Genomic DNA, 42,249 nt, shown 5'->3' with positions numbered 1-42,249 from the left:
GCTGGTGCAGTTCCTACAAAGTTTGGTTCTGGAACGAATGTTACTGTTCCATCTGCTGCAACTGTAAATTTACCAACACCTTCAACAGTCTTAGTTGTTGAACCATCGTCAAATGTTGCTGGAACATCTTCGTTGATTGGAACAGTCTTTTCAACACCGTTAACTTCAACTGTACCACCCTTGAATTCAGGCTTACCTGTTTGAGTTGCACCTTGGATGTCTTTTGTTTCTGCTGGTGTTGCGGTTGGTGTTACTCCTACTACAGTTGGTGTGTACTTAGCTGTAGCAGTCTTAATGTACTCTTTTTGAATCTGACCGTCTTTATTTCGTCCAACTGGCGCTGACAATGTAACTTCCACACCTTTGGCTGTACCAGTAAAGCTTGGTTCTGGAGTGAAGGTTACTTCACCAGTTGTAGGATTAATAGTGTAAGTCCCTTCTCCTGCTACTGTTACAGATGTCGCATCAGTAGTAAGACCTGTTGCTGGATCTACCAACTTAGCAGGATAGTCCGTGCTTGGAGCAATAACAATCTTATCACCAGCTGAGTTAGAAGCTGTTGTATTAAAGGTAGGTGTTTCTTTTTGAGTTGCACCTTGAATATCTTTAGATGTTTTGTCAACCCCTTCGATTTCAATCGGAGTAACTGTTGGGATGTAAAGACCATCCATGGTATTCAACTGACCATTAACGTTTGCTTCTTGGTCTGGGAATTTTGTTGACCAACCAGTATCATAACCATTATTATCTGAACGACGGATAGAGATACCATCAGCTGTTCCTAGGAAGTTGTCCTCAGGAATAAACTCAACATCTACATCTTTACCTTTAGCAGTAATCTTGTACTTACCTTGTCCTTGAACGACATAGTAACCGTCTGCGTCAAGGGTTGCTCGGTTGCCATCTTTGTCAACAATGTATGGTTCTACAGTTTCATCAATAATAGCAGTAGAATCACGTTCAAACTTATGTTCTCCACGTGCTGTAAAGGTTACAGTTGCTGATTGTTTCGTACCTTGAGGGCCACTTGTTTCCTTAAATTCTCCTTTTGGTGGGTGGGTGATTTGAGTCTTGAAGTCTTCTACTTCACCTGAGAAGGCCATGCCAGTTGGGCTTTCGATCTCGTTCGCTTTCTTAGCGATACGAACACGAGCACCTAACTCTTTAACGCTTGGGTCGACGTAAGTCTTGCTGTTTGCAAAGGTCAACTCAACAGTGCCATCTTGTGTGATTGTAGCGAGATTTGAGCGTTCATCCTCATCGAATTTACCATTTTGGTTAAAGTCTACCCAACCATAGATATGTGCTTCTGAAGCTCCATCCGTATGAGCTTGAATTGACATCTTATAGTTGCCTGGTTTGGTACGATCCATCTTAATCATCTCATTGGTTGTACCTTTGAGTTCATCTGGAAGCAATTGGTTAATTCCTTCATCGGCCGTAGTTGCCTTATCATCACCGAACCAGTCTTGAGTAGTGTTTTCATCCATATCTGGGCTCACATTACCAAGATACGGTTGATTTACTTTAGCTCCAGTAACACCGTCAACAGTTGCAATGGTATGAACTGCCTTACCGTATGACTCAGGAGCATCCCCTTCATCAAGTGGGAAGAACCCTAGCATAGCAGACTGTTTACCACCCGAAGCGATGTAAAGTCCCACTTCAGATGCTCCACGCGTCATAACAAGGGGAACAGAGGAATCGCCTGCAGAAATATTTGGCCCAAAGACACCAGTCCCAAGACCACCAGTTACTTGGTCAGGGTTCCCAAAATACTTCCAAGCGACTGGTTTCTTATCTGGGCCAACTTGATTAGACCCGCGAAGTTGGTTAAGGTTAATTCCGTAGAATGATTTACCATTAATAGTAGTCGTAGGGTTAGGGCCAAAAAGATTATCCGTATCTTGTATCATGTACGGTACACTATATCTTCTATAATCTTTTTTCCATTCTCCAAGATGTTGCCAACCTTGTCCGTTGGTAGTGAACATAACAAATTCACCAGGGTTGGCAGACTCACCATCAGCCATTACAATAGCCGGTTTAACAACTTTACCACGGAAGGTGGCAGAAATTTCAAATTGCACACCAATATTTCCACCATTTATCGCTGAAGCAATGGTTGTCTTCTTGGCTTTGGTATCAATTCCTTCATGTTTAACTTCGGTATAACCATTTTGAGGCTCTGCGGTAATCATGGCCTCATCACCGTTATTGAAATGTAACTTAGAAGTAGGTGAACTTGAATTATTGACAAAACCGTTTCGAGCATTTGGATCATAGGTTGCTTTTTCTGCGTCAGTAGCTCCTTGGCTTTCTAGTCGCTTCTTATAGATTTCAGTTGCTTGGAAGGGTTTCAAAGACTTAACTTTGATGGTCACCACATATCCAGGCATGATTTCCTTAGTATAGGTAGCTCCAACTTGAAGAGCCATTTTCTCTTGTAAGTTTTCAGTTGGTTTAGTTTCGGCGGCAGGTACTAATGTCGTAGTGGTTCCTGTCCAGTTGGCTACATCTCCAAAGTCCAACCATGTAATCTGGCTAGTCAAAGATTTTGCGTCAAGGTCTGTTGTATATCCTGGTTTTTCAACCTTTGGAGTTGAAGTTGCATCGACAACGTCTGCTCCTACACCAGTAGCTGTCGCTGTATCTGCACGGAAGGCTGTGTTTTTGTCAATCTCTTTACCATTACGAGGGTCGTTTTTCCCTGTATTTGCGATTGCGTTAGTACCTTCAGCTGGCTTAGTGTTTTCTGCAGGCTTACCTGTAGTGGCTTCTGTCTTTTCAGTAGCTGCTACTTTTTCTTCGGCTACAGCTTTTTCTTTGTTTTTAAGCTTAGAATTGACAATAGTTACAAGTGATTGGTAAGCTGCGTCAAGTTCAGCTTGGCTTGTAGCAGAAGTAAGTGCATTTTTAGCATTAGCAAGACCTACCTTAAGAATTTCAACGCTCTCGTCTGTCTTGTTGCTGTATTTACCATTCGCCACGTTTGCTTCAATTTCAGCAACGTAAGCTGCCAATTTGTCGCTATTTAGCTCCGGTTTTACTTCAGTAGAAACTGCAGGTGCTGCTTCTGCTTTATAAGTTACTTCTTTAGCAGGTGCTGCTTCTGTAGTTACAGGAGCTTCAGTTTTCTCTACTTCTGTTGTAGCTGCAACTCCGTCAGCTTGTTTTTCTTCAGTTACTTCATCAGCTCCGACACCTGTAGCAGTTCCGAGCATTACCAACGTTCCGAGTAAGACCGAGCAAACTCCTACATGAAGCTTACGGATCGAGAATCGACTAATTCGGTCGTTAAACAGATCATTTTTCATGATTTACCTCCATTACCCTTTCGGGAGTGTATATATTGTTATAATTTATGCATTGTTTTTTACAAAATCCCAAACATGCAACGCTCCTATTTTAGCACTATTGTACTTAAAAACCAAGCATTATGCTCATTGTTTTGAAAGTTGAAATCAATATACATTTATTCCATTTTTTTACTATTATTTCAAGAAAATATACATTACGATTTCATTTCCTATACACACCAAAAGAGGGAATTGCCCCTCTTTTGGATAAATAGGTTTATTCACTTGTTTCAACAGTCTCGACTTGGGCATCTACTTGCTCTTCTTGTGAATCTGCAAGGAGGGATTCTTCGTTGACTGCTTGTGGTTCAAGGTTACGGTAGCGAGCCATACCAGTACCAGCTGGGATGATCTTACCGATGATAACATTTTCCTTGAGACCAAGGAGATGGTCTTTCTTACCACGGATAGCTGCGTCTGTAAGGACACGAGTTGTTTCCTGGAAGGAAGCTGCTGACAAGAAACTATTTGTTTCAAGTGAGGCTTTGGTAATTCCCATAAGGACTGGGCGACCAGTTGCTGGAACACCACCTGCGATAAGAACATCTTTGTTGGCATCTGTAAAGTCGTTGATATCCATGAGAGTACCCATAAGAAGGTCTGTATCCCCTGGATCCATGACACGAACTTTGCGGATCATTTGACGAACCATTACCTCGATGTGTTTGTCACCGATTTCTACCCCTTGGCTACGGTAAACTTTTTGTACTTCACCGAGGAGGTAAGTTTCAACTGACAAGACATCACGTACAGCAAGGAGACGTTTTGGTTGGATAGAACCTTCTGTCAATGCTGCACCACGAGAGATTTGATCGCCAACCTCTACACGCATACGTGCTGTGAATGGTACCACGTATTCGCCTTCGCCAGTTTCACCTTTAACGAAGACTTTCTTAGTACGAGTTGAAGCATCTTCTTCGATTGCTGTAACTTCCCCTTTGACTTCTGTGATGACCGCTTCCCCTTTAGGATTGCGGGCTTCAAAGATTTCTTGGACACGAGGAAGACCCTGAGTGATATCGGTATTTGAGGCAACACCACCCGTGTGGAAGGTACGCATTGTAAGCTGTGTACCAGGTTCCCCGATAGATTGGGCAGCGATTGTACCAACTGCTTCACCAACTTCAACCGCATCACCAGTCGCTAAGTTGATACCGTAACAGTGACGGCAAACACCATGACGAGTGTTACATGTAAATACTGAGCGGATAGTCACTTCTTCAACACCAGCATTGACGATTTCACGCGCCTTGTCTTCTGTAATCAATTCATTTGGACCGATAATAACTGCACCAGTTTCTGGATGTTTAACAGTTTTCTTAGTGTAACGACCATTGAGACGTTCTTCTAGAGACTCAATCATCTCTTTACCTTCAGTAATAGAACGGATCAAGAGACCACGGTCAGTTCCACAGTCATCCTCACGAATGATAACGTCTTGGGCAACGTCAACCAAACGACGAGTCAAGTAACCTGAGTCGGCTGTCTTAAGGGCCGTATCGGTCATACCTTTACGGGCACCGTGAGTTGAGAAGAACATCTCAAGTACTGACAAACCTTCGCGGAAGTTTGAAAGGATTGGCAATTCCATGATACGTCCGTTCGGAGCAGCCATCAGACCACGCATACCGGCAAGCTGTGAGAAGTTTGAGATGTTACCACGGGCTCCAGAGTCCATCATCATAACGATAGGGTTCTTAGGATCTTGGTTGGCAACCAAACGTTTCTCGAGTTTTTCACGGGCAGCACGCCATTCAGCTGTAACAGCATTGTAGCGCTCATCGTCTGTGATCATACCACGACGGAATTGTTTTGTGATTTGTTCTACACGTTTGTGTGATTCTTCGATGATTTCAGCCTTGTCTTCAACGACTGGAATATCAGCAATACCCACTGTCAAACCTGCAAGAGTTGAATGGTGGTAACCGAGGTTCTTCATACGGTCAAGTAGGGCAGATGTTTCTGTCGTACGGAAACGTTTGAAGATTTCAGCGATGATATTTCCAAGGTTTTTCTTCTTGAATGGTGGGTTGAGTTCAAGCCCTTCAATAGCTTCCTTGATATTTCCACCTAATGGCAAGAAGTACTTAGCCGGGACACCTTCTGTCAAGTTAGCGTTTGTTGGCTCTTGCAAGTAAGGTAGTCCTTCTGGCATGATATCGTTGAAGAGGATTTTACCTACAGTTGTAAGCAAGATTTTGTGTTTTTGCTCTTCTGTCCATGGTTTGTTAAGACTATCTGTTGCGATACCAACACGTGAGTGGAGGTGAACATAACCATTACGGTAAGCCATGACAGCTTCGTCACGATCCTTGAAGACCATACCTTCGCCTTCACGACCAGCTTCTTCCATAGTCAAGTAGTAGTTACCCAAAACCATGTCCTGAGATGGAGTAACAACTGGTTTACCATCTTTAGGGTTCAAGATATGCTCAGCAGCAAGCATCAAGATACGAGCTTCTGCTTGGGCTTCTTCTGAAAGAGGTACGTGGATGGCCATTTGGTCCCCGTCAAAGTCGGCATTGTAGGCTTCACAGACAAGTGGGTGCAAACGAAGGGCTTTACCGTCAATCAAGACTGGCTCAAAGGCTTGGATACCCAAACGGTGAAGGGTAGGTGCGCGGTTCAAAAGCACTGGGTGTTCTTTGATAACTTCTTCGAGGATATCCCAGATACGTTCATCTCCACGTTCTACCAAGCGTTTAGCCGCTTTAACGTTTTGAACGATATCGCGCGCAACGATTTCACGCATGACAAATGGTTTAAAGAGCTCGATTGCCATTTCACGTGGCACACCACATTGGTACATCTTAAGAGTTGGACCAACGGCAATAACGGAACGTCCTGAGAAGTCAACACGTTTACCGAGCAAGTTTTGACGGAAGCGTCCTTGTTTCCCCTTGAGCATATGGCTCAATGATTTAAGCGGACGGCTACCTGGCCCTGTGATCGGACGACCACGACGGCCATTGTCAATCAAAGCGTCAACCGCTTCTTGAAGCATACGCTTCTCATTTTGAACGATGATACCTGGCGCGTTCAACTCAAGCAAACGAGCCAAACGATTGTTACGGTTAATAACACGACGGTAAAGGTCGTTCAAGTCAGATGAGGCAAAACGGCCACCATCCAACTGCAACATTGGACGAAGATCTGGTGGAATAACTGGAAGGATGTTAAGAACCATCCATTCAGGCTTGTTTCCAGACTTGTGGAAAGCATCCAAAACATCCAAACGACGGATAGCTTTCACACGTTTTTGTCCAGTAGCTGTTTTCAACTCTTCTTTGAGTTCAGCAATTTCTTTTTCAAGATCTACTTGTTTCAAGAGGTCTTGGATCGCTTCGGCACCCATTTTGGCAACGAATGAACCATGACCAAATTCACGCAAGCGTTCACGGTATTCACGCTCTGTCATAATAGATTTGTGCTCAAGTGGTGTATCTTTTGGATCAATCACCACGTAAGCAGCAAAGTAGATAACTTCCTCGAGGGCACGAGGACTCATGTCAAGGGTCAAGCCCATACGGCTTGGAATCCCCTTGAAATACCAGATATGAGATACAGGAGCTTTTAACTCGATGTGCCCCATACGTTCACGACGAACTTTTGTACGCGTTACTTCAACACCACAACGGTCACAAACAATCCCTCTGTAACGAATGCGTTTGTATTTACCACAAGCACATTCCCAGTCTTTTGTAGGACCAAAGATCACTTCGTCAAAGAGTCCTTCACGTTCTGGTTTCAACGTACGGTAATTGATTGTTTCAGGTTTTTTGACTTCTCCATAAGACCATGAACGGACTTTACTTGGAGAAGCTAGTGTGATTTGCATACTTTTAAAACGATTTACATCAACCACTATTTCTTCCCTTTCTATTATAAGTGAACTGCTTATTCTTATTCAGCAGCTTCTTCTGTTGCTTCCGCTTTTGCATTTTCTTCTGCTTCAAAGGCTGCTTTAGCCTCTTGAGCTGCTCTTTCGCGGGCTTTTTCAAGGTCATCTACGTGGATGACATCTTCGTCCATTCCTTCATCAAGGTCACGAAGTTCCACTTCTTGATTGTCTTCGTCAAGGACACGCATGTCAAGACCAAGAGATTGCAATTCTTTTACAAGAACTCGGAACGATTCTGGAACACCTGGTTTTGGAATTGGTTTTCCTTTTGTAATAGCTTCATAAGCTTTCAAACGTCCGTTGATATCGTCAGACTTGTAAGTCAAGATTTCTTGAAGGACATTTGACGCACCATAGGCTTCAAGCGCCCAAACCTCCATCTCACCGAAACGTTGTCCACCAAACTGAGCTTTACCTCCGAGTGGTTGTTGTGTAACGGTTGAGTATGGTCCGACTGAACGAGCGTGCAATTTATCATCAACCATGTGGTGGAGTTTGATCATGTACATGACCCCAACTGACACACGGTTATCAAATGGTTCACCAGTACGACCATCGTATAGGATAGTCTTAGCGTCGCTATCCATACCTGCTTCTTTGACAGTGTCCCAAAGATCTTCAGAACTTGCTCCATCAAAGACTGGTGTTGCGATGTGAATACCAAGAGTACGAGCCGCCATACCAAGGTGAAGCTCCATAACCTGACCGATATTCATACGTGATGGCACCCCAAGTGGGTTCAACATGATATCGACTGGAGTTCCGTCTGGAAGGTAAGGCATGTCTTCTACAGGAACGATACGAGAGACAACCCCTTTGTTTCCGTGACGTCCGGCCATCTTATCTCCGACCTTAATCTTACGTTTTTGTGCGATGTATACGCGAACCAGCATGTTGACACCAGATTGCAATTCATCACCATTTGCACGTGTAAAGATTTTAACATCACGAACGACACCATCGGCACCGTGTGGTACACGAAGGGAAGTATCACGAACTTCGCGAGATTTGTCACCGAAGATAGCGTGCAAGAGACGTTCTTCAGCAGAAAGGTCTTTTTCACCCTTAGGTGTGACTTTACCTACAAGGATATCCCCTTCTTTAACCTCAGCACCGATACGGATGATACCCATTTCGTCGAGGTCTTTAAGGGCATCTTCACCAACGTTTGGAATTTCACGAGTGATTTCTTCAGGCCCAAGCTTTGTATCGCGTGTTTCTGATTCATATTCTTCGAGGTGAACTGATGTGTAAACATCGTCTTTCACCAAGCGTTCGCTCATGATAACGGCATCCTCGAAGTTGTACCCTTCCCATGTCATGTAGGCAACGATTGGGTTTTGTCCAAGCGCCATTTCACCTTTTTCCATAGAAGGTCCATCAGCGATAAAGTCACCTTTTTCGATGACATCGCCAACTCGAACAAGGGTACGTTGGTTATAAGCAGTACCTGAGTTTGAACGACGGAATTTTTGGATGTGGTAAACATCAAGGGAACCATCTTCACGGCGAACTTCTACTTTGTCCGCATCCGCATAGGTAACCTTACCACCATGTTGTGCAATAACTGCAGCTCCTGAGTCATGGGCTGCTTGGTATTCCATACCAGTACCAACGAAAGGCGCTTTAGGATCGATCAACGGAACAGCCTGACGTTGCATGTTGGCACCCATGAGGGCACGGTTGGAGTCATCGTTTTCCAAGAAAGGAATACATGCTGTCGCAACGGCAACTACCTGTTTAGGAGAAACGTCCATGTAGTCAACGCTTGATGCTGGATATTCTTGGTTAACCCCTTGGTGACGTCCCATGACAACTTTTTCAGCAAAAGTTCCATCTGCGTTCAATTTAGAGTTAGCCTGAGCTACTGTGTATTCATCTTCTTCATCGGCAGTCAACCAAACAATTTCGTTGGTAACTTTACCAGTTGCACGGTCAACCTTACGGTATGGTGTTTGAATGAAACCATACTTGTTGAGGTGTCCATATGAAGACAAGTTGTTGATCAAACCGATGTTTGGTCCTTCAGGTGTTTCGATTGGACACATACGACCATAGTGAGTGTAGTGCACGTCACGCACTTCATATCCAGCGCGGTCACGTGTCAAACCACCAGGCCCTAAGGCAGACAAACGACGTTTGTGAGACAGCTCAGAAAGTGGGTTGTGTTGGTCCATGAACTGTGACAATTGTGAAGAACCAAAGAATTCTTTGATCGCCGCAGTCACTGGACGGATGTTAATGATTTGTTGAGGTGTCAATACTTCGTTATCTTGAACAGACATACGTTCACGAACATTACGTTCCATACGTGAAAGTCCAAGACGTACTTGGTTAGCAAGCAATTCACCAACGGCACGAATACGACGGTTTCCGAGGTGGTCGATATCATCGATACGACCGATACCTTCAGCCAAGTTAAGGAAGTAGCTCATCTCAGCAAGGATATCTGCCGGAGTGATAGTGCGAACCTTATCATCTGGATTTGCATTTCCGATGATTGTTACAACACGGTCTGGATCAGTTGGTGCCACAACCTTGAATTTTTGAAGAACAACTGGTTCTGTCAAAACAGCTGAGTCATTTGGAGTGTAGACAATCTTGTTCAAATCGCCATCTAAATGGCTTTCGATGCTCTCGATGACATCGCGAGTCATAACAGTACCCTTTTCAACTAAGATTTCACCAGTTTCAGGGTCCACCAATGGTTCAGCGATTGTTTGGTTGAGCAAACGAGTTTTAATATTTAATTTCTTATTAATCTTGTAGCGTCCAACAGCTGCCAAGTCATAACGACGTGGGTCGAAGAAACGAGCCACAAGCAAGGTACGTGAACTCTCAGCAGTTTTTGGTTCACCTGGACGAAGACGCTCATAAATTTCTTTCAAAGCTTCGTCTGTACGAGAGTCCATTGGGTTTTTATGGATATCTTTTTCAACAGTGTTGCGAACCAACTCGCTGTCCCCAAAGATATCAAAGATTTCGTCATCGCCTGAGAAACCAAGAGCACGAACCAAAGTCGTAAATGGAATTTTACGTGTACGGTCGATACGAGTGTAGGCGATGTCTTTTGAGTCACTTTCCAGTTCCAACCAAGCTCCACGGTTAGGGATTACAGTTGAACCGTAGCCCACTTTACCGTTTTTGTCTACTTTATCATTAAAGTAAACACCTGGAGAACGCACCAACTGTGATACGATAATACGTTCACCACCGTTAATGATGAAAGTACCCATCTCAGTCATGATTGGGAAATCACCAAAGAAGACTTCTTGAGTTTTGATTTCGCCAGTTTCTTTGTTAATCAAGCGGAAAGTTACAAAGATTGGTGCTGAATAGCTAGCATCATGGATGCGAGCTTCTTCAAGCGTATATTTAGGTTCTTTGATTTCGTAGCCAACAAATTCCAACTCCATTGTTTCTGTGAAGTTTGAAATTGGCAATACATCTTCAAACACTTCCTTCAGACCATAGTCTAGGAAATCTTTAAATGAATCAGTTTGAATTTCAATCAAATTTGGTAAGTCAAGAACTTCTTTGATTCTTGAAAAACTACGACGGGTACGATGTTTCCCGTATTGAACGTCATGTCCTGCCAAGATGATTCTCCTTTGTAAATAAAGTTCCAAGCTTAGTCACCTAAGCTAATAATTATCGTTTAATGGTTCTAAAACCCCTATCAACTTATCCCCCTTGACTAATTTTTCAGAATCTTTAAATCTCTGTTACAGATGCAAAAAATACCGAAAAAAAGCACAAAAAGAGCAGTTAAATCCGACTTTTTTGAGGAGATTTAACTGCTGTGAGCCTTGTCCGGACAATATTTCAGACAAAACCTACGACAAATGATTACTCATATTATACCCGATTTTCTCTAATTTTTCAAGTCCTTTGAAGGATTTTTCTTGCTTTAGTATAGTTGTGGATTGTTTTCAGAAAAGGTAATTTTCATAATTTTGTAATTTTTCTTATAGTTTCTTCATCTCATAGTTACATAAATCCCTTAATTGCTAGCTATGAAAAATTAGGATATACGGACAGTAAGTACATAACAAAAGAGCTTTTCATTCTCGAAAAAACTGAATAGAAAAAGAGTGGTTCAAACTAGTAATAATCTAGACCGAACCACTCTATTCTAATTTCCTACTCTAACTCGCGTAACGATACCGTCTTTATCAGTCATGCCGAACTCTGCCGAAGAAATCCACTGAGTTATCGCCTTGCCAGTTTGAGATTGAGCAAATACTTTTAATAATTCCTCTTTGTTCTCAACTTCAACCACATAGTAGGCTAGGCCTGTCAATCCATTCTCACGTCGAACTAAGTTTTTGCCACCCCATTCATTTACAGCCAAATGATGATGATAAGCCCCTGATGCGATCCAACTGGCATGTGGAATCGTGAATTTATCCTCCAGACTTAGAGACTCTTGGTAGAACACACTCGCTTCTCGACTATTTTTTACAGATAGGTGAACATGCCCCATGCGAGTCCCACTTGCAATTGCAAAAGGCTCGATTTCTTTTCCTAGTTGGTAGATATCTTGAGCAGAGAGTTCTTCTGTCACACCAATAATACGGCCATCCTCACGAATATCCCATACTGTTACAGGTTTATCTCTGTAGAGTTCAATGCCATTGCCCTCTATATCTTCCAAATAGATAGCCTCGCTATAACCATGGTCCGCTCCACCCACTAGAGGTATCTTTAAACCGAGCAAGTGTTTAAAAACATTAGCCAAGTCTTCTCGGCTCGGTAAGAGCAAGGCCATATGATAAAGTCCGTAGCTCTGCTTAGGATTGCTAGTATCATCTGTCTTAATTAGCCGAACTAGTGGTTTCCCACCGGCACCTAAAAGAACTTTATTTTCCGATTGATTCAAAATCTCCAACCCAAGCAACTGATGATAAAATGCTGTCTGACTTTCTAAGTCCTTGACATTTAAAGCTACTTCAGCCAAATAAATCTGACTATTATATTCGTAAACCATAGAAAACCTCTCTTTGTTGTAACTGTTTTAATTACATCTATTGTACTCCCTTCTCAGCCAATGTCAATCCAGATGCTCAACGCTGATAACACAAGAAAAACCCTCCCCGTGTAGGAAGGATTGTTTGGATTTAATGAGCCAACATTTCTTGAGCAATCTCTTGACCTGATAAGCCATCTGGATAGTAGGTTGGCCAGTTGTCCATCTCTTCAAAGAGGGCTTCTTGGCTAGTGCCTCCAAAGAAGATATGGAAATGTTCTGCCTTGACCGGAGCAATATTGTGGTCGCTAAACTGAACATACTTGAATTGTCCGGCGTCTGCATCAGTCGCTTCAAAGAGGAAGCGTACTCCACGATTCCCTTTCTTATAAGTCAAGATTTTCTTGCCGACATACTTATAAGTATATTGCTTACTTTGGCCTCCTTGGATAAATTCCATAGTATTATCTGCAATATTAATCTTGTTTACATCTGTTTGGTAACCTTTTTGATAGTAGGCTTTGTATTCATCCTTGGTCATCTTACCAGTCAATTTAGCCTTGTAGTCAAATACTTGATCAAGAGTCCCATCCTCAAGGAAAGGATAGACTGACTGCCAGTTGCCAGCATAATCACTCAGGGTACGGTCCTTAACATCTGCATCCTCAAAGTAGCCATTTTGAACGGTTTTAGTTTCCTCTGCCTTTTCTGGTTCAATCTCTGCTCCTGCCTGATCAGTTGTTTGCTTGAGTGCCTTGAGGTTTTTCTCCATGATAGAGATATAGGTTTCTCCAACCTTCATGTCCTCTTCGGTCAAGCTTTCAAGAGGATTCAGAACATCTAACTTCACTCCTGTTTCTTTTGAGAGGGTATTCGCTAGGGCTTGAGAAGCATTTTCTTCAAAGTAGATATAAGAGATTTTGTTTTTCTTGATGTACTCGGTCAATTCTGCCAAGCGGCTTGCTGAGGGTTCCGCATCTGGCGAAAGCCCAGAGATAGAGACTTGAGTGAGTCCGTAGTCCAAGGCAAGATAACGAAAGGCAGCGTGCTGAGTCACAAAACTCTTTTGTTTTGCACTAGAAAGTCCTTCAGTATAGGCCTTGTCCAGAGCTTGCAATTTCTCGATATAGGCAGCTGCATTTTGCTCAAAGGTTGCTTTTTTATCAGGATAGTCAGCTGATAAACTGTCACGGATGTGCTCTACAAGCTTAATGGCACGCGCAGGAGACAACCATACATGAGGGTCATACTCGTGATGATGACCTTCTTCACCATGGTCATGGTCTTCCTCTTCTTCACTTCCTGGAAGAAGCAACATATCTCCAGTAGCTTTAATGGTTTTTACTTTTTTTGCATCTAGAGATTCTAAAAGTTTAGGAACCCAAGTTTCCATATTTTCATTCTCATAAACAAAGGCATCAGCATCTTGGATTTTAGCGACTGCCTTAGGTGATGGTTCATATTCATGTGGCTCTGTTCCAGCCCCGATTAAAAGTTCGACATTGGCTGTATCCCCTGCTACTTGCTTGGTAAATTCGTAGACAGGGTAGAAAGTTGTCACGATATTTAATTTCCCGTCTGCTTGTTTTTGATTAGAGCAAGCGACTAAGAATAAGGTCACAAGACTTGCCAAAAGTAGGCTTAGTTTTTTCATTTTCTTCTCCTATTTGATAAAACGTTTGAGTAAGCTGACTACTAAAAAGACAACTACAAAGATAATGGTGATACTTGCACTTGGTGGTGTCTCTGCATAATAGGAAATATAAAGCCCCGCAACCATGCCTAGAAAACCAATGACGCTAGCAAGTATCATCACAGAACTAAAGTTTTTACCTAGACGCAAAGCAATACTTGCTGGTAAGACCATGATAGTCGATACCAAAAGCGCTCCCGCTGCTGGGATCATGAGTGCAATAGCCACACCCGTTACCATGTTAAAGAGAATAGACATGGTACGCACTGGAAGACCATCGACAAAAGCTGTATCCTCATCAAAAGTTAGAATATACATAGGTCTTAAAAAGAGGAAGGTCAGGATTAAAACAACCGCTGCAATAACAAAGAGACCAATGACCTGCTCTTGACTAATAGTCACAATAGAACCAAAAAGGTATTGGTCCAGACTCATAGAGCTAGAGCTCTTACCCTTACTCATAACAATAAGTGAAACTGCAAGGCCTGTAGACATGAGAATGGCTGTCCCAATCTCCATAAAGCTTTTATAAACCGTACGTAGGTATTCAAGGAAGACCGCTGCAATCAAGACAATCACAATGGTTGAAATGGTCGGAGAAATTCCTAAAACCAAGCCAAAGGCAACCCCTGAAAGCGAGACGTGACTCAAAGTATCACTCATAAGACTTTGACGACGCAAGATTAGGAAGGTCCCAAGAACTGGTGAAAAGAGACTCATGGCAATAACAGCCAAAAAGGCTCGCTGCATAAAATCATAAGACAATAGATTAAACATGCTCCACCTCCTGGTCACTTTCATGGACATTGAAGCAACGCCATGGGGAATCTTGGTCTCGGACCAGGTGAATATTACGATCTGCGTAGTCCTTAACTTCTTCAGGATCGTGAGTAATCATCAAAACAGCCTTGCCATGATGGTGGGCACTGTGGTGCATGAGTTCATAAAACTCATCCTTGGTTCCCGCATCCATCCCTGTCGTCGGCTCATCCAAGATAAAGATATCAGGATCTGAAGCAAACATACGTGCGATAACAGCCCTTTGCTTTTGCCCGCCAGAAAGGGAGCCAATGCGTTTATCCCGATGTTCCCACATACCAACAGAGTTTAAACTAGCCTTGATATGTTCCTCATCGTGAGCATTTAGACGACGGAACCAACCTTTTCTTGGATAGCGACCTGATTTGACAAATTCATAAACGGTACTTGGAAAGCCTGCATTAAAACTGGCAATCTGTTGAGGAAGGTAGGCGATTCTTAGTTTTGTCCCACGAGTATTGGTCTTTGAAATGGTAACTTTTCCAAATCTTGGTTGTAGAATACCAAGACTAGCCTTGATAAGAGTCGTCTTGGCAGCTCCATTTTCTCCAGTAAGGGTGACAAATTCCCCACTATCAACACTGTAATTGATATGCTCAAGCACAGGTTCCTTGTCATAATAGAAGGACAAATCCTCTACTGTGATGTATCTCATTACTTGATTTCTCCTACTAAAGCAGTTAAAAACCGCTGGATAATTTTTTGCTCCTCATCTGAGAATTGACTGGCAACTTGTTCATAAGTCGAGAGAGTGTGCTCATGATGATGGTGATGTTCCTCAGCAATTGGTCGAGCCAGGTCTGTCAATTGATAGAAAATCACACGAGCATCCTTTGGATCCTTAGAAGTTTCCAGCATCCCCCCTTTAATCAAGGACTTAATGGCCTTGGTGACGGCTGCTTGACTGACATTGAGACGGCGAGCCAACTCCGAATTCGTTAATGATTCCTCTGATAAGAGCATAAGAATATGCTCCTGGGTATTGGTCAAAGCCACATTACTGGTACAATGACCAATCAAAATTTCATGCTGATTTTCAGCTTTTAGGATTACTTCATTTAAAAAATGATCAATTTCTGTTGCTAATTGTCTCATGATTTGCCCCTTTCTTCGAACAATTTTTCTATTATTACAGGACTTTCAGTCTGTTTGTTTACTAGTTAAGTATATCACATCCAAGTATAGAGTCAAGAAAAAAGATGAAAACATTTTTTTATGTTTTCATCTTCTCGATCTCTTTTTACTTACCTTTATTCAAATGAGGAGGCCGCTACCACACTGTCCATTCCCAAAAATCATTCATTACAAAGAGCCCAAACCAAGGTTCAGGCTCTTTTGCTATTTAATGAAAATCTTTGATGTTACCATCGTAATCCGCCCAATCCTGGCTAAAGAATCGGTCATTCATTTGGTAATTAGGAGCCGTTGTTGGATTGCTCAAGAAAGGATTTACAACCTTATCAAACGCCAACCAGCCTAACCAACCAATATGAATCGTATCCTTAACAAAGTAAGGATCTCCTCCATTTTTTGAGAAATCAGCAATATTGGTGAAACCTTGGCTTTCCAACTGGTAACGAATTTTTTCGACAGAATATTGATACATTTCCTCACTCAGTCCAGTATAATCCATCCATTTTTTATTGACAGGTTGAAAAACAAAGAGCACATTGACCTTGGACTTGGCAAATTGATCGAGCACTAGCTGCAAATCATTGTACTCAGAGGACTTGAGAAAGTTGTAATTTTTTTGATACCCTTCCCACTTTTTCAAATCTTTCTTTAACTGAGTATTGTAAAAATGGTTCTCCATTCCTAAATCATTATTGGTTGTATTTTCTTCACCCTCTTTTCGAGCGATTTTTTCCAATTCTTCATAAGAAAATTGGTCTGGGAGACTGCTCAAATATTTTTCAACATGATCTTTATACTTTAATCGACCTCGAATCGAGAATTGGCCAAAAAGAGCAGCTTGTTTTTCATTGAACTCTGCAGAAGCTGCGATGATTGAATGATCAAAGTCCGACAATTGTTCGTTCTTAGCTAACTTCTCAACAATTCCCTTCATCGGTACGCTTGGATTCTGCTTCAAGAGTCTATTAGCCGCATACTGAGTGGCTACATCCCCAGATTGGTTTTCCAAGAAGGCAGTCAACTGGTCATTGTTAAAATAAGTTTGAAAAATAGTCGAGTCATGATCCTCTTTTGTAAACCACTGTGGAGAGATTACAAATACCGCTTGTTTATTTTCAAGTTCAGACGTAATCTGTTGCATCCCAAAATACTGACTGAGTGAAGCGGCCCCTGCCTGCCCCATAAAATAAGGTCGGTAGGAACGATTGTACTTTTCAGCTAATACTCCTGGGTGCATGTTGTCGAAACGAATCCACTCACTCGAACCCAAAAAGGGAATAAAACGTATATTAGGATCCGTGAGAGCTCTCACTTTTTGACTTCTCTCTTTGAAACTTTCTGCACTTACTGAGGCTGCAGAGTATTTTTCCTCCATTAGATTATGACTCTTACTACTAGGATAGAAAAAAATGAGTAGAAGAACCAATAAACCTGCAATAAGAATCGGCCCGAAGATTAACCACAGGCGTTTAAGCATTCTTTAACTCCGCAATCCCTGCTACGATTTTATTAGCCGTATTCCAATCGTCACGACCAAATTCTGTAACCGGGACACGAATATCAAAGCGGTTTTCGATTTCTACAATCAATTCAACCGTTCCCATACTGTCCAAGACACCTGCATCAAAGAGATCCTCATCCATCATGTCAGAAACATCTTCCATAAACAATTCATCAATAATTTCAATAACTTCTGATTTGATATCCATTTTTTAATTCCTTTTATTTTTTAAACCATAAATCATTCAAAAATCCAGAGAAGATTAAGAATGAAACCATTACGACATGGAAGGTTATAACCATGCCAAGCAACTGAACCCAGCGATTCTCAGGCAAGGGAGCTCGCCCTGCTTTCTTTCGTTCCTTATTGAGTGTTTTTTTCTTACGAACCCAGGCATCATTAATGACCAGCCCAATCCCATGAAAAAGTCCATAGGCGATGTAAAACCATGTTATCCCATGCCAAAATCCCATAAGAAGCATGTTCAGGATATAGGCGACACTTGAGGTCACATTTCGATTCTTAAACAATTTCTTTCTCGTCATCACCATAACCAAGCGCATAAAGACAAAGTCACGGAACCAGAAGGATAAACTCATGTGCCAGCGATTCCAAAACTCTTTCAAATCTCTTGATAAGAAAGGTTTGTTGAAGTTGATCGGACTACGAATCCCCATCAGATTTGAAATAGCTATAGCAAACATGGAATAACCTGCAAAGTCAAAGAAAAGTTCCAAACCAAATGTGTACATGACTGCCACTACATAATAGTTAAAGACGCCCCCTTCCTGTAAAGTTAGATTCTTAAGAGGAGGTAACAAAATCTCGCCTAAAATATGAGCTAGGATAAATTTATACAGAAATCCCCACATGATATACCGAACGGACTCAGCTAACATATCCATCAACTCATCTCGCTCTGGAATCGTCTTGTAATTTTCATTAAAACGTTTGAAGCGATCAATTGGACCACTTGAAAATGTCGGCATAAAGAGGAGAAAACGCAAGTATTCCCTCATCTTCAATTCCTTAATGACTCCATCTCTGAGTTCGATAATGACTCCCACCGAACGGAAAGTCAGATAAGAAATTCCGATAAAACCTAACAAGGACTGTGTGCCATTAATAGCCGGCTGTACCTTCACAAAGATGATAGGAAGTAAAGATAACAGACTAACGAGATAGAAAGTCCATTTCCCGTCTTTAGTTTTTCGATACTGCTTGTAAAAAAGAACTAGTATAATTTGCCATATCAGATAAGTCCCTAAGGCAACTAATTGATTAGTCTTACCACCTGTCAACATGGTGACGATAAAGAAGAGACTAACCAATATTTCATACCAGGCAAAGCGTTTTTTGAAAAATAGACCGATAAAGATTGGCAAGGTAGCAGTAATCACGTACAAAAAGTACTGAGGATTCCCATACGGCTCAATATGAGGGAGCTGTTTCAGGAAATCCATCATCTATTGTTTACCTCGCTAATCAACCCTTTGATGTCGATTTTCCCATTTGGAGTTAGCGGTAAACTATCACGGTAAAGGAATTTTGAAGGCATCATATAAGACATCATAATATCTTCCAAGTCTTCCTTGATGGCTTTCGTGATATCGATTTCGCGTTCAAATTGCTCTTTGACGCCATCTTTTAAGATGACATAGGCCAAAAGATTTTGAACCTTGTGATCCTTGTTGTAGCGTGGCACTGCAACAGCCGAGTCGATGTACTGAGATTTGTTCAAGTTTTGAGAAACATCTTCTAGTTCAATACGATAGCCGTTAAACTTGATCTGGAAGTCCATCCGACCACCATAGAGAAGAAGACCTTCGTCTGTCATGGTTCCAACATCTCCCGTATGGTAGGCTGGAAGTCCTTCAAATTCGAAGAAGGCTTCTGCTGTTTTCTCTGGATTATTCATATAACCTTTGGAAACAGCCGGTCCAGACACGATGATCTCTCCTTGCTCTCCATTTGGCAATTTGTTTCCTTCCTCATCAATGATGAAGGTTGGAGAATCTTCTTTGGTATAACCAATTGGCAAGCGTTTAAGAGTCGCTAGCATCTCATCTGTAATAGCAACTGCCGACAAAGCAACTGTTGCTTCTGTTGGCCCGTAAGCATTGATGATGCGCGCATTTGGGAAACGTTCGCGTAATTTCTGAGCAGTTTTAACAGTCAACTCTTCCCCATCAAAGTAGAAATGGGTAATGCCTGGTATCTTTTCAGCATTGAAATCTTCAGATAACATAGCCATATCTGCAAAAGATGGTGTCGAAGTCCAGATAGCAATCGGAAGAGAAAAGATAGTTGCAAAGAGTTGTTTGAAGTCTTGAGTAATGGCTGATGGGAGAGCAAAAAGCGTTCCTCCAAGAGCCAAGGTTGGTGCCCAGTACATAACAGACAAGTCAAAGGAATAGGGCGGTTGCGCCAACATTTGCGGACGTTCTGGCGTTGCAAACTCCTTATCTGTGATCATCCAGTTGGTGAAGCTGAGCAAGTTGTCGTGTGAAATCTGCACCCCTTTTGGCTTCCCGGTCGTCCCCGAAGTAAAGATGATGTAGTAGTTATCATCCCCTTTGACCGGATGTTGCAAATCATAGGCATGCTGAACTGCATAAGCTTCACGCACTTGCTCCAAGGACATGATTGGAGCAGCTGGGTTTTCAATTGGAAACTCATTGATGGCGATGATTAAGCTTGGCTCTGCTACTTCAAGAATAGCAGACACGCGCTCCAAGGCAGAATGGCTATCAATTGGGATATAAGCATGGCCAGATTTGGTCAAGGCCACAAAGGTTGCTAACATTTCATATTCTTGGCCACCAAAGACCACAACAGGTGACTTTTCAGGAAGTCCCATTTGGTCAATATGGGCTGCTAAGCTATCTGAATCAGCCTTCAATTGGCCATAGGTATGCTCTTCTCCAAGGACATTGTAGACCGGATAGTCTGGTTGAAGTTGGGCGTAACGTTCAATCGCCTCAATCATATCTTTTATTGGCTTATTAGACATAATAAGGATTCTCCTTCAAGTTAAAATTCATTATAAATAAAGCTTCCTTGTCCCTGACCAAGATAGCTAAAGAAGTAAAGCAGCCCTAAAAAGATAAAAAAATACAAGGCTGTCCGACCAAGAAAGAGGTACAGTTCTTTTCTGTGTTTCATCAAGAAAACCATTCATTTCTTTAATTTTTCACTAAAATAAAATCAATTTCTTACTCATTTATTTTTCTGCTATTATACCACTTTATAGACTATTTTTTCAATTGTTTGCCGTCTATTTTCACTACGTTTCAACTACATTAAATGGTTTCACATGATTCTTTCTAATGATAGTTTGAGTGCTTTTCAGTATAGAGCCTTATTTTGTATCTCACTTTATCGGTACAGTTCCCTTTATCTAAAGATTTTTATAGTCTGTAATCCTAGAATTCACTATAGATAAAATCTTGAATGTTCGAAAAATCAGTCACAAAACAGTAGATTACGATGCTTAAAATAACTGTGTAGAAAAACAAGGTCCACAATAGTAAACGATGTGTGTCAGTTAGTTTCAGTTGCAAATTTGTAAAGTTCTTTTTCAACTTCCATCCATCCTTTCACCCCAACGTGCATCACGTCAAATAAAAAGTAATCTTCATACTCTTTATTTCCATAGTTTAACACCGTAGCACCGTGGTTTTTGGCAATATTTTCTATTTTTTTGTAAGTTTCTTCACGCATTTCTCGCGAAACACCTGTGTAATCATTCCATTTACCATTTACAGGAAAGATAATGACTTCAACTTCAATTCCCAATTCCTTAGCAACTGTCAAGAAGAGCTCCATATCTGAATACTCTGGTGACTCTATGTAGCTCAAGTCTTTGTTAGAATCTTTCAACGAAGCATAGCGGTCTCTCAAGTAGGTATTGTAGTAGTTATTATCCACAGCATAATCATTGTTATCTGTTTTCTTTTTAACTTCTTCTACAAACCTCTTCGTCATCTCCTCCCAATCATAATCCGGTGTTTTATCTCCTAGTGCAGGATAGTCTGATTTGGCATGATTTTCATAGAATTTTCGTTTAAGCTTAAAGGAATAAACGGCATTGTCAAGTTCCAACAGTTTTTTATCAATGATTGTTCCTTTTCCTTCTATGAAATAGCTTTTATACTTTTTATAGATATCATTTTGTTGTTTGTTTCCTTTGGTAATCTCAATAATGCGATTAATCAGTTTTTCTTTCGTTTCCTTACTGATTTTCTCGTTATCTAACATGCGAAAAATATGTTCCTGAGAGGCCTTGTTCAAAAAGGCATCTTGATGGGTTCCATCTTTTTCAAACCACTGAACAGACTCTACTATAGCTACTTTTCGCTTACTCATAGATCCCTCAATCGAGCTCAAGGTTGTAGCTTGAATGATATTTTGAGAGTAACTGGTTCCTATCTGCATAATGTTAAAATCATTGTAGTTAAAAATTTTATTGGGATGGTAATCTTCATTTATCGTCGCAACTAACTCTGAGGAACCCATTAGAACTAGTGTATTGGGAGTGATATTATTTGTTAGAATATCTCTACTTTTATACTTTTCATAAGAAGTGCTGTAGCGAATACTATTGTCCTTGACTTTATAATAGTCGTCAATCTTCTTGACATATGTCACATTTAAAAGAGCAAGAGTCGCAATTACGAGCACAAGCGATAGTAAAAATGCTTTTAACTTAATCATCTTGTTTTGTCCAATCTCCTTGTTTCAGCAGATCTCTTTATCTACTTAGAATTGCCATAATTATCTTATAAGGTTCACCTGAAAAGATAAAGAAGCCAACCATAACTAAATTCATGGTCACAAACCAACTTATTAGCTTGTACCAAGTTTTATTTTTATGTTTCTTATAAAAAGTGCTTTTCTTTTGATAAATTTCAAATCCAGACATCAAGATTCCATGGTAAAAACCATAAACGATGTAGCTGACACTAATTCCATGCCAAAATCCCATAACCAACATATTGACCATATAGGCATAGGCTGCATTGTGTAATCTATTCTTAAACCATTTCTTTCTGATAACCTGCATCAAAACTCTTGAAAATACGAAATCTCTCAACCATGTTGACAAGGTGATGTGCCATCTAGTCCAGAAATCCTTGATATCAATACTCAAGAAAGGTTTATTGAAATTCATCGGTGTCTGAATACCCAAAACATTACTGCTTCCAACAGCCATCAAACTATACCCCGCAAAGTCAAAGAACAGATAGAGAGTATACAGGTACATATATTTGATTGAGTAGACAACTGTACCAGTATTGCTTAGAGCAAGTAGTATCTGGTAAACATAGGTTGATAAAACAACCTTGTAGAGAAGGCCTAAAACGATGCGATAAATACCATCACCTGCTAACTCTAGGTAGTCTTTTCTAGGCATGACTTCATTGATCTCTTTTAGAAATCTTCTGCTACGATCGATTGGTCCAGAACTAACTGTAGGGAAAAAGAGTAGAAACTGCAGATAATCTTTTACAGTGATTTTTTCTTTGATTAAACCATCCGATATTTCTAGCATGATCTGAATGGTCTTAAAGGACATGTAGGAAATCCCAATAAAAGCCAACAAATGTAGCTGGGTTATTGCAAAGACTTTATTGACCACTAAAGGTAAAATGGATAACATAACTAGAGGTTTTAACTGTTTTGAATCCATTCTTTGTGCTATGAAAACTAGGACATATTGGTAGATGATGAAAGCCAATAGATAAACAACCATGGATTTACTCTTACCATAGATGGCTCCTGCAAATAAAATTGACAGACTTAAAATATAATAATCCTTACGCTTGCCAAAATAGTTTAAAACAAAGCCAATCAGTAAAACCACAAGTAATAGAAGGAAAAACTCATTCCCCTCAAAATAATTCATACCAAATGGACTCCTTTTCTCTTTTTCTCATCTCCTGATTTGTCATTTTAGGATTAGTCCCTATCATATTATCAAGGATAATTAACTTTATTCATTATATCATAATTTAAAAACTATATACTTCTATTATCCAATTTCCTAAAATAAAAAAACAAATGACTCTTACCACTAAAATCCCAATAACGAGACAAAATTATTTACAAAATAAATAAAATCTAATAGTAAATAATTAACTTGACTCAGCTTTTCCCATCAAGTCTCCTAAATATATTCGTTACCCCTTTCATTTTCTCCTTCAATCGGAACATAATATAAAAAATACCAGAATAATCCTCAGAACTAGCAAACACACCACTCCCCCTTTAAGCATTTTTATGCTAAAATAGTAGCTATGGATAAAATTATTAAAACAATATCAGAAAGTGGTTCTTTTCGTGCTTTTGTTCTAGATAGCACGGAAACGGTCCGTACTGCTCAAGAAAAACATCAAACCCAAGCTAGTTCAACTGTAGCGCTTGGTCGTACTTTAATCGCCAGTCAGATTCTCGCTGCCAATGAAAAAGGGAATACCAAGCTAACCGTCAAGGTTCTTGGGACTAGCTCCCTCGGTGCCATTATCACAGTTGCAGATACCAAGGGCAACGTCAAAGGTTATGTGCAAAATCCAGGTGTTGACATCAAAAAGACTGCAACTGGCGAAGTCCTTGTCGGACCTTTTGTCGGCAATGGTCAATTTCTAGTCATTACAGACTATGGCACTGGAAATCCCTACAACTCCATGACTCCTCTCATCTCTGGAGAAATCGGTGAAGACCTAGCTTTCTATCTTACAGAAAGTCAACAAACGCCTTCAGCAGTTGGCCTCAATGTTCTTTTAGACAAAGACGACAAGGTCGAAGTTGCAGGTGGCTTTTTGCTCCAAGTATTGCCAAATGCCAAAGAGGAAGAAATCGCTCGTTTTGAAAAACGAATCCAAGAGATGCCAGCCATTTCAACTCTTCTAGAAAGTGACGACCATATCGAAGCCCTTCTCAAGGCTATCTATGGTGACGAGCCCTACAAACGTCTGTCCGAAGAAGAAATTCGTTTCCAATGTGACTGTAGCAAAGAACGCTTTATGGATGCTCTTGCCAGCCTTCCAAGTTCAGACCTTGAGGAAATGAAAGAGGAAGACCATGGGGCAGAAATCACTTGTCAATTCTGCCAAACAACTTATAACTTTGATGAAAACGACTTGGAGGAACTCATTCGTGACAAATCTTAATACACCATTTATGATTGGGAACGTCGAGATCCCAAACCGGACGGTCCTCGCACCTATGGCTGGCGTAACCAACTCAGCCTTTCGTACTATCGCAAAAGAACTTGGCGCAGGGCTCGTTGTTATGGAAATGGTCTCTGATAAGGGTATCCAATACAACAACGAAAAAACCTTACACATGCTTCATATCGACGAGGGCGAAAACCCTGTTTCCATCCAACTTTTTGGTAGCGATGAAGATAGCCTAGCTCGCGCAGCTGAATTTATCCAAGAAAATACAAAGACAGATATCGTGGATATCAACATGGGCTGTCCAGTTAACAAAATTGTGAAAAACGAAGCTGGGGCTATGTGGCTCAAGGACCCAGATAAGATTTACTCTATCATCAACAAGGTCCAATCTGTCCTTGATATCCCTCTCACTGTCAAAATGCGGACAGGTTGGTCGGACCCTTCTCTAGCAGTGGAGAATGCCCTCGCAGCTGAAGCAGCAGGTGTCTCTGCCCTCGCCATGCATGGACGGACTCGGGAACAAATGTATACGGGGCACGCTGACCTCGAGACCCTTCACAAGGTTGCGCAAGCTCTGACCAAGATTCCATTTATTGCAAATGGAGACATCCGTACGGTTCAAGAAGCGAAACAACGTATCGAAGAAGTCGGTGCCGACGCGGTCATGATTGGCCGTGCCGCTATGGGCAACCCTTACCTCTTCAATCAAATCAATCATTACTTTGAAACAGGAGAAATCCTGCCTGATTTAACCTTCGAAGACAAGATGAAGATTGCTTATGAGCATCTGAAACGCTTGATTGATCTCAAGGGCGAGCACATTGCCGTTCGCGAATTCCGCGGCTTAGCCCCTCACTACCTCCGTGGGACATCTGGTGCTGCTAAACTCCGTGGAGCCATTTCACAAGCCAGCACTCTTGCAGAGATTGAAGCACTCTTGCAACTAAACAACGCATAACCTTCTATCTACTTCACAAAAAGGCAAAGCTCAAAAACGAGCCTTGCCTTTTTATATATTTTCATCTTGTAAATCTAATTGCTTCACCCTAGCTATATAGTAGGACATAATCAAAAACAAATTGAAGCTGACAATCCAAATAGACCATTCATGGAAAAAATGCATAGATATAGCCAAACTAATTGCCCCTACTACGAAACTCCCTACAACAATCCCATAGTTTAAGGCTTGACGGCGATATTCTTGAACGTCTCCTTCTCCTCTAACGACGCGATACAAAGCAGTCAGCATTTTTCGGTAATTTCCAGAAGTCATAAAAATGACATAGGGATGATCTTCAATCAAACTGCCCGTATATGTCAGCATCATCATTCCAGTTCCAAAAGCAATAAAAGGGACTTCTAATAGAGGAAAGCGGGAAAAGAAGGGAAGAACAAGGGTTCCGATAAATAAGGGAAGTAGCATCTTAACCCGCCAATAGGCTGTTTTACGATATTCCTTCACGTGTAAGGCAAAAACAAATCCTAGGGAAAAGAAAATAATGGAGCAGAATCGCAGCATTGTATTGATAACATGTGAATCGTGCCAATCTGATATCAGTAGAAGAATGTTCCCTGTCTGTGTTGCCACCAAACTATGGTACTGGATGTGACAGAACACATCCAAAGAACCACCTATAAAGCCAAGAAATATTCCCATTAGTCGTGTATTTTGAGGTAAAATTAATTTATCTGGCATTGATTCATCACTCGTTTCCCTTTGATTTTTTCATTATACCACTTTCTCTGAAAGAAACTAAGTGAAAAACGGTCAGTTCAAGTAGACATGATTACATATACTCCTAAGTTAGTCTCATCTCTGGAGTTCATGTATGACGTCTTATCAACTGGGAATGCTGTAAGTATTCATCAACTGAGCTATTTTTAAACAAATTATTTCAGTACTAAATTCTATGGTTGAATCAAGACAACACTAGATACCGTACCATCCGCTCCTGTTGTAATTTGAATGACTTTTCCACCACCTACTTCCGCATTGTATTTTCCATCATCAAGGGTATAAGAATAACTTTGGATAGAGTAGTTTTCTTTCTTACCATCAGCAGATTCCACTGTAAACTGGCCACCTGATGAGACCGTGATAGTTTCACCATTAGCCCCCTTCCAATTCCCAGCTGCAGCCGAAAAGTCTTTGTCCACCATAGTCAAGACGCCTTTATAACGTTTGTTGTGTTCTGCCTGCTTGTCTTGAAGTTTGCGATCAGTTGCTGGATCATAAGCTGACTGATTCGGGTTTGCTTGTGTTCCTTGTTGATTGGATGGGGCTTGAGAAGGGGTTTGCTTAGCAGAAGGTTCTTGATTTTGTTTTGTTTCTGGTGCTGGTGTTGCTTGCGATTGATTAGCAGTAGTCGTTGACTGATCAGAAGATGATGACTTAGCTTTTTCTGATGAAGTTGAATTTGATGATTTCTGAGTTTTGTTCTCTTTACTTGAAGAACTCGCCTTAGAACTAGAAGATGCTTGTGTTGTCTTACTAGAATTATCACTTGCAGTGTTCTCTTTCTTATTTCCGCATGCTCCTAAAAGCAAAGTTGAAGCCAATACTGCTACTGCTAGTAAACGAATTGAATGTTTTGTTTTCATGATGCGCCTCCCATGTAATCTTTTTGAAATGTTATGAAATACTTCTGTAATGTTATTGTAATATTTGTTTTAGGGTTTGTCAACTATTTATATATGGTTTTGGTTTTTATTTATATTTGTTTTTTTTAATCCTCCTATCTCTATTATTCGTTAAAAATTTAAAAAACAGGAAATTTTTCCTACTAAAAATACTATATTTTATAAGTGTAATCGCTTGCATTTTTTTCTTGAAGGGCTATAATAAAATTGAAATAAGATATTGGAGGTGTAGGCTTATGTTAAGAAACTATTACAAGTATCTTCCTTGGTTGATTTTAGCTGTTTTCGTTTCTTATGGGGGTGCTACTCATTACGCTCAAACAACATTTGATTTGTTCTACCTAACTGCCATTTTCATGATTGTCTACGTGGCTTTATTGTATTTACACGAACATTATTTAAAATATAAATACAAAGATTTATTCATTCGAATCATGAGCAATTCTAATAAAGATAAACATCCTTAAACAAAAAGAGGTCGAGAAAATCCCGACCTCACTTTTTTATTTTAATCGATAAATAGTGATAACTTCCTTCTGAGGAATCCGTTTAAATCCAACTTCCTCTATGCTATGACCATATTTCGATAAGAAACTATCACTCGTACATGATTTGCCTGGGCATAGAGTCTCAATGAGGGCTAACCCATCATCCACTGTGAACTCATCCTCTAGTAAATAAAGGAAACGAGCGTCATAGTCGATAGCTTCTTGAATCTTCTTGATGGATGTTTGAATAATGGATAAGTGGTCAAATGCAAAGTCCTTCTCGTCAAGTTCTTTGCCATCCAAGTAACACTTGCCTGTGTGAAAATCAACATCTACAAGAACGACTTCTTTTGCATCATCTCCTGCCTGGACTAAGTCAAGAGCTCGACTAGGTAGGTAAACCAAGTGGGCAATGGTAACTGTCCAACCTCTGGGATCACGACCAGGAGTAGATACTGTCACTAACTGTTCAATCTTTTCTAGTGGAAGTTCAAGATTAATTTCTTCTTTTACCTCACGTTGACAAGCATGGGCAGCATCTTCCCCTTTATCCATAAAACCACCAACTAGCGCTAAACAATTTTGAAAAGGGTGTGCCTTCCGACGAATCAGAAAGAGTTTCATTTTCCCTTCTGCAAAGCAATAGGCTACCATATCCACAGTCACACTTGGTTTTTCATACTGAGGGAGTGCTTGCTTGTGGTACCAGTCTAAAAATTCAGCTTGACTAGCGTGAACTTCAAAGTACTCTTTTTCTGTCATCCCGGTTGGAATTATCTGATTCATAATCTTCTACTTCCTTTCTGCTTTTGATGGCAATAAAGAGGGTGGATCTACAAATTATAGATTAATAGTTCTTGTTTTATACAATGTCGAATTTCAATTGACCAGCTTTGACACCAATTTTAAGTGTCTTACCTTCTTTCAATTCACCTGTAAGAAGGAGTTCTGCTAGTTTGTCTTCTACTTCTGTTTGCAGAGTTCTGCGCAGTGGGCGAGCTCCCATTTCTGGATCATATCCCTTCTGAGCTAGAAGCTTAAGGGCAGATGCTTGGAGTTTCAAGTCAATGCCTTTTTCTGCGAGACTTGCAATCAATGGTTTGACCATAATCTTAACCACTTCCTGCATATCTTGACTTGACAAGCTGTGGAAGACCACCTTTTCGTCAATACGGTTGATAAACTCTGGACGATAAGCTTTTTTCAACTCTTCGAACATCCGTTTTTCCATATTTTCTTGGTCAAAACGAATATCCTTAGCTCCAAAACCGACTGTCTTGTCATCACGAAGAGCTGTCGCACCAAGGTTTGACGTCATGATAATAATGGTATTTGAGAAATCAACCTTGCGACCCTTACTGTCTGTTAAGACACCATCATCCAAGACCTGCAAGAGCACATTAAAGATATCTGGGTGGGCCTTTTCTACCTCGTCAAAGAGCAAGACTGAGTACGGTTTGTTACGAACCTTCTCGGTCAACTCTCCGCCCTCTTCGTAGCCTACATAACCTGGAGGAGCTCCATTGAGACGACTAGCTGCGAATTTCTCCATATATTCACTCATGTCAAAACGAATGAGGGCTGACTCGTCATCAAAGAGAACTTCTGCCAAGGCTTTGGCCAATTCTGTCTTACCAACACCTGTTGGTCCTAGGAACATAAAGGAACCAATTGGACGTTTGTTATTACGAATACCTGATTGATTTCTGCGAATGGCACGACTGATACTTGATACCGCTTGTTCCTGCCCGATAACACGTTTATGCAGTTCAGCTTCTAGATTGAGATATTTCTTGGCGTCCGTTTGTGTCAATTTTTGAACTGGAATACCTGACAAGCGACTCAAGGTTGTCAAAATATCAGACTCTTTTACTAGATCTTTATAGACTGGAACTTCCTGTTCTTTTGCAATGAGCTGAGCTGCTTGTTTCCATTTGCCATCCATCAAGGCCTTGTCCGCTGCTGTTAAACCTGACTCATCTTTTTTAGCGTGCTTTGATTTATTTTGGACAGTTGCTGCCGCTTCATCCAAAAGATCAATCGCTGAGTCTGGCAAGTGACGACTAGTCAAATAGCGATGTGCCATTTTGACAGCTGTTTCGACAGCATCATCTGTAATTTGGACATGGTGGTGTTTCTCATAAGTTGCTTTCAAGCCACGCAAGATAGCCATACTATCAGCCACACTTGGTTCCTCAATCATCACTTTTGCAAAGCGACGAGAAAGGGCTGCGTCTTTTTCGATGTGTTTTTGGTATTCTTCCTGAGTGGTTGCCCCAACAGTTCTCAGAGTTCCACGCGCTAGGGCAGGTTTCAGGATATTGGCCGCATCCAAGGTCGAATCAATACCACTTCCTGATCCCATAATGGTATGAAGCTCATCTATAAAGAGGATAACCTTACCGTCTTCCTCGATATCTTTGATGATATTGTTCATACGTTCTTCAAAGTCTCCACGGAAACGGGTTCCCGCAACCACATTCATCAAATCAAGTTCTAAGACACGCATCTTAGCCATTTCATCAGGCACATTTCCGTTGGCAATTCGCTGTGCAAGGCCAAGTGCCAGAGCTGTTTTACCAACACCTGCATCTCCAACTAGAACTGGATTGTTTTTTGTTTTTCGACTCAAGATTTGGATTATACGAGAGATTTCTTGGTCACGTCCAATAACTGGTTCCAATTTGCCTGAACGAGCTTGCTCTGTGAGGTCATGAGTGTAATCTTCCAAACCACCACTTGGAGTTTGAGGCATACCCATCATATTGGCCATAGAATTTTGCTTATCTGCTACTGATCTGTGACGCTGACGCAGAGCCTTCAAATCTTCCTTTGTCCAACCAGCACGCGCTTCAAGACTACGACGAAGCCCAGCAATCTTGACTTGATCTTTCTGGTCTTCATAAGAAAATCCTGCTTTTTCCAAAATGCGAGTAGCTAGGGCATTGCCATCATGTAAGATAGCGTAGAGAAGATGCTCTGTTCCCAATGCTTTGGCATGTACAACCGAAGCAACATGTTCCGCCTCCAACATCAAGACGTTCAAACGATAGGAAAATGGGAGCTCCTTATAATCTTCCTTATGGTTAAAGTTTGCTTCTGTTAATTCTACAGCTACTTCCTCTAAACGATCAATCTCATACGGGAATTCATTTAAAGTTGCTCCAGCAACACTGTAGCTATGATTGGCCATGGCAATCAGCAAATGCCAAGACTCTAGGTAATCTGCATCAAAGCGACTCGCTACCAGAAAGGCACTATCGATGCATTCTCTCAATGCTTTTGAATATTTCATGTCGTCTTATTTTCCTTTTCTATCTACTTCATGCAACAACTGACGAAGCATATTGGCACGAATATAATTAGCTTCCTCACCTAGAATTCGGTCTGTCCCCATAGCTAATAATAGATTCATTTCTTGGCGGGTCATGAGTTCTTGTTCGACTAAGAGTCTTAAGACATCTTCAAAGATGACTTGGTTCACCTCATCACTCACTGAATACAACAAATCGCGGAGCATATCATGATGGTTAGAGAATTCGATTCGACCAATACGAATATAGCCTCCACCACCACGCTTACTCTCAACTAGATATCCTCTACTCTCTGTAAAACGAGTCTTAATCACATAGTTGATCTGGCTAGGTACGACTTGAAAGGTATCCGCTAGCTGACTTCGTTGCAATTCTACGATACCAGATTGTTCTAAAATCGCCTTGATATAGGCTTCGATATGGTCTGATGTATTTTTAAATTTCATAGCTTGCTACCTCCTTCTTAAACTTTGACTATCTTTGACTATACTATCATTTACAACTCTATAAGTCAAACTTTTAGGGCTCAATCCTTGAAAATACTGAGTTTTAAAAATAGCTACCGTTAGCAAACTATACTTTATTTTCTATTCTACATTTCAACATTTATGTTATAATAAAAAAATTACAACTAGCTTTCAAATCCTTTGAAAGTATGTTATTTATCATCAAATCTAAGAAATATTTCGTAAAATCTATAAAAATAAAACTTCGGTATCATTAATGATGTACCGAAGTTTTTTTGTAGTGTGAGTTTTTCACAGTTTTTTAGCTATAGTTCCAAGCCCAATTCTTCTAATATCTGGCGTTTATAGGCAATTTTTTGAACGTCCTTGTCTTCAGTTTCAGACCAATTAAGTTTGACTTCAGAAACAATCTGACCAGGGCGATTTTTCAAGATATAGATGCGATCACTGAGATTGAGGGCTTCCTCTATACTATGGGTGATGATTAAGGTCGTTAACCCTAGCTGTTTATGAATATCAAGATACCAGGCATGAAGTTCCATCTTAGTCATCTCATCCAAAGCGCTAAAGGCCTCGTCTAGAAGAAAGAGCTTGTGCCCGAAAAGGTAGGTACGGAGTAAAGCAACACGCTGGCGCATCCCACCACTGAGTTCATGAGGGTACTTATCCCTTACAGCCGTCAACTGAAAGGTAGCAAGAATTTCATCTGCTTTGGCAATGGCTTCTGCCTTGTCCACCTTTTGGATCAAGAGGGGCAAAATGATATTGCCAAGGACAGTCTTGTGTTCCAAGAGCAAATCCTTTTGGAGCATATAACTCACACGCCCCTTGGGATTTTCCTCCCCGTCAAGCACAATTCTACCTGACTGGACTTCTAAAATCCCTGCAATCAGGTTAAAGAGGGTGGTCTTTCCAACACCACTGGGTCCCAAGATGGAGACCACTTCACCTGAAACCACTTGTAGGTTAATGTCCTCTAAAATCTTTTCATTGTCGTAGGCATAGCTTACGTGTTCAAGTCTAATTTCTGTCATTATTTTACAAATTCGTTAGTGAATCCTTTATCAGTCAAGTCTTCCTTGAGGATACCATTTTCTTTATCCCATTTGTAGAAGGCATTCCAGCGGTCCGCATCAAATTGCCCCCATTTTTCCTTGTCGCTTGCATATTCTTTTGACAAGTATTTCTGAGATTCGATGACAAAGTCACGTTTATCCTTTAACTCAGGGGCATTCTTGATCAAGATATCAGCCGCTTCTTCTGGGTGATCCATCGCGTATTGGTAACCTTTTTTGATAGCTTGGATGACTTTACGAGCTTCTTCTTTGTTGTCTTTTAGATAGTCGTTGTTTGCAATGATGACTGGTGAGTAGTAGTCAAACTCTTTTACATAGTCTTTCAAATACATGAAGTTGGCATCCACACCTTGCGATTTAGCAAGGATTCCATCCCAACCATAATAAATCCAAGCAGAGTCAAAAACTCCATTGGCAATCGGTGTGATCGAGTTCGAGTCGTTGTTTGGTACTTTTTCAACCTTCTCAAAGTCTCCACCTTGAGATTCTACCAAGGTTTTCAACATCGCAAGTTCAGTTGGGTCATTCCAGGTTCCGTATTTCTTCCCTACCAAGTCTTTAGGACTAGTTACATTATCAGATTTACGAGAGATGATCCCTGATGTATTGTGCTCAACGATCGCTGCAACGGCAGTAATGCCTGCTCCTTTTTCCAATTTCTTAGCCATGTAATCTTGGAAATAGATAGCAAATGGCGCCTTGCCATTGATAACCAAGTCAGATGAACTTTCTTCTGGTGGCAATTTCAAATCAACATCCACTCCAGCTTCTTTGAAATAACCTTTTTCCTTGGCAACATAAAGCCCTGTATGATTGGTATTTGGTGTCCAGTCTAGGATAAAGTCAATTTTTTTGAGTTCTGCTTCTTTGTTATCCTTAGAAGCTGTTCCTTGGCCACAAGCCACAAGCACGACAGCTAGAAGAGCTGTTACAACCGTTAAAAACACTTTCCATGTTTTCTTCATTTTTAATTCCTCTTTTCTTTTTCTAAAACGCTTCTTTTAAGCACGTTTCCATTTAATCACATATTTTTCACTGATATCGACTAGCTTCATACCCAGAAGACTGATCAGCGATACCAGAATAATAATCGCAAACATAGTATCATACTGAAACAGTTTTTTGGACTGAATCATGTAGACACCTAGTCCTTCAAAGCCTCCCAACCACTCAGATACCACTGTTGTGATAAAGGCGTAGGAGACACTGACCCTAAGTCCTGCATAAAAGTAAGGCAGGCTGACAGGGATTTTAAAATGCCACAGGATTTGCCAAGGATTGGCTCGCATCAGACTAAACAAGGTCAGCATATCCTTGTCACAATGCCTAAAACCATCTAAAATACTGACGATAATAGGAAAAGTTGTCGTCAAGATAATCAAGACAATCTTGGGCAAGATTCCATAACCCAACCATAACACTAGGATAGGGGCCATGGCAATGGTCGGTATGGTCTGGACAACTACCATCATGGGGTAAATCAAGTCATTGAGCCAACTCAGACTATCCATAAGGACGGCCATGATACAGGCTATCAAGACACCCAAGGCCAAACCTAATAAGGCTACTCTCAAGGTTGCCCAACTATGGTACCAGAGAAATTCTCTGTCACGAACAAAAGACTGGAGAATCTCAAGTGGTGTCGGCAGGATAAACTTTGGTAAGAGTTTTAAGAGTCCCGCCACCTGCCAAGCGGATAAGACACCCAAAAATCCTAGCAGACTAATATGCCGTCTCATTATACTTTTCAAGTTTCTCATCGATGCTTAAAATCTCTCCTATATTTATTTTCACATTGGCAAAAACATTGTCTGCTCCCTGACCTGCCACTTCTAGCGCTTCTTTGAGAATGCGCATAAGCTCATCAAACTCCCCCTCCAAAACCGTTTCAAAGGGTGTCACCACCATGGCCACTCCTTGAGTTTGCAGATAAGCAATGACCTGATCAATTACAGCTATGCGGTCAATCCCTTGTGACAGGGGCAGGACTTGTAAAGCAATGCTTGCTTTCATTAAAACCTCCTTCTAAGTTACAGTTTTTCTTTGTAAAAAAAGAAAAACCTCTTCCATATATGAAAAAGGTGCAAAATTAGGCCAAGTATCGTTCCCTACGCTGGCATTACCCAGATCAGGTGCGGTCGAAGTTTAACACTTCCTCTCAGACTGTACACAGACTCCCATATATTATATGGACATATGATAACGAAAAATAAATAAGATGTCAAGGAAACTGCTTACAGAAAAAGAGAGTGGGACAGAAATCGGTAATTCGTTAGAATTCGATTTCGTCGTCCCACCTCCGCACAGTTGAGTAGGGCTGTAAAAGCTGATGAAATCAGCGTAGTAAAGCCCACTCAACCACTGCGTCTTGCTCGACAATCCAAAGAAAATTGAGAGGCTAGGACTTTTGTCCCAACCTCTCCTCTAATCATCTATTCTCAGTTAATTCTTTCAATTAAAGCATAGGTGCAAATAACTGTGTTACTTCTTTAATCATCATTTGATACCATGTAGGATTTATGGTATCCGAGAAGATTTCTTGAGATTGTTCAAAAATTCCTTCAAAATCTTTGCGAATATCCGCTATTGACTCTGTTTTGTAGAGTAGTACTGCATTTTCATAGTGATGAACCAAGCTACGATAATCCAAGTTAATAGTGCCGACAGCCGCAAATCGATCATCAACAATCATTTGCTTACTATGGATAAAGCCAGGTGTGTATTCAAAAATGCGAACACCCGCAGATAAAAGATCTGGATAAGCTCCCCGTGTTATCAGTTGAATGAGCTTCTTGTCTGGTACAAAGGGAGTAACTATTCTCACATCTACGCCTCGCATAGCCGCATTTTTTATATCCTCTGTCAAATCATAATCGATAATGAGATAAGGCGTTGTGATATAAACAAAATCTTCTGCTTGGTTAATCAGATTTTGATAAACAATCTTCCCTACCTTAGTTTTATAGATTGGCTTAGGTCCACTGCCATATGGGATGCAAAGGCCACTACCATGTCGTGTCTGATTTTCCAGATGATACTGATCAAAGTCACTGATTTCACCTCGGTTGATGTACCAGTTCATGAGAAATAGTCTGGTAAATGCTTGAGTCGCCGGACCATCAATCCGAATCCCACTATCTTTCCAGTGTCCAAAACGTTCAATACGATTGATGTATTCATCTGCAAGGTTGATTCCTCCAGTATAGGAAATTTGTCCATCAATCACTAATATTTTCCGGTGGTCACGGTTATTATAGGCCACTGTCATACGAGGAATCACCTTATTAAATTTATGAGCATCAATCCCTTTAGAACGCAAATGAACAGTATAATCCCCAGGCAAAGTCACCATACAACCGATGTCGTCATAGAGCATCTTGACTTCGACTCCCTGAGCTGCCTTTTCTTCCAGAACTTCGAGTATGCTATCCCACATCAAACCTTCGTCGACAATGTAGTATTCTAGAAAAATAAATTTTTCTGCTCTTTTAAGATCCTCCAGCATCTGTTGCCACATTTCTTCTCCATTAGCAAAGAATTGTGAGTCTGTATGGTCATAAACCTCTGCATTACTGTCCATATGTAGCAAGGCATTGATAATTCCGTAAGCTGGTTTGTCTGTTTCCTGTAGTTGCAAATGGAGTTGGCGCCCATTATTCTCATGAAATGCAATAGAATTCAATTCCTGGAGTTGTTTCAGTTCTTTTTTTGATAGTCTTCTCTCACCGAACATGAGATAAAGCAGTGGACCAAACACCGGTACAAAGGTCACAATCAACCAAGTCACTTTGCTTTCAGGTGACATCGAACGATTGACAATCGCTATAACGGTTGCTACGCTAATCAAAAATACAAGAGTCACCCAAATAATCGGAGCAATCTGGCTCATGTAAAGAATAATTCCGAAAACAAGAATTAATTCTATAAGGATAATCGTAATACTAAAACCATACTTGGACATTAATAAGCGAAATTTTCTGATTCCCATATCTCCCTCTCAATTTCTAAGTATACTCTCTAATATACTATCTGAAAACGCTTGTTACATTCTAGTATACTTAGTTTCATAAAAGTTATCAAGCTTTTTCTGTATAAGCCGATAGTTCTACGTTTAAAATTAATTTAAAAAGCAGGCCACTTATAGGTGCCTGCTATTATTTTACAATTTCAAAGCCAACATATTGACCGTCATACCAGCTGCAGTTCCCATCAAGAAGATGGTATCTCCTTCCTTCACATATCCGTGATCGAGTGCATAGGCCAAACCAAAAGGTACAGCAACGGATACCATATTTCCATAATCCGTAACGAGGTTAAGGTACTTGTCTTCATCTACACCCAGTTTTCCCATGACCAAAGGAAGAGCGCGACTGGCTTGGTGGGGAATAATATAGTCTACAGCATCTTTAGAAATACCAGATTTCTCTTGGAATTCTTGGAACATTTCTGGAATGACACGGGCAGAAAGCAAGAGGATTTTCTTGCCTTTCATATCAAACATAAAATTTGTCTTGGTCTCTTCAGAGTACTCTTTTGGCTGATAAGAAGTTAAGCCTCCACGAATCTCTGTATCGTGAGCCCCCTCTGACCAAGTACGTTGAAGGCTTGCTATCACTCCCTTATCCTTATCACTTGATTGGAAAATAAAGGCTGCTGCCCCATCACTAAAGAGTTCATAACTTTCTTTTTGCTTTGGATTGAGGCCCAAGCTACCAACTTCACTGGATACAATCAAAACACGACGGTATTCTCCAGCTTCAATCAAGTACGACATAGTCGAAAGAGCTGAAATAAAACTTGTACAAGTCGTATTGATATCCATAGCTGGGATAGAGAGCCCTTTTGCCACACGTTCATGAATCAAGGCTGCCGTACAAGGAATCGGTTGAACACCAACCGCACTAGCTGATACCAGGCAATCAATATCTTTCATACTCAAATTTGCATTTTCAAGTGCAGCTTGGATAGCTGCTTCTGCCAAATCTAGTTGCGTTTCTTCATTTTCAACCACACGATGACGGGTCTGGTCTTTAAATTGTACCATATTTTTTGGAAGGCAGACTCCATAACCTGCAATTTCTACATGTCTTTTTACTACTGTCATAATTTTTTGTCCTTTCATAAACGTTGGATACGTTTGAGCTTACGACTTGTATCCCAATGATAATCTGAAAATTGTATTTCAGGTTCTTTAAACTCTTTTTGTTGCGCCAAAAGTCGAAACTGCTCTGTAATCGCTGTTTCTACTTGTTCATCTCTTCGACTCAGACAAACTTCCACTAGCTTCTCAGAATGTTGCTTGACTTGATAATCTCCAACATTCTCCACAAAGAGAATGCAACGTCTGATAAAGTCAGGATAAATCGTTACCTGATCTCCGTCCTGTCCATCAAAATAGAAGATGTCGTCAGAACGCCCTTCGACCTTGTCAATCCTTGTGCAATGAGATCCACATGGACAAGGTTCAGGATTCTCAACCAAGATATCGTTGAGCTGGTAGCGATAAACAGGCTGACTGATTCGTTTAAAGTCCGTAATCACCGGATAAAAACGTCGGTCATCCAAGTAGTGTTTTTCCACAAAAATGATGTCTTCATTGAGATGAAGATTCCCAGCAGAGCAAGTGCAAGCTAGGAAACCTTCGGTTGCCTGGTAGACTTGGTCAATAATCGGCAACTCAAAAGCGCTCAAAATTCGCTCTTTATCACTATCTTCCAAGATTTCAGCCACCGAAACGATTTTTTGTGGGTGTATGACCAACTCCCCATCTTTTAGACGCTTGCTCAATTCAATCAACATAGAAGCAGGCGCTACCACAATGGTCGGTTGATAACTATTGAGACGCTCTATGTGCTCATCTGTATTCTTGAAAATATCAAAGTACTCTAAACGAATAAGTGCCGTATTGATAGTCTGATACAATTCATTATCCGCTCTGAGGAAAAAGGCTATGCGTTGCCCAAAAAGGTGACCTTTGGGCAACATTTTTGCCAAGATAGCTGCTGCCCACATACTGCGCTCTTTTTCGGTTGTGATAAAGAGTCCCCGGTGTCCAGATGTCCCAGAAGACAACCCAACAGCTATTTCTCCTTTGAGTTCTGTAAAATTCCTGGTCTTTTCACTTTCGATAGCCAAAGCCAAGGCCTCGTCTCGATCCACACCTTGAGTATTGAGCTCATTGAAATGCGTCATCATAAAAGCCTTGTCCATATGATCAAAGTCGTTAGGTACACCATTTTTAAAATAAGGTGACTCACGCTTGAGAAAGTCCATATAGCTAACCAGTTGCTTTTTCTGATAGTTTTCTAATGCTTCTCGAGACTTAAAATTATGAAGCCAACGAGTTTGGATAAAAGTTTTAAGAAAGGTTATTTTTTTCATACAAGATCCGCTCAATCCTTTCTACAGGGTCATGGCTAACCAGCACTTCTATCCCATCCTTTAAAACCTCTTCCAAGAGCTCTGTTCCCTTGATATAGTCATCCTTACTATCTTGCACCAAGGAAGGAATCAGATGCATCTGTTTGGTGTAGGGTAAAAGGTCAATTCCCCAACAAAGATCTGCTGCGATAAAGAGATGATAATCTGGAATAAAGAGACAAGCTTGCCCCTTAGCATGCCCATCAATAGAAGCAACTAAGATACTACCATCTCCAAACAAATCATAGGTAGGGCGATACTTAAAGTTAGCATTTTGCTGATTTGCCTTGATGACTGTCAATCTTTCCTCGAAGTCACTCGGCAAAAATTCTTTAAAAATTAAATCCTTTAGTTTTGGTTTCTTATAAACATCATAGACTTCCTGGGTCAGGATAAAGTTTGCATTCGGAAAGAAGCTAGCCCCTCCCAAATGATCTGGATGTAGATGAGACAACAAGACATAGTTAATTTCTTCTGGTTTAATCCCTTTAGCTTTCAGCAAATGCAAAATCTGATCTTTCTCCGTCATTTGAACTGGCGTCCCCAAACGGTAAAAAGCATAACGAAGTTTCCTCTTAATATCATAGTGATAGCCAGTATCATAGAGCAGATAGCCCTTATCCCTGTGCTTGATAAGGAACACTCCTGCGGGGAAAGTCATCTTTCTATTCTTGACACCCTTAAAAAGCAAACCAGCATAACTCGTACAATATCCCGCTGGGAAATACTCAATGCTTTCGATAATCTTGGACATATTGTTCAATCCCTTCTGAAATACTAATTTTCGGATGATAACCTAAGTCCTTCTCAGCCTTACTAATATCAAGAGTCTGACTATAGCGAAGCAGATAATAGGTATATCGAGTTAGAGGTGGCTCCCCTTTAAGGTTCAAGGTCTTGTATATAAATTCTAAACTACTTGCAATTCCTGATAAGAGAGATGCTGGAATTTTTCTATATTTGATTGGATAACCCAGGCCTGTCAAGCTTTCCTCTAGCAAATCTCTAAAAGCCCTCGGTTCACCATTAGTAATGTTATAAACCTCACCTTTAGCTTCTGGAGCTTCTATGGCCAAACGGATTGCCAGAGCAACATTTTCCACACAAGTCATGTCCATGAGCTGACGCCCATCCCCAATCAAAGGAATTCCTATTTTTTGGCTCAGATTGATAACCCGTGGCAAGATGCTAGTATCCCCAATCCCAAACAGGCCCCGAGGTCTCAAGATGATACTCGGAACATCTGGATAATCTTTAAAGAGTTTCTCCGAAGCCAATTTACTACGGATATAGTTATTGAGATTATTTTCCTCTGGAGCATCACTTTCTTTGATAGCCAACTGATCCTTAGGAGCAGCATAGATGCTTGGTGAGGATACATAAACTAAACTTTGAATACCTGTTTGGCGACATCCCTCGAGAACATATTTGGTTCCTAAAACATTAGCCTGATAAAAATCTTCCCAAGGGCCCCAAACTGTTGACAGGGCTCCTGCATGAACGACCAGATCCATCCCCTTGCAAGCCTCTAGCACATCATCAGCTTTGGTCAAATCACCCTGAAAAAAACTAATCGAAGAATTCTCTAAAGATCGACCAACCTTACTGTTTCTACCAAAAGCTCGAACCTGATAGCCATGCTCGACTAATTCATCTACAACATATTTACCCAAGAAACCTGTCGCTCCAGTTACTAAAACTGTTTTCATTTTTCCTTCTCCTTATTTGCCAGCAGACGATGGATTTCGCTTTCTAAGATTTCCGTCGGATGATAAGACTGTGCTGTTTGGCGCAAAGTCTCTAATTCTGGCCAATTTTCTTTAGCTAACAGCTCCTCAAAGGCTTGTCCAATGGCCTTGCTATTATCTCTTTTAGCTGAGAAAGCAACACCGGCTTCAACCCCACGAACGGCATAATCAAATTGATCATAATCATGAGGTAATATCAAAGCTGGTTTACCATAAATAATGCATTGATAAAAAATCCCAGCTCCCCCATGATGAATCACATAATCCATCTGGGGAATGTACTCCTTATAAGGTAGATAAGAAACTACGGAAAGGTTCTCCATGAGATTTTCACATTGGAAGGCTTCTCCACCCACACCACGTGTCACAAAAAAATGACAGTCTGGATGAGCTTTTGCAAGTTGCTTAGCTTGATAGATAAGGTTTTCTTTAGCCCAAGCAAGTTGTGTACCACAAGTCACTAAGACTTTCTTTTGATTAGAAAATGTTGATAAATCTAAAGGATAATCCTCTCCTGTCTCAACTGAAGCACCAGAAGGACCAATCCACTTGTAGTGTTTTGGAAATCCCTTTTTTAATTCTACTTCTTTCATACCAATACCAAGAATTGAATATGGAGAATAAATGGTCTCATGACCGAGTTGATTATACAATTTAAAATGATATCTTTTTAAGCGATCACGAAGCAGAAAAGATACAATTCGTTTCACTAAACGAGTTGCTTTTCTACCTAAAAATTGTACTGAAACTTGCCAACCATTCTTAGGACTCCCCATACCACCAATTAGACAAGGCGGGCCGTCAGTAGTCTCTAAAACAAATTGTGTAGCCATGGTAGTGATCCAAGGAATTCCAAGTTGATTAGCTACTAAACCTCCAGACAAGGTTATAAAATCAGCAATGACGATATCAGGGCGATTCTTTTGCCACTCTTCCAATAATTGATCTGAAACTACATTAATTAAATCAATACTAGAAGAAAGTTGTTGATAAGCTGATAATATCCCTAATTGCTTATCATTATTAGCTGCACGTTCAAAATCCTCAATGTGATTTTCTAATATTGGAACTACATGAAAACCTGCAGATTCAGCAACGGCCTTTTTTTGAGGACCAGTGAATAAGCGAATATCATATCGAGGGTTATTAAGTAAGGGGATGAGTAAATTCATTGTTGGGTACAAATGTCCACTTAAAGGAACAACTACAACATCAATTTTGATTCTTTTCATATGTCTAGGATATCAAATTTTAAAAAAAAGAACTATCGATAAGATAATTCTTTACACATTTATTAGTTTGGACATGAAAATGTAACGAAACATTTAAGAAAACTAAATGTAAATTTACAGATAATAACAATCAAAATCAAATATAAAAAAAAAGGCAATTGCCTCAATTTAAGTATTGACCAATCGGGAAGACAGGATTCGAACCTGCGACACCTTGGTCCCAAACCAAGTACTCTACCAAGCTGAGCTACTTCCCGAGTTTAATGTTTAATGCACCCTAGAGGAGTCGAACCTCTAACCGCCTGAT

At 40.7% G+C, this 42,249-nt stretch carries 33 protein-coding genes, 1 tRNA gene and 1 riboswitch; of the genes, 3 read left to right on the top strand and 31 right to left on the bottom strand.

Annotation, left to right across the window (positions count from 1 at the left end; genetic code table 11):
* From LG369_RS08340 to dltB (LG369_RS08270), 15 genes are all read right to left on the bottom strand, one after another.
* On the bottom strand, positions 1-3,317 hold a 3,317-nt coding region (locus LG369_RS08340; RefSeq protein ID WP_225750786.1), incomplete at its 3' end, for a CshA/CshB family fibrillar adhesin-related protein.
* 259 nt (positions 3,318-3,576) lie between these two features.
* On the bottom strand, positions 3,577-7,224 hold the full coding sequence (gene rpoC / locus LG369_RS08335) for a DNA-directed RNA polymerase subunit beta' (protein ID WP_004254004.1): 3,648 nt from the start codon (positions 7,222-7,224) through the stop codon (positions 3,577-3,579).
* A 38-nt stretch (positions 7,225-7,262) separates the two neighbouring features.
* A complete protein-coding gene (locus tag LG369_RS08330; RefSeq protein WP_070678265.1) occupies positions 7,263-10,859 on the bottom strand; it encodes a DNA-directed RNA polymerase subunit beta in 3,597 nt (1,198 codons plus the stop codon).
* 536 nt (positions 10,860-11,395) lie between these two features.
* Complete coding sequence (locus LG369_RS08325) at positions 11,396-12,250, bottom strand: VOC family protein (protein ID WP_225750785.1); 855 nt, start codon at positions 12,248-12,250, stop codon at positions 11,396-11,398.
* Positions 12,251-12,380: 130 nt separating this feature from the next.
* The gene (locus LG369_RS08320; protein WP_004254008.1) at positions 12,381-13,883 is read right to left on the bottom strand and encodes a zinc ABC transporter substrate-binding protein AdcA; all 1,503 of its coding nucleotides are present in this window, start codon (positions 13,881-13,883) and stop codon (positions 12,381-12,383) included.
* A gap of 9 nt (positions 13,884-13,892) precedes the next feature.
* Positions 13,893-14,699 carry a metal ABC transporter permease gene (locus LG369_RS08315; protein ID WP_004254009.1) on the bottom strand — a complete coding sequence of 269 codons (807 nt, stop codon included), beginning with the start codon at positions 14,697-14,699 and terminating at the stop codon, positions 13,893-13,895.
* The gene (locus LG369_RS08310) at positions 14,692-15,396 is read right to left on the bottom strand and encodes a metal ABC transporter ATP-binding protein (RefSeq protein ID WP_004254010.1); all 705 of its coding nucleotides are present in this window, start codon (positions 15,394-15,396) and stop codon (positions 14,692-14,694) included. The genes LG369_RS08315 and LG369_RS08310 overlap by 8 nt, the downstream gene beginning before the upstream one ends.
* Positions 15,396-15,836 carry a zinc-dependent transcriptional regulator AdcR gene (gene adcR, locus LG369_RS08305; protein ID WP_225750784.1) on the bottom strand — a complete coding sequence of 147 codons (441 nt, stop codon included), beginning with the start codon at positions 15,834-15,836 and terminating at the stop codon, positions 15,396-15,398. Before adcR ends, LG369_RS08310 begins: the two co-directional genes overlap by 1 nt.
* Positions 15,837-16,083: 247 nt before the next feature.
* Positions 16,084-17,352: a D-alanyl-lipoteichoic acid biosynthesis protein DltD gene (dltD, locus tag LG369_RS08300; RefSeq protein WP_225750783.1), complete on the bottom strand. Its 1,269-nt coding sequence runs from the start codon at positions 17,350-17,352 to the stop codon at positions 16,084-16,086.
* Positions 17,345-17,584 (bottom strand): D-alanine--poly(phosphoribitol) ligase subunit DltC, encoded by a 240-nt coding sequence (gene dltC, locus LG369_RS08295; protein WP_036757952.1) that lies wholly within the window; start codon positions 17,582-17,584, stop codon positions 17,345-17,347. Before dltC ends, dltD (LG369_RS08300) begins: the two co-directional genes overlap by 8 nt.
* Before the next feature lie 13 nt (positions 17,585-17,597).
* The gene (dltB, locus tag LG369_RS08290; protein ID WP_225750782.1) at positions 17,598-18,842 is read right to left on the bottom strand and encodes a D-alanyl-lipoteichoic acid biosynthesis protein DltB; all 1,245 of its coding nucleotides are present in this window, start codon (positions 18,840-18,842) and stop codon (positions 17,598-17,600) included.
* Positions 18,839-20,389 (bottom strand): D-alanine--poly(phosphoribitol) ligase subunit DltA, encoded by a 1,551-nt coding sequence (gene dltA / locus LG369_RS08285; RefSeq protein ID WP_225750781.1) that lies wholly within the window; start codon positions 20,387-20,389, stop codon positions 18,839-18,841. Before dltA ends, dltB (LG369_RS08290) begins: the two co-directional genes overlap by 4 nt.
* A gap of 20 nt (positions 20,390-20,409) precedes the next feature.
* A complete protein-coding gene (locus LG369_RS08280) occupies positions 20,410-20,541 on the bottom strand; it encodes a teichoic acid D-Ala incorporation-associated protein DltX (RefSeq protein WP_225750780.1) in 132 nt (43 codons plus the stop codon).
* A gap of 378 nt (positions 20,542-20,919) precedes the next feature.
* Entirely contained in the window at positions 20,920-22,092 is a 1,173-nt protein-coding gene (gene dltD / locus LG369_RS08275) for a D-alanyl-lipoteichoic acid biosynthesis protein DltD (protein WP_225750779.1), read from the bottom strand.
* A gap of 37 nt (positions 22,093-22,129) precedes the next feature.
* The gene (dltB, locus tag LG369_RS08270) at positions 22,130-23,284 is read right to left on the bottom strand and encodes a D-alanyl-lipoteichoic acid biosynthesis protein DltB (RefSeq protein ID WP_225750778.1); all 1,155 of its coding nucleotides are present in this window, start codon (positions 23,282-23,284) and stop codon (positions 22,130-22,132) included.
* Between the two features lie 391 nt (positions 23,285-23,675).
* On the opposite strand from dltB (LG369_RS08270), the gene hslO reads away from it, so the two are divergent.
* Positions 23,676-24,548: an Hsp33 family molecular chaperone HslO gene (hslO, locus tag LG369_RS08265; protein ID WP_004254034.1), complete on the top strand. Its 873-nt coding sequence runs from the start codon at positions 23,676-23,678 to the stop codon at positions 24,546-24,548.
* Complete coding sequence (gene dusB / locus LG369_RS08260) at positions 24,535-25,515, top strand: tRNA dihydrouridine synthase DusB (RefSeq protein ID WP_025170587.1); 981 nt, start codon at positions 24,535-24,537, stop codon at positions 25,513-25,515. The genes hslO and dusB overlap by 14 nt, the downstream gene beginning before the upstream one ends.
* A gap of 51 nt (positions 25,516-25,566) precedes the next feature.
* Here dusB and LG369_RS08255 read toward each other — a convergent pair whose 3' ends face one another.
* Complete coding sequence (locus LG369_RS08255) at positions 25,567-26,253, bottom strand: DUF1275 family protein (RefSeq protein WP_004254040.1); 687 nt, start codon at positions 26,251-26,253, stop codon at positions 25,567-25,569.
* Between the two features lie 212 nt (positions 26,254-26,465).
* The gene (locus tag LG369_RS08250) at positions 26,466-27,158 is read right to left on the bottom strand and encodes a hypothetical protein (RefSeq protein WP_004254042.1); all 693 of its coding nucleotides are present in this window, start codon (positions 27,156-27,158) and stop codon (positions 26,466-26,468) included.
* Positions 27,159-27,433: 275 nt separating this feature from the next.
* On the opposite strand from LG369_RS08250, the gene LG369_RS08245 reads away from it, so the two are divergent.
* Positions 27,434-27,664 carry a hypothetical protein gene (locus LG369_RS08245; protein ID WP_225750777.1) on the top strand — a complete coding sequence of 77 codons (231 nt, stop codon included), beginning with the start codon at positions 27,434-27,436 and terminating at the stop codon, positions 27,662-27,664.
* Positions 27,665-27,700: 36 nt separating this feature from the next.
* Here LG369_RS08245 and LG369_RS08240 read toward each other — a convergent pair whose 3' ends face one another.
* The 14 genes from LG369_RS08240 to LG369_RS08175 all read right to left on the bottom strand — a co-directional run bounded on the left by LG369_RS08240 (position 27,701) and on the right by LG369_RS08175 (position 42,199).
* Positions 27,701-28,474, bottom strand: coding sequence for an NUDIX domain-containing protein (locus tag LG369_RS08240; RefSeq protein WP_004254048.1), 774 nt, complete (start codon positions 28,472-28,474; stop codon positions 27,701-27,703).
* Between the two features lie 73 nt (positions 28,475-28,547).
* Entirely contained in the window at positions 28,548-30,980 is a 2,433-nt protein-coding gene (locus LG369_RS08235) for an ATP-dependent Clp protease ATP-binding subunit (protein ID WP_070678276.1), read from the bottom strand.
* A gap of 6 nt (positions 30,981-30,986) precedes the next feature.
* Positions 30,987-31,445 (bottom strand): CtsR family transcriptional regulator, encoded by a 459-nt coding sequence (locus tag LG369_RS08230; RefSeq protein ID WP_004254054.1) that lies wholly within the window; start codon positions 31,443-31,445, stop codon positions 30,987-30,989.
* 326 nt (positions 31,446-31,771) lie between these two features.
* Positions 31,772-32,500 (bottom strand): ABC transporter ATP-binding protein, encoded by a 729-nt coding sequence (locus LG369_RS08225; RefSeq protein ID WP_004254058.1) that lies wholly within the window; start codon positions 32,498-32,500, stop codon positions 31,772-31,774.
* Positions 32,500-33,507, bottom strand: a complete 1,008-nt coding sequence (locus LG369_RS08220; protein WP_070678279.1) for an ABC transporter substrate-binding protein — start codon at positions 33,505-33,507, stop codon at positions 32,500-32,502. The genes LG369_RS08225 and LG369_RS08220 overlap by 1 nt, the downstream gene beginning before the upstream one ends.
* A gap of 36 nt (positions 33,508-33,543) precedes the next feature.
* Positions 33,544-34,302 carry an ABC transporter permease gene (locus tag LG369_RS08215; protein WP_074324961.1) on the bottom strand — a complete coding sequence of 253 codons (759 nt, stop codon included), beginning with the start codon at positions 34,300-34,302 and terminating at the stop codon, positions 33,544-33,546.
* The gene (locus tag LG369_RS08210; protein ID WP_004254065.1) at positions 34,265-34,555 is read right to left on the bottom strand and encodes an MTH1187 family thiamine-binding protein; all 291 of its coding nucleotides are present in this window, start codon (positions 34,553-34,555) and stop codon (positions 34,265-34,267) included. The genes LG369_RS08215 and LG369_RS08210 overlap by 38 nt, the downstream gene beginning before the upstream one ends.
* Positions 34,556-34,630: 75 nt before the next feature.
* Positions 34,631-34,733, bottom strand: a riboswitch (TPP riboswitch).
* Positions 34,734-34,997: 264 nt separating this feature from the next.
* On the bottom strand, positions 34,998-36,530 hold the full coding sequence (cls, locus tag LG369_RS08205) for a cardiolipin synthase (RefSeq protein ID WP_225750776.1): 1,533 nt from the start codon (positions 36,528-36,530) through the stop codon (positions 34,998-35,000).
* Between the two features lie 171 nt (positions 36,531-36,701).
* Positions 36,702-37,646, bottom strand: coding sequence for a 3-oxoacyl-[acyl-carrier-protein] synthase III C-terminal domain-containing protein (locus tag LG369_RS08200; RefSeq protein WP_225750775.1), 945 nt, complete (start codon positions 37,644-37,646; stop codon positions 36,702-36,704).
* A gap of 14 nt (positions 37,647-37,660) precedes the next feature.
* On the bottom strand, positions 37,661-38,923 hold the full coding sequence (locus LG369_RS08195; protein ID WP_004254074.1) for a F390 synthetase-related protein: 1,263 nt from the start codon (positions 38,921-38,923) through the stop codon (positions 37,661-37,663).
* Positions 38,901-39,716, bottom strand: a complete 816-nt coding sequence (locus LG369_RS08190; RefSeq protein WP_225750774.1) for an MBL fold metallo-hydrolase — start codon at positions 39,714-39,716, stop codon at positions 38,901-38,903. The genes LG369_RS08195 and LG369_RS08190 overlap by 23 nt, the downstream gene beginning before the upstream one ends.
* On the bottom strand, positions 39,691-40,671 hold the full coding sequence (locus LG369_RS08185; protein WP_225750773.1) for an NAD-dependent epimerase/dehydratase family protein: 981 nt from the start codon (positions 40,669-40,671) through the stop codon (positions 39,691-39,693). Before LG369_RS08185 ends, LG369_RS08190 begins: the two co-directional genes overlap by 26 nt.
* Positions 40,668-41,942: a glycosyltransferase gene (locus LG369_RS08180; protein ID WP_225750772.1), complete on the bottom strand. Its 1,275-nt coding sequence runs from the start codon at positions 41,940-41,942 to the stop codon at positions 40,668-40,670. Before LG369_RS08180 ends, LG369_RS08185 begins: the two co-directional genes overlap by 4 nt.
* A gap of 183 nt (positions 41,943-42,125) precedes the next feature.
* Positions 42,126-42,199: transfer RNA gene (locus LG369_RS08175), tRNA-Pro, on the bottom strand.
* Between the last annotated feature and the right edge of the window lie 50 nt (positions 42,200-42,249).

Origin of the sequence: Streptococcus sp. Marseille-Q4154, assembly GCF_916700545.1 — a bacterium.
Taxonomy (GTDB): domain Bacteria; phylum Bacillota; class Bacilli; order Lactobacillales; family Streptococcaceae; genus Streptococcus; species Streptococcus infantis_I.
The sequence above is the reverse complement of the archived record's forward strand: the minus strand, read 5'-3'. Positions and strand labels throughout refer to the sequence as shown.

Bases quoted from the DNA above. Each gene is read 5' to 3' on its own strand.
- LG369_RS08325 (WP_225750785.1), bottom strand. From the start codon at position 12,250: ATGGTTTACGAATATAATAGTCAGATTTATTTGGCTGAAGTAGCTTTA.
- LG369_RS08320 (WP_004254008.1), bottom strand. From the start codon at position 13,883: ATGAAAAAACTAAGCCTACTTTTGGCAAGTCTTGTGACCTTATTCTTA.
- LG369_RS08315 (WP_004254009.1), bottom strand. From the start codon at position 14,699: ATGTTTAATCTATTGTCTTATGATTTTATGCAGCGAGCCTTTTTGGCT.
- LG369_RS08310 (WP_004254010.1), bottom strand. From the start codon at position 15,396: ATGAGATACATCACAGTAGAGGATTTGTCCTTCTATTATGACAAGGAA.
- adcR (WP_225750784.1), bottom strand. From the start codon at position 15,836: ATGAGACAATTAGCAACAGAAATTGATCATTTTTTAAATGAAGTAATC.
- dltD (WP_225750783.1), bottom strand. From the start codon at position 17,352: ATGCTTAAACGCCTGTGGTTAATCTTCGGGCCGATTCTTATTGCAGGT.
- dltC (WP_036757952.1), bottom strand. From the start codon at position 17,584: ATGGATATCAAATCAGAAGTTATTGAAATTATTGATGAATTGTTTATG.
- dltB (WP_225750782.1), bottom strand. From the start codon at position 18,842: ATGATGGATTTCCTGAAACAGCTCCCTCATATTGAGCCGTATGGGAAT.
- dltA (WP_225750781.1), bottom strand. From the start codon at position 20,389: ATGTCTAATAAGCCAATAAAAGATATGATTGAGGCGATTGAACGTTAC.
- LG369_RS08280 (WP_225750780.1), bottom strand. From the start codon at position 20,541: ATGAAACACAGAAAAGAACTGTACCTCTTTCTTGGTCGGACAGCCTTG.
- dltD (WP_225750779.1), bottom strand. From the start codon at position 22,092: ATGATTAAGTTAAAAGCATTTTTACTATCGCTTGTGCTCGTAATTGCG.
- dltB (WP_225750778.1), bottom strand. From the start codon at position 23,284: ATGAATTATTTTGAGGGGAATGAGTTTTTCCTTCTATTACTTGTGGTT.
- hslO (WP_004254034.1), top strand. From the start codon at position 23,676: ATGGATAAAATTATTAAAACAATATCAGAAAGTGGTTCTTTTCGTGCT.
- LG369_RS08255 (WP_004254040.1), bottom strand. From the start codon at position 26,253: ATGCCAGATAAATTAATTTTACCTCAAAATACACGACTAATGGGAATA.
- LG369_RS08250 (WP_004254042.1), bottom strand. From the start codon at position 27,158: ATGAAAACAAAACATTCAATTCGTTTACTAGCAGTAGCAGTATTGGCT.
- LG369_RS08245 (WP_225750777.1), top strand. From the start codon at position 27,434: ATGTTAAGAAACTATTACAAGTATCTTCCTTGGTTGATTTTAGCTGTT.
- LG369_RS08235 (WP_070678276.1), bottom strand. From the start codon at position 30,980: ATGAAATATTCAAAAGCATTGAGAGAATGCATCGATAGTGCCTTTCTG.
- LG369_RS08230 (WP_004254054.1), bottom strand. From the start codon at position 31,445: ATGAAATTTAAAAATACATCAGACCATATCGAAGCCTATATCAAGGCG.
- LG369_RS08225 (WP_004254058.1), bottom strand. From the start codon at position 32,500: ATGACAGAAATTAGACTTGAACACGTAAGCTATGCCTACGACAATGAA.
- LG369_RS08220 (WP_070678279.1), bottom strand. From the start codon at position 33,507: ATGAAGAAAACATGGAAAGTGTTTTTAACGGTTGTAACAGCTCTTCTA.
- LG369_RS08215 (WP_074324961.1), bottom strand. From the start codon at position 34,302: ATGAGAAACTTGAAAAGTATAATGAGACGGCATATTAGTCTGCTAGGA.
- LG369_RS08210 (WP_004254065.1), bottom strand. From the start codon at position 34,555: ATGAAAGCAAGCATTGCTTTACAAGTCCTGCCCCTGTCACAAGGGATT.
- cls (WP_225750776.1), bottom strand. From the start codon at position 36,530: ATGGGAATCAGAAAATTTCGCTTATTAATGTCCAAGTATGGTTTTAGT.
- LG369_RS08200 (WP_225750775.1), bottom strand. From the start codon at position 37,646: ATGACAGTAGTAAAAAGACATGTAGAAATTGCAGGTTATGGAGTCTGC.
- LG369_RS08195 (WP_004254074.1), bottom strand. From the start codon at position 38,923: ATGAAAAAAATAACCTTTCTTAAAACTTTTATCCAAACTCGTTGGCTT.
- LG369_RS08190 (WP_225750774.1), bottom strand. From the start codon at position 39,716: ATGTCCAAGATTATCGAAAGCATTGAGTATTTCCCAGCGGGATATTGT.
- LG369_RS08185 (WP_225750773.1), bottom strand. From the start codon at position 40,671: ATGAAAACAGTTTTAGTAACTGGAGCGACAGGTTTCTTGGGTAAATAT.
- LG369_RS08180 (WP_225750772.1), bottom strand. From the start codon at position 41,942: ATGAAAAGAATCAAAATTGATGTTGTAGTTGTTCCTTTAAGTGGACAT.